At 74.0% G+C, this 53301-nt stretch carries 48 protein-coding genes and 2 pseudogenes (1 of these 50 only partly in view); 28 read left to right on the forward strand and 22 right to left on the reverse strand.

From position 1 onward, the window contains the following. Window positions 1-1104, reverse strand: partial view of a phage/plasmid primase, P4 family gene (locus tag AB0M03_RS08010; protein WP_363489670.1) — the 5' portion only. It extends 1104 nt beyond the left edge of the window; the window shows 1104 of its 2208 coding nt (coding positions 1-1104); the start codon lies at window positions 1102-1104; its stop codon lies beyond the left edge, outside the window. A gap of 131 nt (window positions 1105-1235) precedes the next feature. Beyond that, window positions 1236-1451, reverse strand: coding sequence for a hypothetical protein (locus tag AB0M03_RS08015; protein WP_363489672.1), 216 nt, complete (start codon window positions 1449-1451; stop codon window positions 1236-1238). An 833-nt stretch (window positions 1452-2284) separates the two neighbouring features. Here AB0M03_RS08015 and AB0M03_RS08020 point away from each other — a divergent pair. Further along, a pseudogene (locus tag AB0M03_RS08020) lies at window positions 2285-2608 on the forward strand (coagulation factor 5/8 type domain-containing protein); the annotation flags it as partial. Between the two features lie 90 nt (window positions 2609-2698). Here AB0M03_RS08020 and AB0M03_RS08025 read toward each other — a convergent pair. Beyond that, window positions 2699-3280, reverse strand: coding sequence for a hypothetical protein (locus AB0M03_RS08025; RefSeq protein WP_363489674.1), 582 nt, complete (start codon window positions 3278-3280; stop codon window positions 2699-2701). A gap of 121 nt (window positions 3281-3401) precedes the next feature. Between AB0M03_RS08025 and AB0M03_RS08030 the strand changes: the two genes are divergently transcribed. Then, window positions 3402-3818, forward strand: coding sequence for a YchJ family protein (locus AB0M03_RS08030; protein ID WP_363489676.1), 417 nt, complete (start codon window positions 3402-3404; stop codon window positions 3816-3818). A 125-nt stretch (window positions 3819-3943) separates the two neighbouring features. Here the strand turns inward: AB0M03_RS08030 and AB0M03_RS08035 are convergent, their stop codons facing one another. The 3 genes from AB0M03_RS08035 to AB0M03_RS08045 form a co-directional block, all read right to left on the reverse strand. Beyond that, entirely contained in the window at window positions 3944-4795 is an 852-nt protein-coding gene (locus AB0M03_RS08035) for an MBL fold metallo-hydrolase (protein WP_363489678.1), read from the reverse strand. A 216-nt stretch (window positions 4796-5011) separates the two neighbouring features. Beyond that, window positions 5012-6319: a hypothetical protein gene (locus tag AB0M03_RS08040; RefSeq protein WP_363489680.1), complete on the reverse strand. Its 1308-nt coding sequence runs from the start codon at window positions 6317-6319 to the stop codon at window positions 5012-5014. 81 nt (window positions 6320-6400) lie between these two features. Beyond that, window positions 6401-6838 (reverse strand): hypothetical protein, encoded by a 438-nt coding sequence (locus AB0M03_RS08045; protein ID WP_363489682.1) that lies wholly within the window; start codon window positions 6836-6838, stop codon window positions 6401-6403. 110 nt (window positions 6839-6948) lie between these two features. On the opposite strand from AB0M03_RS08045, the gene AB0M03_RS08050 reads away from it, so the two are divergent. Continuing rightward, window positions 6949-7323 carry an RNA-binding S4 domain-containing protein gene (locus AB0M03_RS08050; RefSeq protein ID WP_363489684.1) on the forward strand — a complete coding sequence of 125 codons (375 nt, stop codon included), beginning with the start codon at window positions 6949-6951 and terminating at the stop codon, window positions 7321-7323. Window positions 7324-7431: 108 nt separating this feature from the next. Further along, window positions 7432-7848, forward strand: coding sequence for a hypothetical protein (locus AB0M03_RS08055; protein WP_363489686.1), 417 nt, complete (start codon window positions 7432-7434; stop codon window positions 7846-7848). A gap of 139 nt (window positions 7849-7987) precedes the next feature. On the opposite strand, the gene AB0M03_RS08060 is transcribed toward AB0M03_RS08055, so the two are convergent. The 4 genes from AB0M03_RS08060 to AB0M03_RS08075 form a co-directional block, all read right to left on the reverse strand. After that, window positions 7988-9166: a CapA family protein gene (locus tag AB0M03_RS08060; RefSeq protein ID WP_363489688.1), complete on the reverse strand. Its 1179-nt coding sequence runs from the start codon at window positions 9164-9166 to the stop codon at window positions 7988-7990. Window positions 9167-9275: 109 nt separating this feature from the next. Then, a complete protein-coding gene (locus AB0M03_RS08065; protein ID WP_363489690.1) occupies window positions 9276-10334 on the reverse strand; it encodes a LacI family DNA-binding transcriptional regulator in 1059 nt (352 codons plus the stop codon). Window positions 10335-10483: 149 nt separating this feature from the next. Further along, complete coding sequence (locus tag AB0M03_RS08070) at window positions 10484-11875, reverse strand: DUF1996 domain-containing protein (RefSeq protein ID WP_363489692.1); 1392 nt, start codon at window positions 11873-11875, stop codon at window positions 10484-10486. A gap of 181 nt (window positions 11876-12056) precedes the next feature. After that, window positions 12057-15101: a discoidin domain-containing protein gene (locus AB0M03_RS08075; RefSeq protein WP_363489694.1), complete on the reverse strand. Its 3045-nt coding sequence runs from the start codon at window positions 15099-15101 to the stop codon at window positions 12057-12059. 325 nt (window positions 15102-15426) lie between these two features. Here AB0M03_RS08075 and AB0M03_RS08080 point away from each other — a divergent pair, with 325 nt between their 5' ends. The 7 genes and pseudogenes from AB0M03_RS08080 (at window position 15427) to AB0M03_RS08110 (ending at window position 22009) form a co-directional block, all read left to right on the forward strand. Beyond that, window positions 15427-15762, forward strand: coding sequence for a hypothetical protein (locus AB0M03_RS08080; protein WP_363489696.1), 336 nt, complete (start codon window positions 15427-15429; stop codon window positions 15760-15762). After that, a pseudogene (locus tag AB0M03_RS08085) lies at window positions 15693-16301 on the forward strand (sugar ABC transporter permease); the annotation flags it as partial. The gene AB0M03_RS08080 and the pseudogene AB0M03_RS08085, both read left to right, overlap by 70 nt. Next, window positions 16298-17131 carry a carbohydrate ABC transporter permease gene (locus tag AB0M03_RS08090; protein WP_363489698.1) on the forward strand — a complete coding sequence of 278 codons (834 nt, stop codon included), beginning with the start codon at window positions 16298-16300 and terminating at the stop codon, window positions 17129-17131. The pseudogene AB0M03_RS08085 and the gene AB0M03_RS08090, both read left to right, overlap by 4 nt. Continuing rightward, window positions 17128-19644, forward strand: coding sequence for a glycoside hydrolase family 3 C-terminal domain-containing protein (locus AB0M03_RS08095; RefSeq protein WP_363489700.1), 2517 nt, complete (start codon window positions 17128-17130; stop codon window positions 19642-19644). The genes AB0M03_RS08090 and AB0M03_RS08095 overlap by 4 nt, the downstream gene beginning before the upstream one ends. A 178-nt stretch (window positions 19645-19822) precedes the next feature. Next, window positions 19823-20821, forward strand: a complete 999-nt coding sequence (locus AB0M03_RS08100) for a Gfo/Idh/MocA family oxidoreductase (protein ID WP_363489702.1) — start codon at window positions 19823-19825, stop codon at window positions 20819-20821. A gap of 25 nt (window positions 20822-20846) precedes the next feature. Beyond that, on the forward strand, window positions 20847-21347 hold the full coding sequence (locus AB0M03_RS08105) for an NUDIX domain-containing protein (protein WP_363489704.1): 501 nt from the start codon (window positions 20847-20849) through the stop codon (window positions 21345-21347). Then, a complete protein-coding gene (locus AB0M03_RS08110) occupies window positions 21344-22009 on the forward strand; it encodes a hypothetical protein (RefSeq protein ID WP_363489706.1) in 666 nt (221 codons plus the stop codon). The genes AB0M03_RS08105 and AB0M03_RS08110 overlap by 4 nt, the downstream gene beginning before the upstream one ends. A gap of 31 nt (window positions 22010-22040) precedes the next feature. Here the strand turns inward: AB0M03_RS08110 and AB0M03_RS08115 are convergent, their stop codons facing one another. Then, the gene (locus AB0M03_RS08115; protein ID WP_363489708.1) at window positions 22041-22640 is read right to left on the reverse strand and encodes an SDR family NAD(P)-dependent oxidoreductase; all 600 of its coding nucleotides are present in this window, start codon (window positions 22638-22640) and stop codon (window positions 22041-22043) included. Here AB0M03_RS08115 and AB0M03_RS08120 point away from each other — a divergent pair. Then, window positions 22600-23187 (forward strand): helix-turn-helix transcriptional regulator, encoded by a 588-nt coding sequence (locus AB0M03_RS08120; RefSeq protein ID WP_363489710.1) that lies wholly within the window; start codon window positions 22600-22602, stop codon window positions 23185-23187. The genes AB0M03_RS08115 and AB0M03_RS08120 overlap by 41 nt on opposite strands. Window positions 23188-23364: 177 nt before the next feature. Next, window positions 23365-24999, forward strand: coding sequence for a M4 family metallopeptidase (locus AB0M03_RS08125; protein ID WP_363489712.1), 1635 nt, complete (start codon window positions 23365-23367; stop codon window positions 24997-24999). Window positions 25000-25078: 79 nt separating this feature from the next. Here the strand turns inward: AB0M03_RS08125 and AB0M03_RS08130 are convergent, their stop codons facing one another. Then, window positions 25079-25480: a TIGR03618 family F420-dependent PPOX class oxidoreductase gene (locus AB0M03_RS08130; protein ID WP_363489714.1), complete on the reverse strand. Its 402-nt coding sequence runs from the start codon at window positions 25478-25480 to the stop codon at window positions 25079-25081. A gap of 104 nt (window positions 25481-25584) precedes the next feature. On the opposite strand from AB0M03_RS08130, the gene AB0M03_RS08135 reads away from it, so the two are divergent. From AB0M03_RS08135 to AB0M03_RS08145, 3 genes are all read left to right on the forward strand, one after another. Beyond that, window positions 25585-27012, forward strand: a complete 1428-nt coding sequence (locus AB0M03_RS08135) for a DUF2252 domain-containing protein (protein ID WP_363489716.1) — start codon at window positions 25585-25587, stop codon at window positions 27010-27012. 195 nt (window positions 27013-27207) lie between these two features. Next, window positions 27208-28410: a cytochrome P450 gene (locus AB0M03_RS08140; RefSeq protein WP_363489718.1), complete on the forward strand. Its 1203-nt coding sequence runs from the start codon at window positions 27208-27210 to the stop codon at window positions 28408-28410. After that, window positions 28407-28664, forward strand: a complete 258-nt coding sequence (locus AB0M03_RS08145; RefSeq protein WP_363489722.1) for a ferredoxin — start codon at window positions 28407-28409, stop codon at window positions 28662-28664. The genes AB0M03_RS08140 and AB0M03_RS08145 overlap by 4 nt, the downstream gene beginning before the upstream one ends. 77 nt (window positions 28665-28741) lie before the next feature. On the opposite strand, the gene AB0M03_RS08150 is transcribed toward AB0M03_RS08145, so the two are convergent. Next, window positions 28742-29947 carry an MFS transporter gene (locus AB0M03_RS08150; protein WP_363489724.1) on the reverse strand — a complete coding sequence of 402 codons (1206 nt, stop codon included), beginning with the start codon at window positions 29945-29947 and terminating at the stop codon, window positions 28742-28744. 259 nt (window positions 29948-30206) lie between these two features. After that, the gene (locus AB0M03_RS08155) at window positions 30207-32102 is read right to left on the reverse strand and encodes an FUSC family protein (RefSeq protein WP_363489726.1); all 1896 of its coding nucleotides are present in this window, start codon (window positions 32100-32102) and stop codon (window positions 30207-30209) included. Window positions 32103-32341: 239 nt separating this feature from the next. Here AB0M03_RS08155 and AB0M03_RS08160 point away from each other — a divergent pair, with 239 nt between their 5' ends. The 3 genes from AB0M03_RS08160 (at window position 32342) to AB0M03_RS08170 (ending at window position 34436) form a co-directional block, all read left to right on the forward strand. After that, the gene (locus AB0M03_RS08160; RefSeq protein ID WP_363489728.1) at window positions 32342-32698 is read left to right on the forward strand and encodes a DUF805 domain-containing protein; all 357 of its coding nucleotides are present in this window, start codon (window positions 32342-32344) and stop codon (window positions 32696-32698) included. A gap of 312 nt (window positions 32699-33010) precedes the next feature. Then, window positions 33011-33289, forward strand: coding sequence for an acylphosphatase (locus AB0M03_RS08165; protein ID WP_363489730.1), 279 nt, complete (start codon window positions 33011-33013; stop codon window positions 33287-33289). A 232-nt stretch (window positions 33290-33521) separates the two neighbouring features. Further along, a complete protein-coding gene (locus AB0M03_RS08170) occupies window positions 33522-34436 on the forward strand; it encodes an SDR family oxidoreductase (RefSeq protein WP_363489732.1) in 915 nt (304 codons plus the stop codon). 22 nt (window positions 34437-34458) lie between these two features. Here AB0M03_RS08170 and AB0M03_RS08175 read toward each other — a convergent pair whose 3' ends face one another. Both AB0M03_RS08175 and AB0M03_RS08180 read right to left on the reverse strand, forming a co-directional pair. Then, window positions 34459-35289 (reverse strand): alpha-L-glutamate ligase, encoded by an 831-nt coding sequence (locus AB0M03_RS08175; RefSeq protein WP_363489734.1) that lies wholly within the window; start codon window positions 35287-35289, stop codon window positions 34459-34461. Further along, a complete protein-coding gene (locus tag AB0M03_RS08180; protein ID WP_363489736.1) occupies window positions 35286-36176 on the reverse strand; it encodes a hypothetical protein in 891 nt (296 codons plus the stop codon). The genes AB0M03_RS08175 and AB0M03_RS08180 overlap by 4 nt, the downstream gene beginning before the upstream one ends. Before the next feature lie 455 nt (window positions 36177-36631). On the opposite strand from AB0M03_RS08180, the gene AB0M03_RS08185 reads away from it, so the two are divergent. Both AB0M03_RS08185 and AB0M03_RS08190 read left to right on the forward strand, forming a co-directional pair. Continuing rightward, window positions 36632-37195 carry an AAA family ATPase gene (locus AB0M03_RS08185; RefSeq protein ID WP_363489774.1) on the forward strand — a complete coding sequence of 188 codons (564 nt, stop codon included), beginning with the start codon at window positions 36632-36634 and terminating at the stop codon, window positions 37193-37195. 206 nt (window positions 37196-37401) lie between these two features. Further along, the gene (locus tag AB0M03_RS08190) at window positions 37402-38166 is read left to right on the forward strand and encodes a hypothetical protein (protein ID WP_363489738.1); all 765 of its coding nucleotides are present in this window, start codon (window positions 37402-37404) and stop codon (window positions 38164-38166) included. 60 nt (window positions 38167-38226) lie between these two features. On the opposite strand, the gene AB0M03_RS08195 is transcribed toward AB0M03_RS08190, so the two are convergent. The 5 genes from AB0M03_RS08195 to AB0M03_RS08215 form a co-directional block, all read right to left on the reverse strand. Continuing rightward, a complete protein-coding gene (locus AB0M03_RS08195; RefSeq protein WP_363489776.1) occupies window positions 38227-38874 on the reverse strand; it encodes a response regulator transcription factor in 648 nt (215 codons plus the stop codon). 32 nt (window positions 38875-38906) lie between these two features. After that, window positions 38907-40580: a sensor histidine kinase gene (locus AB0M03_RS08200; RefSeq protein WP_363489740.1), complete on the reverse strand. Its 1674-nt coding sequence runs from the start codon at window positions 40578-40580 to the stop codon at window positions 38907-38909. Window positions 40581-40675: 95 nt separating this feature from the next. Further along, on the reverse strand, window positions 40676-43429 hold the full coding sequence (locus tag AB0M03_RS08205; protein ID WP_363489742.1) for a SpoIIE family protein phosphatase: 2754 nt from the start codon (window positions 43427-43429) through the stop codon (window positions 40676-40678). Between the two features lie 151 nt (window positions 43430-43580). Beyond that, window positions 43581-45017: a cellulose binding domain-containing protein gene (locus tag AB0M03_RS08210; protein WP_363489744.1), complete on the reverse strand. Its 1437-nt coding sequence runs from the start codon at window positions 45015-45017 to the stop codon at window positions 43581-43583. Window positions 45018-45177: 160 nt separating this feature from the next. Then, complete coding sequence (locus AB0M03_RS08215) at window positions 45178-46695, reverse strand: beta-N-acetylhexosaminidase (RefSeq protein ID WP_363489746.1); 1518 nt, start codon at window positions 46693-46695, stop codon at window positions 45178-45180. A 152-nt stretch (window positions 46696-46847) separates the two neighbouring features. On the opposite strand from AB0M03_RS08215, the gene AB0M03_RS08220 reads away from it, so the two are divergent. Continuing rightward, window positions 46848-47624: a methyltransferase domain-containing protein gene (locus tag AB0M03_RS08220; protein ID WP_363489748.1), complete on the forward strand. Its 777-nt coding sequence runs from the start codon at window positions 46848-46850 to the stop codon at window positions 47622-47624. Between the two features lie 146 nt (window positions 47625-47770). Here AB0M03_RS08220 and AB0M03_RS08225 read toward each other — a convergent pair whose 3' ends face one another. After that, complete coding sequence (locus AB0M03_RS08225) at window positions 47771-48313, reverse strand: GNAT family protein (protein ID WP_363489750.1); 543 nt, start codon at window positions 48311-48313, stop codon at window positions 47771-47773. Window positions 48314-48571: 258 nt separating this feature from the next. On the opposite strand from AB0M03_RS08225, the gene AB0M03_RS08230 reads away from it, so the two are divergent. The 6 genes from AB0M03_RS08230 (at window position 48572) to AB0M03_RS08255 (ending at window position 53144) form a co-directional block, all read left to right on the forward strand. After that, on the forward strand, window positions 48572-49426 hold the full coding sequence (locus AB0M03_RS08230; protein WP_363489752.1) for a GntR family transcriptional regulator: 855 nt from the start codon (window positions 48572-48574) through the stop codon (window positions 49424-49426). A gap of 80 nt (window positions 49427-49506) precedes the next feature. Beyond that, window positions 49507-50466 (forward strand): polysaccharide deacetylase family protein, encoded by a 960-nt coding sequence (locus tag AB0M03_RS08235; protein ID WP_363489754.1) that lies wholly within the window; start codon window positions 49507-49509, stop codon window positions 50464-50466. A gap of 135 nt (window positions 50467-50601) precedes the next feature. Next, window positions 50602-50952 carry a hypothetical protein gene (locus tag AB0M03_RS08240; RefSeq protein ID WP_363489756.1) on the forward strand — a complete coding sequence of 117 codons (351 nt, stop codon included), beginning with the start codon at window positions 50602-50604 and terminating at the stop codon, window positions 50950-50952. A gap of 61 nt (window positions 50953-51013) precedes the next feature. Further along, entirely contained in the window at window positions 51014-51592 is a 579-nt protein-coding gene (locus AB0M03_RS08245) for an alpha/beta hydrolase (protein ID WP_363489758.1), read from the forward strand. A 210-nt stretch (window positions 51593-51802) separates the two neighbouring features. Beyond that, window positions 51803-52654 (forward strand): hypothetical protein, encoded by an 852-nt coding sequence (locus tag AB0M03_RS08250; RefSeq protein ID WP_363489760.1) that lies wholly within the window; start codon window positions 51803-51805, stop codon window positions 52652-52654. 94 nt (window positions 52655-52748) lie between these two features. Next, a complete protein-coding gene (locus AB0M03_RS08255; protein ID WP_363489762.1) occupies window positions 52749-53144 on the forward strand; it encodes a DUF3224 domain-containing protein in 396 nt (131 codons plus the stop codon). Window positions 53145-53301: the final 157 nt, after the last annotated feature.

The following is a 53301-nucleotide window of genomic DNA, read 5'->3' on the forward strand; positions in this document are numbered from 1 at the left end:
TCGCTCGACGATATCCATCTTGGGATTCTCCGAGACCACCTCCATGATGTTCTTCTGACCGGGGTTGCTCAGGCACATGTGCCCCGACTTGATCAGCTGCGCCCCGCGCGCCTTCTGCTTCTCGTCGTCCTCAGCAGCATCCGCGCACAGAGCCAGACCGGCAGCGAGCTGCTCTTCGCCCATCTTCTGGATGATCTGGCGAACGATGCTGCGATCCTGGCTCCATCCCTTGTTCGCGGCGAACGAGTAGTACTCGCCCTGATCGCGGACATAGACAACCAGACCTTCGAGTCGCTCGATGACTATCTCGGCGTTGTGCGTGTGCGAGTCCGTCTTGGGCAGCCGGGAGCTGCCGAGAACGGTCTTCTTCTGCCGGTTCAGGAGCCGGTCTACGTCCTTCTGCGGGATCTCCAGGACCTTGAGGATGTCCGCGAAGTCGCAATTGGCGAAGCAGTACATCTTGATGGCCTTGTTGTCGCCCTCGTCGCACGAGAACGAGGGGTGCTCGTCGTCGTGGGCGGGGCACGAGGTCGGCTGGCCGGGCTTGAGGTCCTTGGGCTCCTCGTTGTGCATCGAGAGCGCTCGCAGAACCCTGTGCAGATACGGATTGCTCTGGCGCTTCTCGATGTCTTCCGGAGTCAGCACCGGCCACTCTTCGGGCATGTAGCCGAACTCCAGGGCGTCCGTCGAGTCCTTGCCTTCGGGAACGCCGCGCACCTCGTAGGGGATGCCAGCCTTCTTGAGGGCCGCAACCTTCTTGGCGAGCATCCCATATCCGGCCTCGTCCTCATCCGGGACGACGATCACCAGCGGAATCTGCGGCCCGAAGTACGCGACCGAGGAGTCCTTGAAGTTCGACGCGCCGCCGTGGTTCGTGGTGGCGAGGTATCCGGCAGCCCGGAGGCTCTCGGCGTCCTTGGGGCCCTCCACCCAGTAGACCGGCTCAGTGGCCGTGAGGAGTTGGTCGGCGTGGTAGAGCAGGTCCGCGTACTTCTTGGGCAGACCCGGCTGCCAGGTGCCGCCCATGAAGGTCTGGACGAAGAATCCCTTGTTCTCGGTCTTGACCTCTCGGAATACAGGCTTGCCCTCCGGGGTCTTGTACACGTAGCGCGCTTCGTGCTTCGGGCGGCCGGGCTTTGTCGCGTTCGCGCGGATTGAACCGTCATACGCTAGAGTAGAGACTGGCAACGAGATTCCTTTCTCTCAGGCCCCGATCGCCACAATCGGGGCTTTTGTCATTTCAGGACTGCGGCGGTCGGCGGGGGCGTCTCGACATTGACGTCGAGCTCCTCGCGGGCGTACTCGTAGAGCAGGTCTCGCAGCAGAGCTCGGACGCTGATGCCCTCCTCTGCTGCGCGCTCCTTGAACGCCTGCGCGACCTCCTCATGAACCGATGTGCCGAGACCAGGCATGTGGTGAATGCCATTGCTCGGTCGACCGTGAGAAGCCATGCCTGAGCCCTTTCCGTGAGCGGTTGGTTGCCTAGGTCAACTATACCTTGAATTCTAAAACGGCGCTGCGCATAAGAATTGCGATATCGAGAAATGCAGAATTCTCAAAAACTCGACAGAAGGAGCGAGCGCTCCGAGTGTCCCAAGTGTCGTCCGAGTGTCTGAGGACACTCGCCCATCGCCGCAGGTAGAAGCGGATTTTTGAGGGTTCCGAGTGTCCGAGTGTCCTGTTTCAGCTTCGCAACTAGGGGGAGAGATTAATTTCCGGACGGAGACTCATATATTCGTCGTCCGTAATAGGCCCTAGTTGCACGGAGGACACTCGGACACTCGGAGGCGGGCGAAAACCCACATCTACCAGGGCTTTTGAGCCGAGTGTCGTCCGAGTGTCTGAGAGCTCGGAACGCCCCCTACCTGCGCAGATACCGAGTGTCGTCCGAGTGTCCTGCTGCGCCCAGCCTCGACAAGGAGGCCGAGTGGGGGTGTATGCGCAGGTAGGGCTGAGGGTGTGAGGAGCAGAGCTCGACTCGATTGTTGGTACTCGGGTGTGCACAGGCATGGAAGAACCCCTCAGGAGTGGCAGGCGGACCGACCAGACCATGAGGTCCGGCGGTGTTGCGAGTGCCCTCCTGAGGGGCTCAGTGGTACTGGACATTGTGCCACAGCCCGGCCGACCCCGGCGGTTCCCCGGCCCGCCCTCAGCCAGAGACCCCCTGGCGGGCTGAGGGCTCTTGGCGAACCCCGGCGAACCCCGCTGTCGAGAGTTGAGCGTTACGAGGGCGTTCGCGCAGGCCACAGAGGCGCAGCGGCTGAGCGGGGATAACCGCATTGCGTTCTTCCAGAACGAGATGCCGTACGACCCGCCGAACCAGTCCGCCTGGACGAACGGCTCCACCCGCGGCTACGCGGCCTACAAGGTGGGCGACTCGGTCACCAGCCACGAGGCGTGGGGGCTCGGCAGCTACTGCTACTTCAACGTCAACCCGTCCGTGGTGGCCGAGCACGCCTTCGAGGCGCCGAACCGCTCCGGGGTGCGCTTCCACGACATGGTCACCGTGTCGCTGGGCGGCACGGGCACCATCAACCACGTGATCAACTCGACCGGAGGACCGTCCAACTCCTCGTCCAATGTGGCCAACCTGGTCGCCTACCCGTAACCACGACGAACGTGCTCCCGGCCGGGTCCGCACCCGGTCGGGAGCACTGTGTGTTTCCTCCGTGCCGTGCCCGTACGGCTCGCGTACGGCTCAGAAGGTGGCGTTCCAGCTGTGCGCCACGTCGATCACCAGCCGGTTGTCCAACTGGAAGACCCGGAAGGGCAGTCGGGCCCGAACACCGAGGCCGACCTGGCTCTGGCCCTCGAAGCTGCCGCCGAACTTGGCGTCCCTGAAGGTGTTGTAGCCGGCGAGGTTCACACCGGGCAGCGGCTGGCCGGCCTTCGCCGGGTAGACCGGGTTGCCGGTCGCCGGGTCGTAGGACGGCGCCACGACGACGATCTCGATGATCGCGCCGCCACCGATCGGAATGGTCTTCCCGGAGCCGTCCTGGATCAGCGAGGAGACGTACTGCACGTGGTAGCCGACCCGGGCGGACGCCGAGGTACCGGGGATGTCGAGCACCATCCGGTCCCAGCACAGGTGCTGGCCGGTACGGATGTTGGTCAGCGGATGCTGGCCGGTCGTGGCGGTGGCGGCCTTCGGCAGGCTGCCCCAACCGGTCGGGCAGGTGGTCACCGTCGCCGGTGCTGTTGCGGATGCCGCGGTCGGTACCACCACGGCACCGGTGCCGGCGAGAACGAGTGCCATCGGGATCGTGATCCACCGTCGCATGATGCGCCTCCTCGGGCCGCGCCTGGATCCCTCATCCGGGAAGACGTGAGCGGCGGCCGTGCAGTTGCAGCACCGGTGTCCCCGTTCCCGGGAGGGGCGGCCCGACCGGCAGAATGGGCACATGTCGAAGCGCCGCCGCCACCCCCGCATCTCCCCCGCCGACCCCTGCCCCTGCGGCTCCGGCGGCCCCTACGGCGGCTGCTGCGGGCGGCTGCACCGGGGCGAGGCCGCGGCGGCCACCGCCGAGCAGCTGATGCGCTCGCGGTACAGCGCCTTCGCCGTCCGCGACGAGGCCTACCTGCTGCGCACCTGGCACCCCGACGCACGGCCGCCCCGGGTCGGATTCGACCCGGGGCTGCAGTGGACGGGTCTGGAGATCCTGGAGACGGCGGACGGCGGGCCCTTCCACACCGAGGGCACGGTGCGCTTCCGGGCGCACTTCACCGACAGCGGCGAGCCCGGCGCCATGGAGGAGCACAGCACCTTCGTCCGGCTGGACGGCGCCTGGGTGTACGAGGCGGCCCTGCCGGAGGCCTAGGCCATGATGATCCCGGTCTCGGTGTGGGGCGAGGGGACCTTTCTGACGAGCAGTGGATGGTGCTGGAGCCGTTTCTGCCGCCGGCAGCGCGAGGGGACGTGGCCGCTGCTGCTGACCGGGCTCGCTCACGTCCCCGACGGTCGCGGCTGCTCCGGCGGAACCGAACTCTCGGCCATGGCCATCCACTGGTCCAGGTCGGCCTGGGTGAACTCCGTCCACGGTGGGATTTCGGGGAGCCGGCGGAGGAGGTCGTAGGCCTCGGGGATCTGGGGGCCGCGGAGGACCGGGCAGTGGCAGCCGGCGACGACCTCGGCGTTCAGGCGCTGGAAGTCGCTGACGACCGTCCCGAACTTCTGAGTGTCCAGCAGGGCCGCCCAGGGGGAAACCAGGCGTCCGCCGAACAACTGGCCGTCGCGGAATTCGGCCGGCGACATCGCTGCTGTTTCGGGCATGGGGGTCGACACGTTCGTGGCGAAGGTGTCGACGGCCCACAGGACGTCGGTCTTCGGGTCGAAGAGGGCGCGGGTCGTGGGGTTGTCGTACAGGGGCGGTCGCTTGGCGACCAGGGTGCGGTCGCCCACGTCGATCGTGTCGCCGTCGGTCATGAAGCGGCACCGGTTGACGGGAGTCTCCCACTCCTCGGCCATGCGGCCGATGGAGAACCATGTCGTCAGCAGGGTCGCATTAGGGCATTCCGCGAGGACCGCCAGGAGGTTGCCGGCGTGGTCGCGGTCGTCGTGGGTGAGGAAGATCCACCGTACGTCCAGGGGATCCACGACGGACCAGGCTGCCTCCAGCCACTGGGCGCGCACCGCGGGCGCCCCGGTGTCCACAAGGACCGGTTCGGCTCCCCGGATCACCATCGAGTTCATCGGGAAGTGGCCGACCGGCGGGGCCTCAAGGGCCCAGGGGATGACGAACGTCTCCTCGGCGATCTTGTACGGCTGCAGAAGGTTGAACGTGTCCATGGTTGTCATCGCTGCTCCCCTGACGGCGGAGTCGCCGCGGCGTCCATGAATCCAGTGCAGCCCCGTGCCGGGATGACGTCAAACGCGGCACTCGTGACGGTCGGCTCCGGTGAGCGACGAGGGGTGCACGGTCGGCGTCGCCGGCAGGTCTCGCCTCGGCCATCGGCCGAGCCCGACCACCCGGCCGGCTTCACGCTCCATTGCTCGGGCGGCCGGCGTTGACGCCTACGGGTGCTGTGCGGGGCTTTCAGAACGCCCTCCGGCCGGAGGGCCGGGACGGCCCGGCAGCCTGCGCGTCGGCGGGGCTCCGGTCCTGCGTCTGCCGAGCGTGGGGAGCACCAGGACGGGGAGGAACCAGACCAGGACGATCAGGCGGGGGCCCGTCGCCATCGCGGGATTGGGGTGCCCGGCCTGGTTGAGCACCCCGGCGGCGGCCGTCGCGGCGGCGACCAGGCCGAACGAGGACGGCCGCCGGACCAGGGCCCAGGCCGAGAGCCCGAGGGCGAGGAGCAGTACGGGGTCGGCCAGCTGGAGGCGGAACCACGCCGGCCAGAAGCCCAGTTCCTGTTCGAGGAACCGGCGCCAGGGGTCGGCGACGTCCGGGATGCGGTAGTGGTCGGTGAGGAGGTCCTGCACGCTCTCCTCCCCGCCGGGCCACCCCAGCAGGAGCGCCGCGGCGTACATCGCGGCGGTCAGCAGGGCGCAGAGCACGAGCAGGTCCGCGGCGGGGCGGAGCGGTCGGCGACGGAGCCTGCGGTGGCCGACGAGGGCGGCCAGGGCCACGGTGAGGGCGGCGGTCAGGAGCAAGGCCTGCGAGTACCGCGTCACGAATACCAGGACCGCGCCGCCGGTGACGACCAGCGGCCCGGCCCGCCTCCTCCCGTTCAGTGCCAGCGTGGCGCCGAGCACCACCGTTGCCGCACCGGCCATGGCGAGCCCGTCGGACATCGGGCGCATCGCCGTGGTACCGGTGGGCAGGGCCAGGTAGAGGGCCTGCCCGCAGAGGGCGGCCGGCCAGGGGGCGCCGGCGACGCGCAGGGCGGCCAGCACGAGCAGGCTCCCCGCCAGCGTGACCGCGAGGCCGGCCAGCCAGATGCCCCAGGCCAGGCCGAAGACGGAGACGAAGGGGACCAGCAGCAGCGGGTACCCGGGGCGGGCCTCGAAGATCGCCATGTAGCGGTGGTTGAGGAACGGTCCGGTCATCCCGGAGGTGTTGCCGTGCTCGAGCCAGTACGCGGCCGACGCGGTCAGGCGTTTCCCGCACTCGTCGGCCGTCTCCGCCGCGGAGGTGTCCGCCGTCCAGGGGATCCAGGTGAGCCGCCCGCCGCCCGGGTCGGCGCACACGTAGTCGATGGTGCGGGCCGTCGCCCGGGCCCGGCTCTCTCCGCTCAGCGACAGTGCGTGGGAGATGTAGTTCCTGGAGTCCGGGGAGTCCCGGCCGGTGACGGCCGTGAGCTGCACGCCCGTGAAGGCCACGGCGAGCAGTACGGCGCAGCCGGTTCCGATGCGGTGCGGAGGAAGGCTCCGGCCCATGCGGCGTCCTGGGGGTTCTCGGGAAGTGCGGGCCGCCCGGGGGCCGCGGACCGTGACGGCGGGCCCCGCCCCCGGAAGCCCTCAGTCGTGGAAGGCCGCGACCAGGTCGTCGAGCGGGTCGTCGTCGCCGGTCGCCATGGTGCGGTCCAGGCCGCTGGTGAACGCCGAGGCGGCCGCGACGTGTGCCCGGGCGACCTCCAGCGTCTCGGCGGCGCGGGCCAGCTCCTCGGTGACCCGGGCCTGCCGGGCCGCCGCGGTGTCCCCCTCGCCGTCCGGCATGGCCACCCTGATCTGCTCGGCCGGGATCGCGGCCAGCCCCGCGGCGGCCTGGCCGAGCGTCTGCGGCAGGTGGAAGAGGATCGCGTGCAGTGCGGTGATGACGTCGTGCACGCTGGCCGGGTCGGGGAAGGCCCCGATCCCGGTGGCGGTCCGGTGGTTGAGGACGCGGATCTCCTCGCCCACGGCATTGGCGATCTCGTACGGGGTCCGGGCCGGACCCGGTGCGCGGTCTGGGCTCATGTCCGCCATGGTCACGCCGGCGCCGTACGGACACGCACGGCGGGGCCGCGGGAGCCTGCGACGACCACCCGTTGGACGTAGCGGCGGGCGGAAGGACATAGGCTCGGGGTATGGCTGAGGACGAGGGACCGGTTCGGGTCGACAGTTGGATCTGGTCGGTCCGGCTGCTGAAGACGCGCTCGATGGCCTCGGCGGCGTGCCGGGCCGGCCATGTGCGGGTGAACGACGAGCGGGCCAAGCCGGCGCAGACCGTGAAGCCGGGGGACGAGGTCCGGTTGCGGTACGACGGCCGGGAGCGGGTCGTGGTGGTGTGCCGGTCGATCCGCAAGCGGGTCGGTGCGGAGATCGCCGCGCAGTGCTACGTCGACCACTCCCCGCCCCCGCCGCCGCGCGAGTTCGCCGCGCCGACGGCCCTGCGCGACCGCGGTACCGGCCGACCGACCAAGCGCGACCGCCGGGAGATCGAGCGCCTGCGCGGCTCGTGACGCCCCACCGTTGACGTGCACCCGGCACCTGGCGCAGGCTTCGCATCACATCGCCGGATGTGAGCGGGCGTCAGGAGCATGGCCGTCGCCCGGGAGGGAGGGCGCGCCGTGAGGCTGACGCTGTTCGGATACTGGCACTCACCGGAGACCCCGGACCTGCCCGACCCCGCTGCGCTGGTGGACCCGGACTGGGAGATGTGGGAACGCTCCGAGGTCGCCGACTACTTGGAGCAGGGGCACGTCGCGCGCCAGTTCCTGGGCGTCTCGAGATGCCGCATCTGCGGCGAGGTCAACGGGTCGGCCGAGTTCACCGACGGCGAGTACCTCTGGCCCTCCGGCCTCGCCCACTACGTGCGGGAGCACGCCGTCCGGCTGCCGGAGCGGATCACCGCCCACATCCTGCGCCGCACCGCGGAGTGGGAGGAGGTCGAGGTCGACGCCTCCTGGTGGCGCGAACGGGCCTACCGGGCGACCCCGCAGGAGGGCCCGCTGGCAGCGGCCGGGCCGGGCGGACGCCGGGTGTGAGGAGTGCGGGCCGCTGGGCGGCGTGAGCGTTCAGGGCTGCTCACGCCGTGTCCCAGCGGTTCCGCGGCCGCACCGGTGCGTGGTGCGGCCGATCGAGGGCCCGGCCGTGGCCGGGTCGGGGGTGTCGGAGCCTCGGTGCTCAGTCGCGGGCCGCGGGCGCCGGGGCGAGGCCGGTGCAGGAGCGCAGCCGGTCGCGGCGGCGCTGGGCGGCGGTCGCGGCGGCACCGGACTGCGGCACCGGGACGCCGCGCTTGTCGATGTGCGCGGGGGTGAACCGCTCGCCGACGGTGCGGCCGTCCCCGTTCAGGGTGAGCGTGGTGACGCCGGTCTCGTCGGAGTCGGTGTAGTTCGAGGTGCCGTACCAGAGGAAGTTGCCGAAGCCGTAGGCCACGTAGGTGTCGCCGAGCATGCCGGAGCCCAGCATGGTGTGGGCGTGGGTGCCGACCACCGCGGTGGCGCCCGCCGTGGAGAGCTTGCGGGCGAGGTCGGTCTGGGCGCCGGTCGGGCAGGTGTGGCCCTCCTCGCCCCAGTGCAGGTAGACCAGGACGACGGGGGCCTGCTGCTTGGCCGCGGCGACCGCCCGGACGAGCGCGGCCGGGTCGAGGGCGGAGGCGATCCCGGCCTTGGACGAACCCGCCCGCCACTTCTGGTTGGTGAGGTCCTGGACCTGGCTGGCGGCGAGCACCGCGACCTTCACGCCCTTGACGGTGGTCACGTACGGGGCGTACGCCTCCTGGGCGTTGCGGCCGAAGCCGACCACCGGGATCGGCGAGGAGGCCTTGGCGGCGAGCGTGTCGGCGAGGCCGTCGGCGCCGAAGTCGACGGCGTGGTTGTTGGCCAGCGAGACCACGTCCACCCCCGCGTCGCGCAGCGACTGCAGCGCCTTGGGGCTGGTGCGGAAGGTGTAGGTCTTGGGCTCGGGCGCGCCGCGGCCGGTGATCGCCGTCTCCAGGTTGAGCACCGCCAGGTCGGCGGCGGCGAGCGTGCGGGAGATCGGGCCGAGCGCGGTCTCGGGGCCGCCGGCGAGGCGGGCCTCCGTCCGGCCCTCGAAGTGGACGTCGCCGGCGAAGGCGACGGTGATGGTGCCGCCCGCGGCGGCCGCCGGGGCGGAGCCGGAGAGGGCGGCCGGGTCGGACGGGACGCCGGACGCGGCGGGGTCGGCGGAGCCCGGGGCGGAGGGCGCGGCCGCCGTGCCACCGGCCGCCGGGGCGCGGTCGGCGGCCGGGCCGGACGCACTGCCGCAGGACGTCAGGCAGGCCAGGCCCAGCACGAGCGCGGCAGCAGGCGCGGCACGGCGCACGACAATCCCCCCGGTCATCGAACTGTACGCGCCAACTCTACGACACGACCCGCACAACCATCCGCATGATCCCCATAACTCATGCACAAATATGGAGGACTTGATTCCGCATGAGCCTGACATTCGATCAGGACGACCGGCGGACGACCAGCTCCGGCTCGAAGATCACCGAGGTGGCGCCACGGCCGGGGCGCGCCAGGACGTCCAGCAGGATGCGGGCCATCTCGGCGGCCATCTCCTCCACCGGCTGGCGGACGGTGGTGAGCAACGGCCGGCCGGCGGTGGCGGCGCTGCTGTCGTCGAAGCCGACCACCGCGACGTCCTCCGGCACCCGCAGGCCGTGGTCGCGCAGCACCGCGACGGCTCCCTGTGCCATCAGGTCGTTGGCGGCGAACACCCCGTCGAGGTCCGGGTGTTCGACGAGCAGGCGGGCCATCGCGCGCTCACCGCCGGCCTGCGTGAAGTCCGCCTCGGCGTGCGGCAGGTACGGCATGCCGTGGCGGGCCATCGCTTCGTGGAAGCCGTCCAGCCGGTCCCGGGCGGCGCGCACGGCGGGCGGGCCGGCGATGGTCGCCACCCGGCGGCGGCCGCGGGCGTGCAGGTGGTCGGCGGCGAGCCGGGCGCCGTCCCGGTTGGCCAGGTCGACGCAGCTGACCGGCAGCGGGGCGGCCGGGCGGCCGAAGAGCACGGTGGGCACGCCGGCGGCCAGCAGCAGGCCGGGCATCGGGTCGTCGGCGTGGGTGGAGACCACCATGGCGCCGTCGGCGTTGCCCTGCTTGAGGTAGGAGAGCGCCTGCTCGCGGGCCCCGGGGGCGTCGGCGAGCATCAGCACCGGATGGACGCCGTGCGGGCGCAGGCCGGTGAAGACACCGCTGACCACCCGACCGAAGAAGGGGTCGGTGAAGACCTGTGTCCGGGTGGCCTCCTCGTCCCGCTCGTCGGTGCCGCTGCCGGAGACGACCAGGGCGAGGGCGCCGGCCCGGCGGGTGACCAGGGATCGGGCGGCGCCGTTGGGCACGTACCCGGTGGAGGCGACGGCCCGGCGGACGCTCTCCTGGATGGCCGGGTCGACGTTGCGGATGCCGTTGATCACGCGGGAGACGGTCGCGCGGGAGACGCCGGCGACCCGGGCCACGTCCTCCAGGGTCGCGGGGCGCTGGGCGGCCGGGCGGAGGGCTTCGCTCATGAGCCTTTTATAGCACGCGGGAGAGCGCTCTATCAGCGTGTTTCCCGGCCTTCACCAGCGGCGTTCCGGGCCCGTACCGCCGCACGCCGTGCGCCCCCGCCCTCTCCGGGGGAGCGGGGAGGACGGGGGCGACGGTCGGCCGGCGGGCGTCAGGGCAGCAGGTACTGCTCGTTCAGCGCCGCACCGCGCCCGGGCTGGGTCTCGTCGTAGCCGCGGGCGTTGCACTGGAGACCGCCGACGATGCAGTGGTCGACCAGTGCGGCCAGGGTGGGCGCGTCCCACGCGTTGAAGAAGTCGTAGTGGAAGGAGTACCCCCGGCCGCTCGACAGCCGCAGCTGCGAGAGGTCGCCGGAGGGCACCGGCCACGCCATCTTGAACTCGATCATCGGGAGCGCCACCGGGTGGGTGGAGGGGCAGACACCGTTGACCGGGTAGGCCATGTGGCTCTTGTGGTCGGGGGTGTCCAGGTGCAGGCCGTTCCAGCAACTGGGGGCCTGGTAGCGCAGGTTGACCGCGCCGCCGCCGGGGCAGGAGGTCGGCAGGTCGGTGTTGTGGTAGCTGTTGCCGCACTCCCAGCCGGCCACGTAGCCGGGGTTGGTGGCGAACTCGGTCTGCGTCGCGGACGGGCTGCCCACGACGAACCGCAGACCCGGCGGGAACGGCCGCACCGAGGTGTAGTCGTTCACCCCCGTCTTGTAGTAGATGGTCTGCAGGCCGACCGGGTTGACCTCCGCGGCGCCGTTGTACATGGTCGGCATCCAGTAGGCGGACTTGTCGCCGGGGGCGAGGCAGGTGGTGCCGCCCGCCGCCAGCGAGGCCGGGGTGGAGGTCGCCGTGGTGGTGGTGTTGCCCATGAAGGTGTGCATGTGCGAGGCACCGGCCAGCCCGGGGAACACGATCGGGTCGTCCGGCAGGTTCCGGGTCGGCGAGCAGTTGGCCTGGAACTCGTGGAAGTAGGTGTGCGGCGGGTTGGCCGTGGACGGCGTCACCCCGGTCACCTGCGGGTCGGCGAGGACGTAGCCGGTCTGCGGGGTGCTGACCGTGCCGTACACCTTGAACTCGTACAGCGAGTAGCCGTACTGGGTGGCCCGTTGGGTGGCGTTGAGCCGGATGTACCGGCCGGTGCCGTTGACGTTCAGCGACTGCACGCCGCCGGCCGAGGTGGTCGTCGAGTAGATCGTCGACCAGGTGGCGGCGTCGGACGAGGTCTGCAGCTGGTAGGACCTGGCGTAGGCCGCCTCCCAGCTGAGCTCGACCTTGCTGACGGTCGCGGGGCCGCCGAGGTCGATCTGGAGCCACTGCGGGTCGCTCCAGTTCGAGGCCCACCGGCTGGTCGGGTCGCCGTCGACGACGGCTCCGGCCGGGAAGTTCGGGCTCTCGACGGACGAGGCGGTCACCGGCCTGGACTGCGAGATCAGTCCGTCGGCCGCAACGGCCTGGCGGGCGGTGCCGCCGATGCCCGCGAGGGCGAGCACCGCGGCGAACGCGACGGCGAGCGCCGTCCGCCGCGGCCTGCCCCGGGACAGGAAACGGGGTCGCATCGGACCTCCATTCGTGACGATGGGTGGGGGTTGCCCCGGGACGCGCCGGGTGGGGCGGGACGCGTCCCGGGAGTCTTGGACCGGACACGGTTGTCCGGGTCACGGGGCCCGGTCAGGGAGCCCCGGTCAGGGAGCCTCGGCCGGGAGGCCGAGTCAGGGCGTCCGGGTCAGGGGCGTCCGGTCAGGCGTAGACGCCGAACTCGAACAGCGAGTCGCCGTAGGCGGTGCCGCGCTGTGTGATGTTCACGCGCACGTACCGGCCGCTGCCGTTCACGTCGATGTCGTCGATGCCGCCGGTGCCGCTCGTCGTCGACCAGGCGGTGGCCCAGTTGGCGCCGTCCGCGGAGGTCTGGATCTGGAACGCCTTGCCGTAGGCGCCCTCCCAGCCCAGCTGGACGTGCTTGAAGGACTTCACCGCGCCCAGGTCGACCTGGAGCCACTGCGGGTCGGCCCACTCGCTGGCCCACCGGGTGTTCCAGTTGCCGTCGGTGGCGTTGGACGCCGGGTAGGGCGCGCCGTTGCCCTGGGCCTGGAAGGTGGAGGCGGTGGCGGGCCGGCCGAGCGCCAGGTTGGTGCCGCCCGGGGTGGGGGCCACCACCCGGAAGGACTTGGTCTCGATGCCCACGTTGCCGTGGCCGTCGTAGGCGTAGACGTAGACCTTGTGGACGCCGAGGTTCTTCGGGGCGACCGCGGTGAAGCGGCCGTCGCCGGTCCGGGTGAAGGCGACCTGGCTGAACCCGGTGCCGCCGCCGGCGTACTTGGCGCAGTAGTAGAGGTTGTAGCGGATCAGGTCGCCGTTGGGGTCGGTGGCGGTGGCGGCAATGTCGAAGGTGCCGCCGGCCGGCACGGTCGCCGTGTTGCTCAGCGTCATGTCCGAGATCACCGGCGGGGTGTTGCCGCCGACGTTGCCGCCGTAGTTCTCGGCGACGGAGTGGAAGGCGAGCCTGCGCCAGCCGGAGGGCACGGTGTTGTACCAGACGCCGCCGAAGTCGTTCTCGGTGCCGTAGTGGAAGACCGTCGCACCGAGCGACACACCGGTGTGGCCGGTGATGCAGCCCCAGTTGGAGAGGTAGGCGTCGCGCTTCTCGATGTCGGTGGGCTCCAGCGGCACGCCGTTGGCGTCGTTCGGCACCTCCCACTCACCGTTCTCGCCGGACTCGGTGATGATGTACGGCTTGGTGTAACCGCCGCTGATCCAGTCGTTCTTGACGTTGCAGACCGCGCCGTAGGAGTTCACCGCGAGCAGGTCGAGGCTGGGCGTGTGGTCCTTGTAGTACTTCCACGCCGCGGTGTACGCGTCGGTGGAGGTCACCGGATGGTTGGTGTCGATGGCGTGGATCGCCCGGGTGACCCGCTCCACGTACTCGGCGTAGGCGACGCGCTGCTGCTCGACGGTGGTGCCGTTGTAGGTGTGGTCCTGGGTGGTGAGGATGACCTCGTTGCCGACGTCCCACATCAGCACGCCGGGGTGGTTCCTGTACGTGGTGACCCACTGCTTGATCTGGTCGAGCGTGGAGTCCATGTACGCGGTGTCGTTGACGTAGTCGGCGCCCTGGTTGAGCCAGAAGCCGTTGACCACCTTGAGGCCGTGCGCGGCGGCGGTGTCCAGCAGCGGCTTGCTGCCGGCGTCGGTGCCCCAGGTGCGCAGGGTGTTGACGCCCATCGCCTTCAGCTCGCGGACGTGGGCGTCGGCCGCGGAGTTGGCCGGGCCCCAGGTGATGCCCTTGAGCTGGTACGGCTGCCCGTTCACCTGCAGCTGCCAGTTGCCCTGCGAGCCGGTCACCTTGACGGTGGAGGGCGCGGTCGGCACGGCCGGGTCGGTGAGCGGGGCGGGGGCGGCGCCGGTGGCGACCTGGACGGTGACCTTGTCGATGCTCAGGGTGCCGCCGGAGCTGGTGGCGTCGGTGGGGGTGGTGCAGTTGCAGACCGCGTCGGGGTAGCCGCCGCCGATGCCGAGGTTGAACACCAGGTAGAAGCCGTGGTGCACGGCCGCGTCCCAGGCGGCGACACCGACCTGCGACTCGTTGACCTGCCAGACCTGGCGGCCGTCGAGGTACCAGCGGATCTGCTCGTCCGAGGTGGTGCGGTCGATGATCTGCGAGTAGGTGTGGTAGCCGGTCTGGCAGCCGGTGCAGGAGGCCAGACCGCTGGTCATGCCGTTGTACTCGTTGCAGTTGCCGCCCGGGGCGGTGCCGCAGTGCAGGGTGGTGGAGAGCTGGCTGCGGCCGTTGACGTTCTCCAGGATGTCGGTCTCGCCGGCGCCGGGCCAGACGGTGGAGTTGCCGCGGTTGGCGGCACCCATCGCCCGGAACGACGGCCAGTAGCCGAGGCCGTTGGCCACGTCGGGCTGCTTGACGGTGGCCGAGATCTGCAGCTGCCCGCCGGCCGGGGCCGCGAAGTCGGTGCGCTTGGACTCGACCCGGCCGGACGTCCAGGCCGAACCGTTCTTCAGCGCGGTCAGGTTGAGCGCACCGCTGCCGTTGAGCCCCACGTTGGCCGGGGAGTCGGTGGCGGTCTGTACCTCGCCGGTGCCCCAGTTGGCCGGGCCGCCGGGGTAGGCGGTGCCGGTGTCGGTGATCCAGTCGTTGCCGTTCGGCGCGGTACCGGCCGTGCCGTTGAAGTCCTCGTTGAAGACGGTGGTCCAGTTGCCGGGCGGAGTGGTCGGCGGCGGCGTGGGCGGCTCGGTCGGCGGGGTGCTGCCGCCGCCGGTGCGGACCTGGAACTCCCAGAGCGAGTAGCCGTATCCGGTGCCGCGCTGGGTGCCGTACATCCGCACGTAGCGGCCGCTGCCGGAGACGTTCAGCGTCTCGGTGCCGCCCGCGCCGGTGGTGGTGGAGTACACGTCCGTCCAGCTCGTACCGTCCGCGGAGACCTGGATCTTGTACGCCTTGCCGTACGCCGCCTCCCAGTTGAGCACCACCTGGCTCACCGTGGCGACGGCTCCGAGGTCGACCCGGAGCCACTGCGGGTCGCTGTTGGCGGAGGACCAGCGGGTGCCGGTGTTGCCGTCCACCGCATTGGCGGCCGCGGTGCCGTGGTTCTCCTCGCTGGACGCGGTGACCGGCCGGCCCTGGGAGAGCAGGGAGGCGGCCGCCTGGGCGCGGACGGCGGGGAGGAACAGCAGCAGTCCGGCGACCAGGGCACCGGCGAGCACGGCAGCCAGGGCGCGCCATGGCGGTGACGAGTGCACGGCCGGGGCGGCCGCTCCGGCGGGTGGAGCGAGCATGGGGGACTCTCCTGACGAGACAGGTGGGGGAAGGACGGCACGCGTCGGCCGTTTCCTGGGAGAGCGCTCTCGCAGTCACGGGAATGGTTGCCTCGATGTTTCCGTCATGTCAAGCCCCGCGCAGCGCGCCGACTCTCGCCGATCATGCTTTCAAATCAGCAGGTGCGCAAAGCTTTTGAGTACAAGCCCTTGACGGCCGGCAGTTTCGGGGCCAGGCTCCGTTCGACGGGAGAGCGCTCTCCCGTCCAATCCGATGGCCGCCCGCACGTCCGCCCGATGGAGCGCTCTCCCGCATCACCCCGAATCCCCCGCAAGGAGCCCAGCCATGCCCACCGCCCGCCCCGGCCGGAGATCCGCAGCTCTCACCGCCTCCGCCGCCCCCGCCTCCAGCGCCGACGGCAAGGCCCTGTTCGGGCTCGGCCCCGACATGGGCGGCATGGCGCTCTGCTACCGCAGCGACCTCTTCAAGGCCGCCGGGCTGCCCACCGAGCGCGGGCAGGTCTCCGCCCTGCTCACCGACCGGCCCGCCTGCACCGCCGCGGGCAAGCGGTTCCTCGCCAACAGCCCCGACAAGAACGTGAAGTGGTTCGACAGGGCCGCACCTTCTTCCGGCTCGGCGTGCTGCTGCCCAACGTCACCTCGGTCGCCGCGGTCACCCTGATCTTCGTCCAGCTCTTCGGCCGCGACTTCGGCCTGGTCAACTGGGTGCTCGGCCTCTTCGGCGCCGACCGGATCGACTGGCAGGCCGGCACCCTCTCCTCCTGGGCGGCCATCTCGGCGATCGTCACCTGGCGCTGGACGGGCTACAACGCGCTCATCCACCTGGCCGCGATGCAGTCGGTGCCGTTCGAGCTGTACGAGGCCGCGGCGATCGACGGGGCGAGCCGCTGGCGGCAGTTCCGCTCGATCACGGTCCCGATGCTGCGGCCGACCGTCCTGTTCACCGTCATCGTGTCGACCATCGGCGCACTCCAGCTCTTCGGCGAACCGCTGCTGTTCGGCCAGCAGCAGGACCCGACCACCGGCGGCTCCCAGCACCAGTTCCAGACGCTGGCGCTGTACTCGTACAACCAGTTCTGGGGCCGCTTCAAGTACGGCTACGGGGCTGCGGTCTCGTGGGCGATGTTCCTGCTGATCGTGGTCGTGGCGGCCGCCAACCTGCTGGCCGCCCGCCGGCTGAAGGGGGTCGACGCCTCGTGAGCCGCAACCGCCAGCTCTCGGCCGGCAAGGGCGTGTACGCCACGCTCGCGGTCGGCGTGCTGCTGTCCGTCTTCCCGCTGTACTGGACGGTCGTCGCCGCGTCCCGGAACAACACCGACATCCACCGGGTGCCCCCGGTGCTGCCGCCCGGCGGGAACCTGCTGCACAACATCGGCGAGGCCTTCCGGCAGACCGACATGGGCCTCGCCCTGCTCAACTCGGTGATCGTCTCCTCGACCGTCACCGCCTGTGTGGTGCTGACCAGTTCGCTGGCCGGCTTCGCCTTCGCCAAGCTCCCCTTCCGCGGCCGCAACCCGCTGCCGGCCTCGGTGGTGGCCACCATGATGGTGCCGACCCAGCCGGGCATCATCCCGCTCTACATCATGATGGCGAACGGGTTCCACTGGGCCGACCACCTGCAGGCGCTGATCGTGCCGGCCGTCGCCAACGCCTTCGGCCTGTTCTTCATGCGGCAGTGCCTGGTCACCGCCGTCCCCGACGAACTGCTCGACGCCGCGCGGATGGACGGCTGCACCACCCGCGTCCTGTACCGGCACGTCGCACTGCCCGCCGCCCGCCCCGCGATGACCGTGCTCGGCATGCTCACCTTCATGGCCACCTGGAACGACTTCTACTGGCCCAAGGTGGTCATGACCCAGCAGAACCCCACCATCCAGCTCACCCTCTCCGAACTGGCCAGTGGCTACATCAAGGACTACTCGCTCGTGCTCACCGGCGCGCTGGTCGCCGGCCTCCCGGTGATCGCCGTCTTCCTCCTGATGGGACGCCAGATCATCGACGGAATCATGCAAGGGGCCGTGAAGGGATGACCGCCATCGACACCCCCCTCCCCCGCCGTGCCGTCGCCGACGGCCTCGACACCGCGCGGAAGGCCAGGCTGGTCTCCGGCGGCGGCACCTTCCGCACGAGTGGCGAACCGGCGCTCGGGCTGCGGCCGGTCGTCACCTCCGACGGACCGATCGGCGTCCGCGGCGAGTGCTGGGACGAGACCGACACCGCCCTCGCCCTCCCCTCCCCCACCGCCATGGCGGCCAGTTGGGACGAGGAGCTGGTCGAACGGCTCGGCGCGGTGCTGGCCGCCGAGGCCCGCCGCAAGGGCGTCGACATGCTGCTCGCCCCGACCCTCAACCTGCACCGCTCCCCCTTCGCCGGGCGGAACTTCGAGTGCTTCGCCGAGGATCCGCTGCTCACCGGCCGGATCGGCGCCGCCTACATCCGCGGCCTCCAGGGCGGCGGGGTCGCCGCCACCGCCAAGCACTACGTCGGCAACGAGTCCGAGACCGAACGTCTCACCCTCGACGCCGCGATCGACGAGCGCACCCTGCGCGAGGTCTACCTCGCCCCGTTCGAGGCCGCCGTGCGGGCCGGCGTGTGGGCCGTGATGTCGGCGTACAACGGGGTCAACGGCCGTGCCATGAGCGAGAGTCCGCTGCTGGACGAACCACTGAAGGGCGAATGGGGGTTCGACGGCGTGGTGGTCTCCGACTGGGGGGCCGTACGCAGCACCGAGGCCGCCGGTGCGGCAGGTGTCGACCTCGCCATGCCGGGCCCCAACGAGCGCTGGGGCGAGCGGCTCGCCGAGGCCGTCCGCGCCGGGCGCGTGCCGGAGGCGGCGCTCGACGACAAGGTCCGCCGACTGCTGCGGCTGGCCCGCCGGGTCGGCGCCCTCGGGGAGGCGGCCCCCGTGTCCGCGTCCGCAGCGGGCGGGGCACCCGGCGAGGACGCCCGGCCGCTGCTGCGCCGCGCGGCGGCCGCCGGGGCCGTCCTGCTGGAGAACCGCGGCGGCCTGCTCCCGCTCGATCCCGCGCGGCTGCGCCGCATCGCCGTGATCGGCCCGAACGCGGCGGCGGCCCGTATCCAGGGCGGCGGCAGCGCCTCCGTCTACCCGGCCTCCGTCGTGTCGCCGCTGGACGGCATCCGGGCCGCGCTCCCGGACGGCGTCGAGGTCCGCCACGCCGCCGGGGTACGGACCTCGGTGCGGCCGCAGCCCGTCGGGCCGGCCGACTGCCGCAACCCCGTGACCGGTGCACCGGGGGTGCACGTCCGCTTCCTGGACGCCGGGGGCACCGTGCTGCACCACGAGGACCGGCCGAGCGGCCGCAGCTTCGAGATCGACGAGACCGTCGACCTGTCGGCCCTGCACAGCGTGGAGCTCCGCACCGTGCTGCGCGCCCCCGCCGCCGGACGCTGGCGGTTCGGGGTGGTCGGACTGGGCGCCGTCAGCTTGCGGGCGGACGGCCGGACGGTGCTCGACGCCTACGCCGAGCCGGAGTCCGACGACCCGACGTACCTGCACGTCGCACCGGCCTTCCGGCAGGCCGGGGTGGAGCTGGCGCAGGGGCAGGAGGTCGAACTGCTGGCCCGCCGCATCGTGGAGCCCGGCCACGGCAAGGTGGTCGCGCTGACCGCCGACGCGCCGGCGGGGACGCCCGAGGAGGAGTTCGCGGCCGCCGTCGCCCTCGCCCGCGGAGCGGACGCGGTGGTGGTCGTGGTCGGCACCTCCGAGCAGCACGAGAGCGAGGGCTTCGACCGCGGCACCCTCGAACTGCCCGGCGGCCAGGACGCGCTGGTCTCCGCGGTGGCCGCCGCCAACCCCGCGACCGTGGTCGTGGTCAACTCCGGCGGGCCCGTGCTGATGCCGTGGTGCGGCGAGGCCAGGGCGGTGCTGCTCGGCTGGTTCCCCGGCCAGGAGGGCGGGGACGGACTCGCCGATGTGCTGTTCGGCCGTGCCGAGCCGGGCGGGCGGCTGCCCGCCACCTGGCCCGCGACCGGCCACGGTCCGGCCGTCCTCGGCACCCGGCCGCTGGACGGTGTGCTCGCCTACCGGGAGGGCCTGGACATCGGCCACCGCGGCTGGCTCCGGGCGGGCGCCGAACCCGCGTACTGGTTCGGCCACGGGCTCGGCTACGGCAGCTGGGAGTACCTGGCCGTGGAGGTCCCCCGGCGGATCGCGCCGGGCGCCGGGTTCACCGTCCGGGCGGTGCTGCGCAACACCGGGCGGCGCAGCTCGCGCGAGGTGGTGCAGGTCTACCTGGCGCGGCCGGGGAGCGCGGTGGCACGCCCGGTGCGCTGGCTGGCGGGCTTCGCGGCGGTGCGCGCCGAGCCCGGGCAGCGGGTGGAGGCGCGGATCGAGGTGGCGCCGCGGGCACTGGCCCACTGGTCGGTCGGGGAGCGGCGCTGGCTGGCCGAAAAGGGCGTGTTCACGGTGCTGGTCGGGCCGTCCTGCGGCGACGTGCCGCTGGCCGCGGCCGTGGAGGTGGCGCAGGCCGGGCCGGCCCTGTCGGCGGGCCCGCCCGGGGAGGGGCCGGTGGCGGGGGGCTGACCGGGCGGGGTGCCCGACGGGCGGACGGGGGTGCCGTCCGCCGGGCGCCGCGGGTTAGGGTGACCGGCGGCCGGAGAGCGGTTGCCGGGGCGATGCCCCTCGGGAACCACCCGTGCCGCCCGCCGCAGGGCCGTGACCAGCAGGCCCGCACCGCACCGCCCGTACCCGAGGGAGCAGCATGCAGCCCGCCGCCGACCGCCCGATCCGCTGGGGAATCCTCGCCACCGGCGGCATCGCCGCCTCCTTCACCGAGGACCTGCTGGGTGTGGAGGGCGCCGAGGTGGTGGCGGTGGCGTCCCGCTCCGCGGCCGGTGCGCGTGCCTTCGCCGACCGTTTCGGCGTCCCGCAGGCGTACGGCAGTTGGCGGGAGCTGGCGGCGGACGCCGAGGTGGACGTGGTCTACGTGGCCACCCCGCACGCCTTCCACCACGAGGCGACGGCTCTGCTGCTGGACGCCGGCCGGTCGGTGCTGTGCGAGAAGCCGTTCACGCTGAGTGCCCCGCAGACGGAGGAGCTGATCTCCACCGCGCGCAAGCGCGGGCTCTTCCTGATGGAGGCGATGTGGACGTACCTGGATCCGACCGTGCGCCGGATCACCGAGCTGATCGCGGACGGCGCGATCGGTGAAGTCCGTTCGGTGCAGGCGGACTTCGGCTTCCCTGCGGAGTTCGACCCGGCGCACCGGCTGTGGGACCCGGCGCTCGGCGGCGGCGCCCTGCTCGACCTCGGCGTCTACCCGGTGGCCTTCGCCCAACTGCTGCTCGGCGAGCCGGAGTCGGTGCACGCCTGGGCACAGCTCACCCCGCAGGGCGTGGACGCCAACACGGCGATCGTGCTCGGCCACGCGAGCGGGGCCACCGCGCTGCTGGGCTGCTCGCTGACCGCGCAGAGCGGGCAGCGGGCGACCGTCCAGGGCTCGGCGGGCCGGATCGAGATCGAGCGGGACTTCTTCCACCCGGACGGCTTCGTGCTGCACCGCGACGGCAGCGAGCCGGAGGAGTTCCGGGCGGCGCCGCGCGCCGGGCACGGGTACGGGTTGGAGGCGGCGGAGGTCGGGCGGTGCCTGCGGGCCGGGCTGACCGAATCACCCCTGGTGCCGCTGGACGGTTCGCTCGCGGTGATGCGTACGCTGGACGCGGTCCGGGACCGGATCGGGGTGCGTTACCCCGGCGAGTGAGTCCGGCCGGGAGGGTGGTGCTGCCGTGGAACTGCTGCCGACCGCGGAGTTCGTCCGGACGCTTCCGCACGGCACGGTGTTCGCCGCCGCCCATCTGACCGACGCGGCGGGCAATCCGCTGATGCTCAAGTCGGTCTACGACCCGGAGCTGTGGCAGCTGCCCGGCGGGAACCTCGACTTCGGCGAGGACCCGTGGGGCTGTGCGCGGCGCGAGACCTGGGAGGAGACCGGCCTGATGCTCCCGGAGGAGCCGGGCCGGCTGCTGACGGTGATGTTCGCCCCGCCGGTGGGCGAACTGCCGTTCAAGATCGGTTTCGTCTTCGACGGCGGCGCCCTGGACGACGCCCAGCTGGCGGCGATCCGCACCGACCCGGCCGAGCACACCGGCTTCCGGGTGCAGTCGCTGAAGGAGTGGGCGGCCGAGCTCAGCCCGCGGCGGATGAAGTTCCTGGAGTCGGTCGACCGGGCGCGCAGCACCGGGCGGGCCGACTACCTGTACCTGGGGCCGGTGGGCGGCAAGCGGTGAAGCTGCCGGTCCGGGTGCACCGGGCGCGGCTCGGCGCCGAGGAGTACCGGGTGATCCGCCCGCGCCGAGCCGTGGAGCGGGCGGTGCTGCTCGACCAGGACCACTTCCTGAACGGCTGGTTCGACCGCGGGGCGGCGCGGACGGTCGGCGGGCTGTGGCTGCTGGCGGCGCGGTCGCCGCGGTCGCTGGTCCATGTGCCGATCCGCCGCAACCGCCCGCCGGCGGCGTTCGCCCGGGCGGCGGGCGAGGACGAGCGGCTGGATCTGGTGCTGCTGCACCACTCGCTGCAGTTCCCCCCGGCGCGGTGGAAGGAACTGCGGGCCCGGCTCGGCGCCGGGGTGCCGCGGACGGCGGATCTGCCGGAGGCGGAGGGGGCCGTGGCGGAGGCGGCGGAAGCCGCGCCGCGGGATCGCCACCACCGGGAGTACCGCGACCGCTTCCACCAGCACGTGGTGGCCGGGACGCTGTTCATGACCGGCAGCGCCAGGGCCTTCCGGGAGACCGCGGACCGCTTCCTGGACGTGGCCCGGCACGGCCCCGCCCACATCCGCGCCCACCCCGCCTCCCCGCACTACTGCGCCGAGATCCACCACCTCGAGGGCGTGCTCGCGCCGCACGGCCGGGGCCTGCACCTGGAGTACTGCGAGCACTGGGCGGCCTGACCCGCCGTCCGGAGCCCGGAGGGGTGCGGCGTCAGGCGTCGCGGAGGATGCGGCGGGCGGTGGCGGGGCTGAGGCGGTGGACGGCGAGGAGGGCGCGGGAGGCGCCGACGGGGACGATGCGGCGGCCGGTGCCCAGGCCGCGGAGGACGGCTTCGGCGGCGGCCTCGGCGGTGAGCTTGCGGGCCGGGCCCTCGCGGCCGGCGGTCATCGGGGTATCGACCAGCGGCAGCACGACCTCCTGGACGCGGACGTGCGGGGTGGCGGCCTCGGACTGGTAGCGGAGGGCGTCCAGCAGGGTGTGCAGGCCGGCCTTGGTCGCGCAGTAGACGGGGGCGCTGCGCTTGGGGGCGTACGCCAGGCCCGAGGTGACCGCGGCGGTGCTGGGCTCACTGGCCGGCCCGGCTGCCTCCGGGCGGACGGCGGAGCGGGCGGCCGAGCTGCTGGCCGGCGGGCGGGCGGTGCCGGAGCGACTGCATGCGGTGCTGGTGGGCGAGTTGTGGGCCTCCGCCGGCGGGCCCGGTCTGCAGGAGGCCGCGGACCGGCTGTCGGCGGTGTTCGGGACGCCGGTACAGGCGGCCGGGCCCCAATCGTTGGCGGAGGCGGCCGGGCGGCTGGAGGCCTGGCTGCACATCGGGCACCGGACGCTGCTGGTGCCCGCCGCCGGATCACTGACGGTACGTCATGTTCCGTACCTCGGTGCACCACCCGGCTCGGCGGAGTCGCTGTTCGTCCGCGCGCTGCATGCCGCCGCCGCGGCCCGGGACGGTCGGCGGGTACGGGTACGGACCGGGGCGCTCGAGGCGGGCTGGCAGCTGGAGTGGGACGGCCGAACGGCTTCCGCCGGGCCGCTGGAACGGCTGCGGACGGCGGTGCGGCTCGATCCTGCGGCACCCTGGCGGCTGCCTGGAGCGGCCGCCGGGCTGCTGCTGGCACCGCGCACCCTCCAGCGTGAACTGGCCCGCCACGGAAGCACGTTCCAGGCCGAAGTACTGGCCGTCCGACTGGAGGCGGCCGGGCAGTTGGTCCGCCGGACGGCCCTGCCGCTGGCCCGGATCGCGGCCATGGCGGGATTCGCCGACCACGCCCACCTGACTCACCGCTTCACCGCCCGCTACGGGTGCACCCCGTCCGCCTTCCGGCTCGGTCCGGAGCCGGACCTGGGGAGCCTGTCCGAGTGAGTCGACCCGAACTCCCCCTGCAGGCGGTCTTTACGGGAACTGTCCTGGACATGTAAAACAACGTACTCCGGCGGCACCCCTCCGCCGTGACCCCCTCTCAGGTTCAGCGCCACGCTCCGCCGGCCCCGCGCACACCCCTCGCGGGCGCCCGCACCTCCCCACACACCGAGGAGCACGATGCGCATTCACCGCAGCACCGCCGTGGCCACCGCCGTCGCCGTCGTGGCGGGCGCGCTGGTGACCGCCGTTTCGCCGACCGCGGGTGCGGCCGACCGCCCGGCGCCGTCCCAGTCGGCCGCGGTGGCGAGGGCCGAAGCCGCGATGACCTCGCACGCGGCCCAACTCGGCGTCACCGAACGGCAGTCCAGCACCGTTCGGGACGTGGTGACGGATGCCGACGGCAGCCGCCACGTCCGCTTCGACCGCAGCTACGCCGGCCTGCCGGTGCTCGGCGGCGACCTGGTGGTGCACCTGGCCCCGGACGGCTCGTACCGCGGGGCGGACCGGGCCGCGACCACGGACCTGGCCGTGCCGTCGACCACCCCGACCGTCGGCAGGACCGCCGCCGTCGAGCAGGCGAACGGCGAACTCGCCCGCGCCGGCCAGGGCCGCACCACCGTGCAGCAGGGCGCGCAGCCGCAGTTGGTGGTCGACGCCCGTTCCGGCGCACCGCGGCTCGCCTGGCAGACCACCGTCTCCGGCACCGACTACCTGGGCAACCCGGTGGCCAGGACGGTGCTGACCGACGCCCGGACGGGCGCCCGGATCGACTCCTGGGACGGTCTGGAGACCGCGGCCGGCGACGGATCCTCGCTGTACAGCGGCACGGTCGCACTGGAGACCACCGTCTCCGGCAGCAGCTACCAGCTGAAGGACCCGACCCGCGGCAACACCTACACCGGCGACGCCGCCAACAAGACCGACCTGTGCTTCGGTTCGATCTGCTTCAGCCGGGCGCCCGCCACGCTGTTCACCGACGCGGACAACCACTGGGGCACCGGCACCACCGCCGACCGGGCCACCGCCGCCGTCGACGCGCAGTACGGCACCAACACGACCTGGGACTACTACAAGAACGTGCACGGCCGCTCCGGCATCGCCGGCGACGGCAAGGGCTCGTACAACCGGGTGCACTACGGCAGCAACTACAACAACGCGTTCTGGCAGGACAGCTGCTTCTGCATGACGTACGGCGACGGCGACGGCTCGACCTTCGGCCCGCTGGTGTCGCTGGACGTCGCCGGACACGAGATGTCGCACGGCGTGACCTCGCGCAGCGCCAAGCTCAACTACTCCGGCGAGTCCGGCGGGTTGAACGAGGCGACCTCGGACATCATGGGCACGCTGGTCGAGTGGTACGCGGGCAACGCCTCCGACGCGGGCGACTACCTGATCGGCGAGCGGATCGTGAAGTCCGGCTTCGGCAAGCCCGCGCTGCGCTTCATGGACCAGCCCTCGCGGGACACCAAGTCGGCGGACTGCTGGAGTTCGGGCGTCGGCAACCTGGACGTGCACTACTCCTCGGGCGTGGCCAACCACTTCGCGTACCTGCTCGCCGAGGGCAGCGGCGCCAAGGTGGTCAACGGGGTCTCGTACAACAGCCCCACCTGCAACGGCTCCACCGTCTCCGGCATCGGCCGGGACGCGCTGGGCAAGATCTGGTACCGCGCGCTGACCGTCTACATGACGTCGACCACCAACTACGCCGGTGCGCGCACGGCGACCCTCAAGGCCGCCACCGACCTGTACGGCGCCGGCAGCAGCCAGTACGCGGCGGTCGCCGCCGCCTGGTCGGCGGTCAGCGTGGGCTGACCCGCACCGTCGAACCGCGGCGCCCCGCTCCCCCGGTCCTGCCGGGCGGAGCGGGGCGCCCGTCGTCGACGTCCGGGGTTCAGGCCCGGCCGAGCGCCCGGTCGACCCGGATCTCGATCACCACGCGGTCCGGGTTCACCCGCGGCGGGCGGTAGCGCTCGGTGTAGCGGCGGACCGCGTCGGCCACCTTGTCCGGGTCCTGGCTGACCGTGGCCACGCCCTCCAGCGTGGCCCAGCGCGCCCGGTCGACCTGGCACAGCGCCACCCGCGCCCCGCCCTCGCCGGCCTCGGCCACATTGCGCACCTTGCGGCTGGTGCGGCTGCTGATCACCCGCGCCACCAGCGTCTCGGGGTCGAAGGTCGCACCGACCGGCACCACGTGCGGCGTGCCGTCCGCGCGCAGCGTGGTGAAGGTGCACAGCTGGTACTCGCGCCAGAAGGCGAGGTAGGCGTCGTCGAGTGCGCCGAGATCGTGGGCCATGACCTGCATGTTACGTACCCGGGACGCCCTTGCCGCCTGCCGGGGAGCCTCCGGCGGTAGCGTGCTGCGCTGAAGTAGCGTGAAGATCAGCCAGAGGAGACGGAGTGCCGGTGGTGGGGTTGGCCGAACAGACGGCGGGCGGGGCGATCGGCAGGCCTGCGGTGCCCGGGTTCGCACCGTGGCCCCCGCAGGGGGACGGCAAGGAGCGCGGCAAGGCGCTGCGCGAGCGGGTGCCGCGGGCGTCGCACGCGGTCTTCGAGGTGCCCGCCGACCGGCCGGGCGTGGCCGAGGCGGTCGCGGAGTCCAACACCGGGCGGCTGGAGCACCTGGTACCGATAAGGGTGGGACGGATGGCGGCCTCGCCGTTCGCGTTCCTGCGCGGCTCGGCCGGGCTGATGGCCTGCGACCTCGCGGCCACCCCGGTCTCCGGCGTGGCGGCGCAGCTGTGCGGCGACGCGCACGCCGCCAACTTCGGCCTGTACGGGGACGCCCGGGGCCGGCTGGTGATCGACATAAACGACTTCGACGAGACCGCCCCCGGCCCGTGGGAGTGGGACCTCAAGCGGCTGGCGGCGAGCCTGGTGCTGGCCGGCCGGCAGGCGGGCGCGCCCGAGGACGTGTGCCGGCAGGCGGCGTACCACGCGGCGGCCTCGTACCGGCGGACGGTGCGCAAGCTGGCGAAGCTGCCCGCGCTGGACGCCTGGAACGCCATCGCGGACGAGCACCTGGTGGCCTTCGCCGAGGCCCACGACCTGCGCGGAGTGCTGGCCGAGGTGGCGGAGAAGGCGCTGCGCAACACCAGTGCGCGCTTCGCGGCGAAGTCGGCCGTCCGCCAGGAGGACGGCAGTTGGCGGTTCACCCCGGCGCCGCCGGTGCTCAGCCGGGTGGCGGAGGCGGAGGCCGCGGCGGTGGCCGGTTCGCTGGCGCCCTACCTGTCCACGGTGGCACCGGAGATGCAGCCGCTGCTGGGCCGCTACAGCGTGCAGGACGTCGCCTTCCGGATCGTCGGCACGGGCAGCGTCGGCACCCGCGCCTACGTGGTGCTGCTGGTCGACCAGCGCGAGCAGCCGCTGGTGCTGCAGGTGAAGGAGGCCCGGCCCTCGGTGCTGCTGCCGCACCTGGCGCGCGCGGGCTTCGCCGTCTCCGGCCTGCCCGGGCACGAGGGCCAGCGGGTGGTGCTCGGCCAGCGCCGCATCCAGGTGGTCAGCGACGTGCTGATGGGCTGGACGACCGTCGACGGACTCCCCTACCAGGTGAGGCAGTTCCGCAACCGCAAGGGCAGTGTCGACCCGGCCGCGCTGAGCCCCGACCAGCTGGACGACTACGGCCGCCTGACCGGTGCGCTGCTCGCCCGGGCGCACACCCACACCGCGGACGCCGCGGTCCTCGCCGGGTACTGCGGCAAGAGCGAGGAGCTGGACGAGGCGGTCGCGGCCTTCGCCGTCGCCTACGCGGACCGCACCGAGGCGGACCACGAGCAGCTGCTCGCCGCGATCCGAGCCGGCCGGCTGCCCGCGGAGACCGGTATCTGAGACGGCATCGGCCATCGGCGGACTCCCGTCCGCCGATGGCCGATTCGCGTCCTTCCGGGCCATCCGTCGTGCCCGTACGGTCGGGGGCGGACCGGAGTGCCGCGGCCGCGGCACTCCGCATCCACGGCCCGCACGCCGAACGGCCGTACGGGCTGCGCAGCCCGGGCGGCCGCATGCCGACGCCTGGAGGACCGGATGACCACCGCGCGCCCCGCGGCCCCCGACACGCCCGCCCTCGTCCCGCTGCACTGCCTGCGCCACGCCGAGCCCGGCCCGCCGCGCCTGGCGGCGCTGTCCACCGGAACGCCCGTCTGGGTGGTGACCCGGCACGCCGACGTCCGCCAGGTGCTCGCCGACCCCCGGATGAACCGGGCCTCGCTGTTCGCCCCGGACGCCCCCGCGATCACCCTCGTCCCCAATCTGCTGGACGACCCGCAGGCGCTGCTCAACCTGGACGGCGAGGAGCACCAGCGGCTGCGCCGCACCGTGCAGCGCGCCTTCACGCCACGGGCGATCGCCCGCTGGCGGCCGTGGGTCGCCTCGGTGGTGGAGGGACTGCTGGACGGCCTGGAGGAGGCCGGTCCGCCCGCCGACGTGGTGGGCGCGTTCAGCCGGCCGCTGCCGGTCGCGGTGATCAGCCGGCTGATGGGCCTGGACGGCCTGCACTACGAACGGCTCGGCCGCTGGAGCGACCACGCGCTGTCGGCCACCGCCTACACCGCCGAGGAGATCCGGCAGGCGATGCAGGAGTTCGGGCAGTTCGGCGGGCAGGTCGTCGCCGAGCGGCGCAAGGAGCCCGGCGACGACCTGGTCAGCAGCCTGGTCGAGGCCGCCGACCGCACCGAGGGCGTCACCGAGGCCCAGTTGGTCTCCCTGGTCTGCGGCCTGGTCGTGGCCGGGCACGAGACCACCATGACCTCGCTCGGCAACGCCCTGGTCCACCTGCTCTCCGAGGGCACCGACGGCTGGGCCCGCATCGCCGAGAGCGAGGCGAACGCGGCCGCGGCGGCCGAGCAGCTGCTGCGCGCGGTGCCGCTCGGCGACCAGGAGACGACGCCCGGCCTGCTGCGCCGCGCGGTCGAGGACGTGGAGATCGGCGGGGTGCTGATCCCGGCCGGCAGTGTGGTCGCCGCGGACGCCCGCACGGCCAACCACGACCCGGCCGTCTACCCCGACGGCATCCCGCTGTTCGAACCGCTCGACACGCCCAGCCTGACCTTCGGCGCCGGCCCGCACCACTGTCTCGGTGCCTGGCTGGCCCGGATGGAACTGGAACTCGCCCTGCACGGGCTGGCCCGGCGGTTCCCGGCGCTGCGGCTGGTCGACCCGGTGGAGGCGATCGAGTGGCGGCGCGGCCTGCTCACCCGCAGCCCGCTGCGGCTGGCGGTGGCCTGGTGAACGGCTCCTCGGCGGGCGGCCCTTCGCCGGACGGTTTGGAGATCCGGGTGGACCGGGTGCGCTGTGTGGGCACCGGGCTGTGCGCGGCCGCCGCGCCGGGCGACCTGGTGCTCGGCGACGACGGGAAGGCCCGGCCGCGCCACGCCGTGGCCACGGCCTCGGAGGAGCTGACGGAGGCGGCCGAGATGTGCCCGACCGAGGCGCTGACGGTGCACCTGTCGGCCACCGGCGAGTTGGTGGCCCCGCTGGACTGAGCGGGCCCGGCTGCCCCGGCGGGCGAATGTCCCGCCGGGGCAGCCGGGGTGTCAGTTCGGCCTGGGCTCCCGGGGTGTCAGTTCGGCTGGTGCTGGAGGACTTCCCGCGTCGGGCCGGCCACGGACCGGGAGAACTCGCCCGCCTGCCGGTCCACGGCCCAGGAGACGCCGGCGATGGTGCAGCCGGCCAGTGCCAGCGCGGAGCCGACCAGGGTGGGCGAGGTCCAGCCCCAGCCGGCGCTCAGCGCGAGCCCGCCGAGGTAGGCGCCCTGGGCGTTGCCGAGGTTGAACGCGCCCTGGACGGTCGCCGAGGCGAGGGTCGGCGCGTTCCGGGCCTTCTGCAGCACCAGCGTCTGCACCGTCGGCACCACCGCGAACCCGGCGATGCCGATCAGCACCACGGTCGCCGCGGCCGACCACTTGGCGTGCGCGGTCACCGCGAACACCCCGAGCGCCAGCGCCATCAGCAGGAAGGCGGCGCAGATGCTGGGCCGCAGCGCCCGGTCGGCGGCCCAGCCGCCGAGCGCGTTGCCGACCGTGAAGCCGACGCCGAACAGGGCGAGGACGACCGTCACCGAGCTCTCCGCGAACCCGGCGACCTCGGTGAGCAGCGGGGTGATGTAGCTGTAGCAGGCGAACAGGCCGGCGCAGCCGACGACGACGGTCGCGAGGGCCAGCCACAGCTGCCCGCTGCGGAAGGCCGACAGCTCGTGCCGGAGCCCGGCCTGCGGGTGGCTGGGCAGGCGCGGGACGAGCCGGGCGATCGCGGCGGCGCCCAGTGCGCCGATCGCGACGACCACCAGCATCGCGGCCCGCCAGCCGAGTTGCTGGCCGAGCAGGGTGGCGGCGGGGACGCCGACGATGTTGGCCACCGTCAGCCCGGAGAACATCACCGACACCGCCCGGGCCCGCATGTGGGGTGCGGCGAGTTCGGCCGCCGCGACGGCGCCGGCGCCGAAGAACGCGCCGTGCGGCAGGCCGGTGATCAGCCGGGCGACGGCGAGGAAGGCGAAGTTCGGGGCGATCGCACAGAGCAGGTTGCCGACCGTGAAGAGGCCGGTGAGCCCGACCAGGACGGCCTTGCGCGGCAGCCGCGCGCACAGGCCGGTGAGCAGCGGCGCGCCGATCACCACGCCCAGGGCGTAGAGCGAGATCAGCCAGCCGGCCTGCGGGATGGACACGTGCAGGCCGTCGGCGATCTGCGGCAGCAGGCCCATGGCGGCGAACTCGGTGGTGCCGATGGCGAAGGCGGTGACGGCTAGGGCGACGAGCGCCAGAGGCATGGTGACTCCGTGGTCGCGCCGCCGGCGGCGGGTGCGCCGGGCCGGTGGGCGGGTTCGCTGGATGGGCGGGCGGTCGCCGCTGACCGCCGCGGGGCCGCTCCGGCCGGAAGTGTCCGGCGGCGCGGGGATTTTGCGCCGGTCCGGGCCGGGTCGGGCGGGTTCGTACCGATCCTATCGTCCGGGCCGCCGCCGACCGGGGCGGGGGTCGGCGGCGGCCGTGGCGCGGGCAGCGGTGGTGCGCCGCCGGTCGGGGCAGTGGTCAGGCGGCGGTGGTGAGGTCCCGGATGCGGTGGAGTTCGCCGACGATGTCGTTGAGGGTCAGGCAGTCCGGCGGCAGCTCCTCCAGGGCGGGCCGCCCGGCCGGCGGGTCGCCGCGGCCGTCGAGCGCGTCGGCGACGGCGTCCAGGGCCTCGGCCACCCGGCGGGCCGCCGGGGCGTCCGGCCTGGCCGCGCCGTGCTCCAGGCGGACGGCGGCCGCGGTGGCCGCGTCGACGATCCGCTCGGCGCCGGTGGTGACGCGCAGCCAGTCCCGGGTGCGTCCGGTGTGCAGCTCCACGGCGGCGGTCTCGGCGGCGGTACGGGCCTCGGCGAGCGCCTGGTAGGCGGCGCGGCGCAGTTCCGCGCGGCGCGGCTCGGACTCGGGGCCGGTCAGCACGTGGTCCAGGTAGCGGCGGGTGTGCCGCAGGGCGTGCGCCGAGCGGTGGCCGACCCGCGCCTGGGTGTCGGCGAGCCGGGGCAGGTGCCCGACGAGCAGGACCAGCGCACAGGCGACCGCGGTGTCGGCGAGCCGGGAGGCGGCGGCCTGCCGGTCGCCGCCGACCGAGACGAAGGCCAGCACGGTCACCGTGATCACCGCGGTCTGCAGGGCGAAGTGCCGTACGGCGAACGGGATCAGCGCACCCCCGGCGGCCACCGCCGCGGCCGGCCACCAGGGACCGGTGAGCAGCCCGGCGAGCGGTACGAAGGCCAGCACGCCGGCGGCGGTGCCCACGAAGCGGCTGACCACCCGGGAGAACAGCGGGCCGAAGTCCGGCTTCACCAGGAACGCCGCGGTGGCGGGCAGCCAGTACCAGTGCCCGGTGTGCAGCAGCAGCGCCACGGCGGTGCTGACGGTGACGCAGGCGGCCACCCGCAGGCCGTACTCGCGGCCCGCCGGGCCCGCCGGGTGCACCAGCAGGCGCCGCGGGCGCCGGGGCGGCGCCTCGGGGTCGGCCGCGCCGAAGGCGAGCCCCGCCTCCAGGACGGCCCGGTCGAAGGCGCTGCGCGCCGGGGTGTCGGAGACGGGGGCGGGCAGCGCGCCCGGCACGGTGTCGCGGCGGACGGCGTCCGCTAGGCGGCGCGGCCCGTCGGCGATCCGCGGCGGCAGCGGGGCGCCCTCCCAGAGCAGGGCGACACTGGCCTCGCAGAGCGCGGCCGCGGTGCCGAGGCGGGCGGCCGTCCGCAGGCCGGCGGCGGCCCGGGCGCGGCCCGGCAACCGGAGCAGCGCCCGCAGCCGAAGCGCCTCGTCGGCCCGGTCGAGTGCGGCGGTCAGCGCGCGCCGGGCCGGCTCGGCGGCGGGGGTGCCGACCGCCTCCAGAGCGTCGGCCAGCGCGTCGTACACCGCCGCCACTGCGGCCCGCTCGTCCGCCGCCGGGCCGCCGGGCGGGCGACGCACCGTCAGGCGGAGCAGCAGCATCCAGGCCGCGCCCGCGAGGAAGAACGCGGCGCCGATCCAGGCCGGCACCGTCAGCGGCATGCCGCCGCCCACCGCGGTCAGGACGAGCAGTTGCAGGCCCGCCAGCGACCAGACCGGGCCGGCCACGCTCACCGCGCCCGACACCAGGCCCACCAGTGCGAGCACCGGCAGCGCCCAGGGGCCCGCCGTCCGTCCGAGCAGCAGGCCGAGTGCGCCGGCGAGCGCGGGCAGCGCCATGTGCGCCGCGCCGCTGCGCCAAGTGCCGGGGCGGTCGTTGATGCCGGCGAACATCGCGCCCAGCCCGGCCAGTACACCCGCCTGCGGCTGCCCGGCGGCGAGGCAGAGCGCCAGCACCGGGCCCATGCCCAGGGCGCCCCGCACCATGGCCGGCCAGGGCACCGGTCCACCGCGCTGCCAGCGCAGCGGGTGCAGCAGCCAGCCGGGGGCGGCGGACAGGGGGCGGGGCGGTGGCAGGCGCACGGTCCTCCTCGGATGTCGAGGGCCGCATCGTCGGGGCCGCAGGGGCTGGGCCACCGGTCGGGCGGCCCGCCACCAGCCTAGTACCGCTGATTGTCGGGGCCGCTGCGACAGGGTTACAGCAGAGTGACGGCCCGGCCGAAAAGTGTTCCCCCACCCGGTTGCATAACTTCTTGACCGCCCATCACCGGCACCACTACATTCCCCCCAACCCAATCGGCACGGAAACAGGGAAAACTGACGTGGACTGGTACTTGGCTGTACTCAAGAATTACGTGGGTTTCGGCGGCCGGGCACGCCGCAAGGAATACTGGATGTACGTGCTGGTCAACCTCGCCGTCTACGTCGTCCTGGCGATCGTGGGCTACCTCCTCGACACCTCCCTGCTCACCGCCCTCTACGGCCTCGCGGTGCTCCTCCCGACCCTGGCCGTGGCCGTCCGCCGCCTGCACGACACCGGCCGCTCCGGCTGGTGGCTGCTGATCGGCCTGGTGCCGTTCGTCGGCGCCGTCGTCCTGATCGTCTTCGCGGTCCTCGAGGGCCAGCCCGGCGACAACGAGTACGGCTCGAACCCGAAGCTGACCCCGGCCACGGCCTGACGCCCGGGACGGACAAGCGGGCCGGGGCAGCCGAAAGGCCGCCCCGGCCGTTTCCGCATTCCCTCCGGAAGAAATCCCGGAGACCTCCGGCGGAACGTCCGGCGAATTCCACGGCGCGCCCGGCCGGGGCCGTTCAAGAATTCCCGCCGCCGGAATTCCGCAGGCCGGAGGCCGTGCGGGGGGCCGGACATGACGGACCGTCGGCCGTTCGCCCTCCCGCCGATCGCTGCCGGAGGGGCCGTACGGCGGGCCCGTTCGCGGGCGGCGCGGCGGCCTCGGCAGGGCGGCGCGGATCGGGTATACCTGGCAGGCGTGATCCGTAGACGCGTGGTGGTGGCCGGGGTCGTGCAGGGCGTGTTCTTCCGGGACACCTGCCGACGGGAGGCCGCCGCGGCGGGCGTGGCGGGCTGGGTACGGAACCTGCCGGACGGCCGGGTGGAGGCTGTCTTCGAGGGCCCGCAGGACGCCGTCGAGCGCATGGTGGCGTGGTGCGGCCGCGGGCCGAGCCGCGCCGTCGTCGAGGAACGCCGAGTCTCCGAGGAGCCCCCCGAGGGCCTCACCGGCTTCGAGGTCCGCCCCACCACCTGGTAACCCCCGCCCGAGCCGAAGGGCCCGCCGGCGCCGAAAGGGAGAAGCGAGGGAGCGAAGCCCGCCCCGAGCCGAAGGGCCCGCCGGCGCCGAAAGCGAGGAGCGAGGGAGCGCAGCGACGGAGCGACGACCGTCGGCGCCGGGTCAGGAGGGCCCGGAGGCGAGTGGGCGACAGAACAGCCCGGAGGCGAGCGGGCGACAGAACAGCGGCGAGCGGGCGACGAAAGGAACACACATGCCTGGAGCGCTGGACGGCAGGGTCGCGCTGGTCGCCGGGGCGACCAGGGGTGCCGGCCGGGGGATCGCGGTCGAGCTCGGGGCGGCCGGGGCCACCGTCTACGTGACCGGCCGCAGCACCAGGGAACGGCGGTCGGAGTACGACCGCCCGGAGGTCCTCGAGGACACCGCCGACCTGGTGACCGCGGCGGGCGGTCGCGGCGTCGCCGTCCCCACCGACCACCTGGTGCCCGCCGAAGTGCGCAGCCTGGTCGACCGGATCGCCGCCGAACAGGGCCGGCTGGACGTCCTGGTGAACGACGTGTGGGGCGGCGAGAACCTCTTCGCCTGGGACACCCCGGTGTGGGAGCACGACCTCGACAAGGGGCTGCGGCTGCTCCGGCTCGCGGTGGAGACCCACGCGATCACCAGTCACCACGCGCTCCCCCTGCTGCTGCGCCACCCCGGCGGTCTGGTGGTCGAGATGACCGACGGCACCGCCGAGTACAACCGGGACACCTACCGGGTGTCGTTCTTCTACGACCTCGCCAAGGCCTCGGTGCTGCGGATGGCGTTCTCGCTCGGCCACGAGCTGGGGTCGCGGGGCGCCACGGCGGTGGCCCTGACGCCCGGATGGATGCGCTCGGAGATCATGCTCGACCACTTCGGCGTCACGGAGGAGAACTGGCGCGACGCGCTGGCGCTCCAGCCGCACTTCTGCATCTCCGAGACGCCGCGCTACGTGGGCCGGGCCGTCGCCGCGCTGGCCGCGGACCGCGAGGTGAGCCGCTGGAACGGGCAGTCGCTCTCCAGCGGCGGGCTCGCCGGGGTGTACGGGTTCACCGACCTCGACGGCAGCCGGCCGGACGCCTGGCGCTACATGGTCGAGGTCCAGGACCCGGGCCGGCCGGCCGACGCGACGGGATACCGCTGACCGCGTGCCTCGTGCGTGTCCGTCAGCCGGCCGTCCGGGCGGCTGCGTGCCCCGCCGGCCGTCGGCTGCCGGTGCCCGCGGCGACGGCCAGGGCGGCCAGGGCCTCCGGCGCGCCGGCCTGGCCGCGGATCCCGGGGAAGGCGTTGACGTCCACGATCAGCGGGCCTGCGGCGGTGGCCAGGACGTCGACGCCGTAGACGTCCAGCCCGAAGACCTCGCCGGCGGCGAGGGCGAGGTCCCGCCAGTGCGCGGGCAGTTCTGCGACCGGGAGCGCGGCCCGGGTGGCTGCGCCGGGTACGGGCGGGGCGAGTTCGGAGCGGCGGCGCTCGGCGAAGAGGCGGCCGTCCACCGCCCACAGCTTGTGGTCCCAGCCGTCGTTGGCCGCCATCGGCTGGACGACGACCGGCTCCCCGGGCCACTCGGCCGCGAGGCGCCGGGCCGTGGCGGTGTCGGGGACGGCGGCGACCAGGTCGCCGCGGCGGCTGTGCAGGCTCTTGAGCACCACCGGCTCCGGGACGTCCAGACCGGCCAGGTCCGCGGTGCGGGTCGGCGCGAACGGCAGGCCCGCGGCCAGGGCGCGGTCGGCCATCCGCTGCCGGTCCTGGCAGAAGGCCGTGGCGGCCGCCGGGTTGACCACCGGCACGCCCCGCTCCTCCAGCCGTGCGGCGAGGGCGAGCGCCTGCGGTGTCCGGGCCTTGAGCAGGCAGACGTCGGGGCGGCCGGGCTCCTCCGGTGCGGCGGGGTGCTGGGTGTCCACGGTGTGGCCGCCGGCGCGCAGCAGTGCCGCCGCGGCGGCGAGCAGCGGGTGGCCGGGGTCGGCGGTGAGCAGGCGGACCCGGAGCGGCCGGGTCACGCGGCGCCGCCGACCGCGGCGGGGACGGTGCTCCCGACGCCCTGCGGCGGCACTGCGGCGACCGACGGCCAGGAGGAGCCGGTGCGGGCCAGCCGGAGCACCGCGCGGGACACCCGGGCCACCGCCTGCGGGACGGCCCGGAAGCTCGGGAAGTCGTTGACGTCCACGACCACCGGGCCGTCCGGGCCGAGCAGGATGTCCACGCCGTACAGGTCCAGCCCGAAGACCTCGCCGACCTGGGCGGCCACCGCGGCCACCTCGGGGGCGAGCGCGACCGGCCGTTCGCGGTGCGGGTGCTCCGGGTGCAGCGGGGAGGTCCGCTCGGTGGCGAACAGTTCGCCGCCGGCGCAGTAGACCTTGAGGTCCACGCCACCGTTCGGGACGTACGGCTGCGCGATGAGCAGCCCCTCGCCGCCGAGCTCGGCGCCGAGCAGGGCGAGGTGGTCGGGGCGTTCGACGAGGTGGACGGCGCGGCCGGAGCTGCCGTCGGCGGGTTTGACCACCAGCGGGTAGTGGCTGTCGGGTATGAGCCCGAAGTCCTCCCAGCGGGCGGCGGCCCAGGTGGGCGGGACGGGCAGGCCGCGGTGGGCGGCGATCACGGCGGCCTGCGCCTTGTCGCGGACGGGGCGGATGGCCCGCGCGTCGTTGACGGTGGTGAGGCCGACGGCCGCGGCGGCCTCCAGCAGGCCGAGGCCCGGGCCGCCGGAGACGGTCTTGAGCACCCAGGCGTCGTGGTCGCCCGCGCGGACCAGCTCGCCGAGGTCCATCAGCGAGCCGCCGGGCCGGACCACGTCGACCCGGTGGCCCCAGGCGGTCAGCCGGCGCACCACGTCGAGCGGCATGCCGTCGTTCCGGTAGTGCTCCTCGACCAGGAAGCAGAACCTCATCCGCGACTCCCGTCCCCCCGCCGGGCTCCCTCGGCCCGGACACAGCGCTCCAGGATGCCACGAACCTTCCGGGCAAGATCGCCCAAGTCGTCCGCGAACAGCTACAAGCGGGTCACAGCCGACGGCGTGTCGCGCCGCGGACCGGACCGGCCCGACGGCCCCGTCCGGCGCCCGACGCGGCGTCAGCGGGCCCGCGGGGTGCGGATGTCACGGGGGCGTGCCGAAGCCGTTCCAGCAGACCACAGGTGGGTCACGGCCCGAAACGGCACCCCGCCGAGTCCGATGATCCCATTACCCTCTCTTGGTGAGCCCTTGTCCCGTTCCGGGTAGGGCACGGGTACCGGAAGGAGGGGGCGGTGCGCGAAACCGTCAGTACCGGGCCCGTGGCGGGGGCCGGGAGCGAACAACCGTTCACGGCGGCACGGACGCCCGAGGGCGTACTGCGGCCGGTCGGTCTGCACGACCTGCGCGACCGCCAGGTCCCCGGCGCGCTGCGCTACCCGGCCGGGGACGTCGTGGTGGTCTCCGGCCTGCCCGGCAGCGGCAAGTCCACGCTGATGCGGCGCTGCGCCCGGGCACCCGTCGTCGACTCCCAGCACTCCCGCGAGCGCTACCAGGAACGGCTGCCCCGCGTGCCGTACGCGCTGTACCGCCCGCTGGTGCGACTGCACCACTACCTGGGCCTGCACCGGGCGCTGCGGGCGGGCGGACCGCTGGTGGTGCACGACTGCGGCACCCTGCCGTGGGTGCGCCGGTGGCTGGCCCGGACGGCCGCCGCCCAGGGCCGGCGGCTGCACCTGCTGCTGCTCGACGCCAGCCCGCAGCAGGCCGCCCAGGGGCAGCAGGAGCGGGGCCGGCAGGTCTCCGCGTACGCCTTCGCCCGGCACCGGTGGGCGACCGCCCGCCTGCACGCCTCGCTGGCTCTGGCCGAGGGGCCGGTCGCGGGCTGCGCCACCACCGTGCTGCTCGACCAGGCGGGCGCCCTGCGGCTGCGGGACATCGACTTCGCCGACGCCTGAGGCGGGGGCCTGCGGGGCGGGTCGCCGCCCGTGCTGCAGCGCCGGACCGTGCTACTGCGCCGGACCGTGCTGCAGCGCCGGAGGGACGGACGAGGGTACGCGCGTGCCACGGGGTTCACCCCTCGGGCCGGATGGGCGGCGCCCACCGGGGTGAGGGGTCGCGCGCGTCGCCTCGCGCGCCCGCGCGCGCTGGTTACTGTGCAACCATGCCCACCCCCTCATCCCGGCGCAAACCGCGTCTGCGCCGGCTCGCCGACCGGCTCGGCGCGCAGTACCGCACCGCCTTCGAGCCGCAGTACGACCCCGCCCGCCGCAGCTGGACGCTGCGCTGGTACGACGGCCCCACGCCCGCCACGGTGCAGACCGCCCTGCGGAGGCTCGGTCCCGACTCCGAGGGCGTCCTCGTCCGACGCGACCTCACCACCCGTGCCCTGGCCCTGGCCGCCCTCCGGGAGACCAGGGCCGGCGCCATGCACCGCTGGGTCGGCAGCTGGGGCCAGCGCTACCACCTGGCCCAGCTCCTCGCGGAACAGGAGCATCCGGACCGCACGGCCGGCCCGCGCGAGGCCGCGATGCTGGAACGGCTGCTCGCCGCGGCCACCGCGGGCAGCGGCCCCTGGGCGACGGCGGACGAGTCGAGGGCCTTCGAACTGATCGCCCGGGACGGCATCGCCTGGCTGCTGCCCAGCGACCGGCTCGCCGGACCGGAGGACGGCGACGGCCTCGCCCTGACACCGCTGGAGTACCTGACCTCCCGCTACGCCTCCGGGGTGCACCGCGCCGCCTGGGAGACGGCGCTGACCACCATGCCGCTGCGGGCCGCGGTGACGGCCGCCCAGGCCGACCCGGAGCCCTCCGCGGACGCCGCCCGGGCCGCACTCGCACTGCTGCCGGCCCTGCGGGCGCAGGTCAACGGCGAACTCGACCGGGCACAGGCCCGGCTCTCCGGGGTGCTCCAGCCGCAGGCCTGAGCAGACCGCCGGACCGGCCCGGCCGGAGCCCGCGTCGGAGCCCGAGGTCAGAGCCCGACGTCAGAGCCCGGCGTCGCGCGCGAGCAGGGCTGCCTGCACGCGGTTGTCGCACCCCAGCTTGGCCAGGATGCGGCTGACGTACGTCTTCACCGTGGCCTCGCTCATGTGCAGCCGGGCCCCGGCGTCCGCATTGGAGAGGCCCTCGCCGAGCAGGTCGACCACCGTGCGCTCCCGGTCGGTGAGGACGGCCAGCCTGCGGCGGGCGGCCTCGCCGCGGGCGGTGGCCGGGCCGGCCGCCAGGCTGTCGACGATGTGCCGGGTGGCGGCCGGCGACAGGAAGGCGTTGCCGCCGGCCGCGGCCCGGACGGCCTGGATGAGTTCGCCCGGCGCGGTGTCCTTGAGCAGGAACCCGGCGCCGCCGGAGGCGATCGCGCGCAGCACGTTCTCCCGCTCGCCGAAGGTGGTGAGGACGAGGGCCCGGGCGCCCGGGGCGGCCCGCGGCAGCTCGGCCAGCGCGGTCAGACCGTCCATCACCGGCATCTGGATGTCCAGCAGCACCACGTCCACCGCGTGGGCCCGGGCGAGCTCGAGGGCCTCGCGGCCGTCGGCGGCCTCGGCCACCACGTCGATGTCGTCCGCCGAGGTCAGGATCATCCGGATGCCGGCCCGGATGAGCGGCTCGTCGTCGGCGACGAGGACCTTGATCACTTCTGCGGCCTCCTGAGCGGCATCACTGGTCGTCACCTGGCAGGATAGTGCTGCTTGTCGACCAGGCGGCCGTCGCGGAAGCACAGCCTGAGCACGGTCTCCGTCTCGATCGAGGCGCTGTCCTCGTCCGACATGAACCACGCGCAGGAGGCGTCGGCCGGCACCGGCGGGCCCTGGTCGCGGTACTCACCGGTCATCATCCTGCTGCCGGGCGGCAGGACGCTGCGGACCTCCTGCTCCGAGGTGCCGACCCGCAGGCCGTCGAAGGTCTCCCTGGACAGCGTGGCGTTCCCCAGCATCTGGAAGAACGTCAGGGCGGCCCAGACCAGCGCGCCGAGGGAGGCCAGCAGCACCAGGCCCGCCCCGATCGCGCAGCCCAGGGCCGGGCTGCGGCGCGGCAGCGGCTCCGGCAGCACCACCGGGAAGCCGAGGTCCAGCTCGTCGGACGGCCCGCCCGCCGCGGCGCCCTCGCCCCGGCCGGCGCCGTCGTACGGGAGCACGCCGGCCAGCCGGAACCCGCCCTCCGGGGTGGGGCTCGCGTGCACCATGCCGCCGAGCAGCCTCGCCCGCTCGCGCAGGCCGGTCAGGCCTTGGCCGCCGCGGACGGCCCCGTCGGCCGTCTCCGGGGCGGGCCCGTTGTGCACCTCCACCACCAGGGCGTCCGGCTCGTACCGCAGGGCGACGGAGATCGGAGCTCCCGGCGCGTGCTTGTGGGCGTTGGTCAGCCCCTCCTGGACGATCCGGTACGCCGCGTGGCCGGCGGCCGCCGGCAGCGGCCTGGGCTCGCCCGACCGTTCCAGGGCGACCTTCGCGCCGGCCGCCCGGGACGCCTCGGCGAGCCGCTCCACGGCCTCCACCCCGCCGGCCTCCGGCAGCGTGTCGTCGCGGAGCAGGCCGACCACCTCGCGGAGCTCCCGCATGGCACCGGTCGCCGCCTGCCGGAGGACGCCCACCGCCTCCCGCTGCGGCGCGGTGAGGGTGCGGTCGACCTCCAGCGCGCCGGTGTGCACGGATATCAGGGCGAGTTGGTGGCCGAGGCTGTCGTGCATGTCCTGGGCGATCCGGTGCCGCTCGCGCAGCCGGGCCTGGTGGGCGATCATCACCCGCTCGCGCACGAGCTGCGCGTTGCGCTCCTGCAGGGCACTGAGCAGGGCCCGGCGCTGGGCGCGGTACCGGCCCACGACGGCGGGCAGGACGGCCAGCAGCAGGAAGCCGACCGTGGAGACCACCAGGTTGGCGCGGACCGGCAGACCGTCGGTGTTCAGCCCCAGCGCGGTGATCAGCACACCGGTGAAGGCGGTGCAGAAGGCGACGGTCAGCAGCAGCGGCCGGGTGATCCGGTACCCGGCCGACCAGCCGGCCGCGACCAGCAGCGGGAGGAAGCCGCCGTACCCGCCGATCGCCGCGCCGGTCACCACCAGGACGGTGCCGGGCAGGCCGCGCCGCAGCAGACACAGCACGGCTCCGGCGAGCCCCGCGGCGAGCGCCCCGGCCGGGCCGGAGTCGGCGAGCTGGATCAGACCGCCGAGGCCGCCGACGACGACCGCGGCCACGCCCTCGCTGACCACCTTGAGCGTGCCCCAGGGGCCCGGCAGGACGCGGCGCAACAGGGCCCTCGGCCGGAGGTCCGCCCTGGTCGGGGCTGTCGGGAGGAGCGCCCCCAGGAGCGGCCCCGGGGTGCGGAGCGCGGTCGTTCTCGTGGTCACGGGCAGAGGCTAGCGGTCCGTCCCCGGGCGGCCGCCACCATCCTCGGTATCGACCTGCTCCGACCAAAGTCGCTGCTCCGGCCGGCGCCGGCGGGTCACTCGCGGCGGATCAGCAGCAGCGCGATGTCGTCCAGCCGCTGCGCCGTCCGGCTGGCCCGTGCGACCAGCCGGTCGGCGAGGTCGTCGAGGGTGCGTGCCCCGTCGGCGGACCCGGCGCTGTCGGGTGCACCCGGCAGGGCGGGCAGGACGGGCCCGGCGTGCGCGAGCGAGCTGCGCAGTTCGTCGATGCCCTGGTCGATGGAGATGGAGGGGGTCTCGACCAGTCCGTCGGTGTACAGGGCGAGGACGGAGCCGACCGGCAGGTGCAGCCGGGTGGTCGGGTAGTGCGCCGACCGGTCGACGCCGAGGAGCGGGCCGCCCTCCAGGTCGACGACCTCGGTGCGGCCGTCGGGCCGTCGCAGCAGCGGCGGCAGGTGGCCGGCCCGGACGCCGTGGGCGCGGCCGTCGGTCGGGTCGAGGTGGATCAGGCAGCAGCTGGCGAGCAGACCTGGATCGAGGTCGACGAGGAGGTGGTTGGTGCGGACGAGCACCTCGGCCGGCGGGCTGCCGCCGGAGGCGAAGGCGCGGACGGCGCTGCGCAGCTGGCCCATGGTGGCGGCGGCGCCCACGTTGTGGCCCTCGACGTCCCCGATGACCAGGCAGAGGCCGTGCGGGGTGGCGATCACGTCGTACCAGTCGCCGCCGATCTCCATGCCCCGGGTGCCGGGGAGGTAGCGGGCGGTGATGGCGATGCCGGACACGGCGGGCAGCCGGTGCGGGAGGAGGGCCTGCTGGAGTCCGCGGGCGAGGGTGAACTCGGCGTCGTAGAGGCGGGCGCGTTCCAGGGCCTGGGCGATCAGGCCGCCGAGGGCGGTGAGCTGGACGCGGTCCTCGGGGGTGAAGGTGCGGGGCTGCTCGAAGCCGAGGATGAGACTGCCGACGGGGTGGCCCGAGGCGATGAGCGGCAGGAAGGCCCAGGCCCGCATCTCGTCCTGGGGGATGCCGGGGTAGGCGGCCTGGAGTTCGTTCGAGGTCTGGAAGAACAGCGGGCTTCCGGCGCTGAGGGTCTCGGCGCCGGGCAGCCGGGCGCCCATCGGGGTGGCCTCGAAGCGGTCGAGGAAGCCTTCCGGGTAGCCGCTCTGCGCGACGAGGTGCATGCGGCCGTTCTGGGCGAGGTAGAGGGCCAGCTCCTGGCCGCCGTAGCCGGGCAGGATCTGCTGGAGGACGGTGTCGCAGACCTCCTGGACGGTGACCGCCTCGGTGAGGGCGCTGGCGAGCTGGAGCAGGTGGTAGGTGGCGCCGAGGGTGGCGGGGGCGGCCGGCGGCGGGGCCTCGTGCAGCAGGGCGTTGCGGGCGGCCGGGTCGGTGGGCTCGGCGGCGGCGACGATCCGGCCGGTGACGCCGTGGGCGTCGGGGTACAGCGAGAAGGCGAGCCAGTGGTCGGGGGGCCGGCAGGCGAGGAAGGCGGTGGGGCGGCGGGAGAGCATCGCGGCCCGGTAGCGGTCCTCGTAGGCGGGATCGCCGAGCCAGGACAGCACGTCCCACGGGTGGCGTCCCAGGAGTTCGTCCCGTCTGGCCTGGAGGAACATCTCGGCCGTCCGGTTGACGTAGACGACCATGCCCTCGGCGTCGAGGGCGAAGACGCCGTCGCGCAGGCGCTCGACGGCGGCGACCGCGGCGGAGCCCGCGGAGTCGTCGAGGGCGACGATCACCAGGTGGGTGCCGTCGGCGACCCGGCGGCCGCGGAGTTCGAGGGTGCGGTGGCCGCCGCGGGGGTCCTTGACCCTGACCTGCCGGGCGAACGGCAGGCCCTCCCGGGCGGCGCGGCGGACGGTCTCGCGCAGCAGCGGCACGTCCTCGCGGTTGAGCCGGTCGACGAGGGTGGCGGCGCGGCCGTCGAAGGAGCCGGGGGCGATGCCGAGGATGCCGGCGAGTTCGTCGTCGATGGTGAGGCTGCTGCCGGGGATGTCCCAGTCGAAGATGCCGACGCGGGTGGCCGGGCCGGACGGCGGCGGGAGCTGGACGACGGTCGGCTCCTCGGCGGCGGCGAGGTGGCCGTACGGGGCCAGGGCGGCGGCGATCCGGTTGGCCGAGGTGCGCAGCTGGCGGCGGAGCCCGGCGGGCAGGCCCGCCTCGGCGCCGGGCCACAGCACGCACAGCACGCCGAGCGTGTCGTCACGGGTGCTGATCGGCGCGGCGGCGAAGGAGAAGGCGTAGGGCAGTCCGACGGCGAGCCGGGGGAAGCGCCGCATGGTCTCGTCGGGGTCGGCGAGGACGATGGTGCGGCCGGTGCGGTAGGCCTCGGTGGCGGGGAGCGGGGCCATCACGGCGATCCGCCGGAAGGCGCTGAGCAGTGGCAGGGGAACGCCGACGACGGTGCTGAGCACGAGCGAGCGGTGGTCGGGCGACGGGAGGTAGATCAGTCCGCCGTAGCCGGAGGTGGCGGCGACCGCCCTGGTCAGCGCCTCGGCCAGGAGTTTCCGGACGGCGTCGCGGTCGACGGCCGCGCCGGGGGACGGGCCGGGTGGCACGGGCGACGGCGGCACGGGCGGCGGGCCGGGTGGGCCGTTCGGCCCGGACAGGCCTGCCGCGGTGTCGGAGCGTGCGGATCCCGGACTCGGGCCGGGCGGCCCGGTGGCGGCACTGCCCGCGCCGTCCGGGGCGTGCCGGTCCGCGCTGCCGGGCGGCGGACGTTCGTGGTCCGCGCTGCCGGGCGGCAGCTGGAGGTCGGGGGCGTGGCTGTCTGCGGGGGCGTCCGGATGCCCGGCCACCGCCCCCGGATCGCCGTCAGCCGGCACGCCCAGGCGCATTCTTCATCCCTAGTCCCGGACCTCCGGAGGTGTCAACCGGAGCCGGGGGCTCCGCTCCGCTCCGATCGGGGCCGGTCGGAGCGGAGCCCTTGCCGTCCGGCCGCGCAGGCCCCTCCGGGGTCGGGCGGACGGGCGCGGCAGCCGTTGCGGATCAGCCGGCGGGCACCGAGTCGTTGAAGGCGGTACCGGCCGCGCGGTAGCCGGCGACCTTGGCGGCGACCTGGGCCGGGGTGAGCACCTGGTCCTGGACGAAGTACACGTAGTCGACCTGCTCGTCGTAGGAGCGCGGGGTGTTGGAGGTCTGGCCGTTGAGGTCGATCAGCCAGTGGTTGAAGTCGATCCACTGCCGGGTCTCGGGCAGGTAGGGCTCGCCGTGCACCGCGAACACCCGGCCGTCGATGTAGTAGGTGATGGCGGTGGAGTCGATGGTGATCTGGAGGTCGTGCCAGCCGTTGAAGGAGGTGCGGCTCTCGGTGTGGGTGTTGACGGCGTTCCACGGGTCCGGGTTGTAGGTCTCCCAGGACGTGGAGTACATGATGTTGCCCTGCTCGCCCCAGCCGCCGTTCGGCAGGTACTCGAAGTCCTGCTCGCTGTAGTCCGGGTCCATCGGCCGGACGAGCGGGGTGAAGGCGAAGAAGGTCTGGTTGACGTGGTCGCCGTCGGGGCCGCCGCTCGGGGTGTCGTCGAACTTCACCCGGGCCGCGTAGGTGCCGTTCTTGAACTTCCGGGCGGTGGTCTGGATCTCCGTCTCCCTGGTGCCCGCCGCGGTGCCGTCGGTGGTGAGCCGGAGGTTCATCACGGAGCTCGCGAAGGTGACGTCCGCCGGGGACCAGGTGGCGCCGGGGACGCCCGGGCCGCCCTGGCCGGACTTCACCGTCCAGCCGTTCTGCTGCAGCCGGGGGTCGCTGCTGGAGGTGTAGGAGAAGTCGTCGAACAGGGCCGGTGCGTTCGGGTCGGTGGGCGGCGTGGTGGGCGGGGTCGTGGGGGGCGTGGTCGGCGGCGTGGTCGGGGTGTTGCCGGCCGGGGCGGTGCCCCAGAGCAGGGTGCCGGAGCGCTGCAGGGTGACCTTGTCCCAGTTCGCGTAGGAGGTCTGCGCGGCGCCGAAGGAGTAGTCGTCCGACTGGACGAGGGTCTGCCAGTCGGAACGGTAGAACCGCAGCTGCATGTCGCCGGTGCTCTGGCCCGGGGCGAGCGAGCCTGCGCCGGCGGTGAAGCCGATCTCCAGGTAGCGGTCGGCGGTCGCGGTCGGGTTCGCGAGGGTGCCGAAGGTGCCGGTGATGTTGGCGCAGCCCTTGACCGCCCAGGAGCAGGCGAAGCGGTAGACGGTGTTCGGGCCGTCCGCCTTGAAGTAGTAGCGCAGCTTGATCTCGCCGAGCGGCACGGTGGTGGTGCCGGTGTTGACGACCTCCAGCCAGGGCTCGGACTGGTCGGCGGTGGCACCGGTGGCGCTGGTGCGGTAGCGGACGCTCAGCGCGTCGGTCGCGGCCGAGGCGGGCGCGGTGAGCAGCGCGGCGCCCGCCAGTCCGGCGGCGACGCAGACGGCCGTCGCGGTGCGCAGGCGGCGCGGGGGACGGGGCTTTCCTGACACGGTGATCCCTCTCTCCGGTGGGGCGGTGCGGGACGGTGCCGCGGAGCGCGGCACCCGGGTGCAGGGCAGGGAGCGTGCGGGTGGTGCGGATCGGGGGCGGCGGGGCCGCGGGCGGGGTGTGGGCGGGGCCGGCGTGAGCGGGCGGGTCGGGTACGCCCGGTCAGAAGGCCGTCGGCAGGCCCAGGGCCGCCAGTCGGGGGCGGTGGCCGGTGAGGGCGTGCTCGAAGGCGGGCCAGTCGGTGTCCGGGTTCCAGGCGCGCTCGGCAAAGGCGCAGAGCCTCGGGTAGAGCCGGCGGTCGGCCTCCGCGGGGTCGGGCACGAACTCGGTCCACAGCTGGGCCTGGGCGCCGAGGACCCGGGCCCGGGCCTCCTCCGGCCAGTGCGCGGGGGCCGGATCGAGCCCGTGGACGGCCTGCAGGTCCACCACCGCGCCGTCCTGGCCGAGCGGCTCGTCAAGGCGGTCGGACGCGGGGTAGTCCAGGTAGGTGGCGCGGTAGGGGGCCATCACGATGTCGTGGCCGCGGAGGGCGGCGTCGAGGCCGTGGTCGGCGTCCCGCCAGGGCATCACGGCGAACTCGGGCGGCAGCCCGGGGCTGCTGCTGTCCTCGGCCCAGCAGACCGGCCGCCGGCCGCGCTCCAGCAGGTGGGCGCCGATCCGGCCGAGGAACCAGCCGTGCAGTTCCTTGGGCGAGGCGAGGCCCAGCTCGGCGGCGCGCCGCCGGGCGGACGGGGCGGCCTCCCACTCGGCGGTGGGGCACTCGTCGCCGCCGAGGTGCACGTACGGCGAGGGGAAGACCTCCATCACCTCGTCGAGCACGTCGGTGCAGAAGGCCAGTGCCTCGTCGTGCACCCCGAGGACGTTCTCGCAGACACCCCACTCCGTCCACACGTCGAGCTGCCGCCCCGGAACGTTTCCGAGCCGCGGGTAGGCGGCGAGGGCGGCCCGGACGTGGCCGGGCATCTCGATCTCGGGGACGACGGTGACCCCGCGCTCGGCCGCGTGACGGACGAGGCCGCGCAGTTCGGCCTTGGTGTACGCGCCGCCGTGCGGGCGGTCGTCGAAGCTCCCGCTGCCGGCCCGGCCGGTCATCGTCCGTGCCCGGACGGAGCCGACCGCGGTGAGCCGCGGGTAGGAGTAGACCGGCATCCGCCAGCCCTGGTCGTCCGTCAGGTGCAGGTGCAGCACGTTCAGCCCGTGCAGGGCGAGCAGGTCGACGGTGCGGTGCAGGTGGGCGACGGGCAGGAAGTGCCGGGCGACGTCGAGCATCAGGCCGCGCCACGGGAAGCGGGGCCGGTCGGTGACGGTCAGACAGGGCAGCTGCCAGCGGACGTCCGGCACCGGACGGTCCAGCAGGGCCTCGGCGGGAAGCAGTTGGCGCAGCCGCTGGACGCCGTGCAGCAGGCCGGCGGTGGCGGCGGCGTGCAGGCGGACGGCCTCGGGGGTGACGGCGAGCCGGTAGCCCTCGGGGCCGAGCTCGGCGGTGAGCGCAGGGTCGACGGCGAGCAGCACGGCGCCGTCCGGGGAGGGCGGCAGCGGCAGCCCGGTGGCCGGGCGGAGCAGGGTGCGGAGCAGGTCGGCGGCGGCCGCGGCCGGGCCTGCGGCGTGCACGGCCGTACCGTGGTCGAACGTGAACCGGCCGGGCGCGGGGACGATCCGGCGGGGCGTCGGAATGATCACGGCGGGGCCACCTCGGGGGACGGGGAACTTACCACTTGCGGACTGGAGCACCACTGGTAAAAGAAAGTGGCATAGACCAGTTGGCCCGTCAAGTGGCGGCGGTGGAAGAGGTGTAGGCCCGCGGCCGGCGAGGAGTTGATTGACTGGCAGGCATGACCTCCACCGTGTTCGAGACCGACACCCCCGACCCGATCGCCTACCTCGACCGGGTGGCCGCCACGGATCTCGGGCGGTCCTACAAGCAGCGCATGCTCGAGGAGCTCGACGTCCGGCCCGGCGGGACGGTGCTGGACCTCGGCTGCGGCCCCGGCACGGACCTCGGCGCACTGGCCGGGGCGGTGGGCCCGGCAGGGCGGGTGATCGGTGTCGACCACGACCGGGCCGCCGTCGACACCGCGACCGCGCGCACGGCAGGGCAGCCCGCCGTCGAGGTCCGGCTCGGCGACCTCCACGACCTGCCGCTGCCGGACGGCGCCGCGGACCGCGCCCGCACCGACCGGGTGCTGCAGCACGTCGCCGACCCGGGCCGGGCGCTCGCGGAGATCCGCCGGGTGCTGCGGCCCGGCGGACGGCTCGTCACGGGAGAGCCGGACTGGGGCACCCTGACCGTCGACCACCCGGACGGCGACCTGTCGCAGGCCTACACCCGGTACGTCACCGAGCAGGCCGTGCGCAACGCCCGCATCGGCAGCCGGCTCCCGCGGCTGGCGGCGGAGGCCGGCTTCGCGGTGGCGGCCGTCCTCCCGGTCACCCCGGTCTTCCGGGACGTCCGCGCCGCCGACCTGATCCTCGGCCTGGAACGCTGCACCCGCCGGGCCGTCACCGCCGGGTACTTCACCGAGGACGGGGCCGCCCGCTGGCTCGACCACCTCGAGAGCGGGCCCTTCTTCGCGGCCGTCACGTTCCACGTCGTGGTCGCGGAGCGCTGAGCGGGCCTCCGGCGGCCGAGCCGCCCGTTCGGCGATCGTCTGCACCGCCGGCCGGGCGGTGGCCCCCGCCACGGAGGGCGGGGGCCACAGTGTCGTCCCGGAGCGCGGCCCGGTGTCGCCCCGGAGCGGCCGGGCCCGGCGGCACCCTAGGGCTTCGGCTCCGGCTTCCAGTCGCGGACGAGGAGCCCGAGCAGCACCTCGTCCAGGAACTCGCCCATCACCCAGGCCGAGGAGCGCAGCACGCCCTCGCGGACGAAGCCGTTGCGTTCGGCGGAGCGCAGCATCGCGGTGTTGTCCGCCAGCGTCTCGATCTGCAGGCGCTGCAGGCTGCGCACCACGAAGCCGTAGTGGCAGAGCACCGCGACCACGTCGGTGCCGTAGCCCTTGCCGCGGGCGGACGGCAGCAGGCCCAGTCCGATGTGCGCGGACCGGTGGTGGGTGTCGATGCCCCACAGCGTCGCGGTGCCGACCAGCGCGCCGCCGTCCAGCTCCACCACGGAGAACTGGACGAGCCCCTCGTTCGTGTCGTCCACCACGAGCCGCGGGTCCTTCGAACCGGGCGTCATCGGCCGCCAGGGCCTGCCTTCGGCGCGCGAGGCGTTGACCACGTCGTCGTAGAGCTCGGTCCGCAGGATCGGAATGTCGTCCTCGTGCCGGGCCCTGAGCCCGACCGTGCTGCCTCTAAGCATTCAGGCTTCCTATCCGGCCGGACCGCCCGGTGGCAACCCGATTTGCCCCGCCCCGGCCGGTGCCACGATGCCCGCGGGTCGGCCCACCGACGGAGCCGGGGTCGGCTTCCCGCCCGGTCTTGCATCTGCAGGGGAGCGGGCTGATCGGAAGGAGCGCAACGTGGCGCGAGGACCCACATGGGCGCCCGCCCGCATCTCCTGATCCCGGCGGCGCCGTATTGGTAAGGTACTGGTCAGTTTCGGGACGAGGGAGCTGCCATGTCGGGCGAGAGACCGAGGGGCGCGGTGAAGCGGACGCGGGTGCGCGACCATCTGCGGGATCTGGTGGAGGCCCGGAGCCCCGGTGAGCCGATCCCGTCCGAGCGGGTGCTGTGCGAGGAGCTCGGGGTGTCCCGGCCGACGCTGCGTGCGGCGGTGGACGAGCTGGTGGCGACCGGTCTGCTGGTCCGCGAGCACGGGCGCGGCATGTTCGTGGCGCCGGAGAAGGTCGTCCAGGAGATGGCGATGGCCTCCGAGGGCAGCGCCTTCAGCGTGCCGCGGGCGGCGGGCAGCTGGGCCGGGCGGGTGCTGGAGTTCGAGACCGTGCCCGCCGGGGCGCGGCTCGGCCGGCGGCTGCGGATCTCCCCCGCGGCGAAGCTGACCCGGATCGCCCGGCTGCGGCTGGTCGACGGCGAGCCGATGGCCATCGAGCACCTGCACGTGCCGGCCGCGCTGGTGCCCGGTCTGCAGCCGGCCGACATGGAGTCGGGCGACTTCTACGACCTGCTGCGCGAGCGGCACGGCGTCCGCGTCCGCGAGGCGGTGCAGTCGATCGAGCCCACCGTCACCAACGAGAGCGAGTCCCGGCTGCTGGGGGTGCCGGTGCTGTCGCCGGCGCTGCTGTTCGAGCGGCTGACCAGTGACGCGGGCGGCCGGCCGGTGGAGTACGTGCACTCGGTGTACCGCGGGGACCGGTACCGGATCGTCTCCCGGATCGCCTTCGACGACGGCCCGTCCGGGACGACGGCCGAGGGCCGGAGCGGCGGCCACCATCCGGGCATCCCGCCCGGGGACCTGCCGGGCCGGCCCGGCGGGCGGAGCACTACCACGGGGGATGTGCAGCCCCCGGCCTGACACTCCGTCGCTGGGCCGTCCGCGGGACACGGTCGGGGCCGGCGGTTGGCGTGCGAGCCGTCCGGGGATCATCCGCCGGTATGCAGATCAGATCATCAGGTAGTCGCCACATAGTCGGGTCAATAGTCGGGTCAATAGTCGGGGCCGGCCTCGGTCTCGTCCTGACGGCCTGCACCGCTCCCCCCGCCCGGCCCGTCGCTCCCCCGGTCACCGCCGCAGCCCCGGCCTCTGCCGCCGCCCTGCCGCCGGACGCCCCGGAACCGACCCCCTTCCTCGCCGAGCAGCACCAGGTCGACCCGGTGGTGGCCGCCCGCGCGGCGGCCGAACGCCAGGCCCGCGCCATGGCCGAGCGCTGGCACCTCGACCGGCTGCCCGCCGCCGCCCCTCCCCCGCCCGGGCAGCGCCCCGTGCTCGCCGCCGGACAGCCGGGGGTCACCCTGCGGGACGGCCTGCCGCCCGTCGTCCGGCGCGTCCCGACCGAGGACCGCGTCGTCTTCCTGACCATCGACGACGGCGCCGAGAAGGACCCGGAGTTCGCCCGGATGACCGCCGAACTCGGCATCCGCTACAGCACGTTCCTCTCCGGCTACCTCGCCCGCTCCGACTGGGGCTACTTCCGCGGCCTCACCGCCGACGGCCGGGCCACCGCCGGCAACCACACCCTCAACCACCGGGACATGCGCAAGCTCACCGCCGCCGAGCAGCGCGCCGAGATCTGCGGCCAGCAGGACGAGATCGACCGCGAGACCGGCAGCAGGCCGCCGCTCTTCCGCCCGCCCTACGGCGAGTACACCGACGACACCCTGCGGGCCGCCAAGGAGTGCGGCATCCGCGCCGTCCCGCTGTGGAACGAGGAGGCCTTCCCCGACCGCATGGAGTACCGCCAGGCGGACCGGGTGCTGCACCCCGGCGACATCATCCTCACCCACTTCCGCGGGCCCGGGGAGTGGAACGGGACGATGACGGACATGCTGCGGCTGGTGCTGCGCACCGTCGAACAGCAGGGCTTCACGCTCGCCCTGCTCGACGACTACCTCTGAGTCCGGCCCACTCGCCCGGACCGACCTGCCGGGCTTCCGCGCAGCGAGACAGCCGTCCCAGTATCCGGAAACGGATGGCAGCCCCCGCGGCCGCCGTGATCGACTGTGCGCTCCGCACGGAAGGAGCGCCGCCCCATGTTGCCATCCCTCGACGGCCTGGTCTTCTCGCCCACCGGCCGCGCCGAGCACGGCGAGGTCGACGCCGCGACCAGCTTCGCCTACCGCGAGCAGGAGGGGCGCGTCTGGGCCTCGTACCAGGGCGGCGACATCGTGCACGGCCACCTGGTCGGCACCCGCGCCGGCGACACCCTCGACTTCCGGTACGTCCAGCTCAACCGGGACGGCGAGACCAGCAGCGGACACTGCGTCAGTACCGTCTCCCGGCTCGGCGACGGACGGCTGCGCCTCGACGAGACCTGGCGCTGGGAGTCCCGGCCCGGCGCCGGGACCAGCTCGGTCGAAGAGGTCCTGCCGCCCGCCGGCTGACGCCGCTCCACCACCACCGCCGCGTCCGAACCGCCCGGTCAGTCAGCCGAAGGAGCCGCCCGTGTCCGACGCACCCGTCCACCTCGTCCTGCCCGGCTACCAGAACTCCGGCCCCGAGCACTGGCAGAGCCGGTGGGAGGCCGCCGACCCCGGCTTCGTCCGGGTGCAGCAGGCCGACTGGGACGAGCCGCAGCTCGCGGACTGGGTCGCCGGGCTCGACCGGGCGGTCGCCGCCGCCGGCCGACCCGTCGTCCTCGTCGCGCACAGCCTCGGCTGCATCACGGTGGCGCACTGGGCCGCCGGCCGCACCGACACCGCCGGGGTGCTCGGCGCCCTGCTCGTCGCCCCGGCCGACATCGACACCGCCGAGGTCCCCGAGCTGTACGGCTTCCGGCCCGTCCCGCTGCAGCCGCTGCCCTTCCCCAGCACCGTGGTGGCCAGCAGCGACGACCCCTGGTGCACGATCGAGCGGGCGGCCGCCTTCGCCGCCGCCTGGGGCTCGCAGTTCGTCGGGGCCGGCGCCCTCGGGCACATCAACAGCGACTCCGGCCTCGGCGACTGGCCGGAGGGCCGCACCCTGCTCGCCGACCTCGTCGGTCGGGCCGGGCCGGGCGGTCGGGCACGGCGCGGTCAGGCGTAGTACGAGGCCACCGCCCGCAGCGCGGCCGGCACCGGGCGGGCGGCACTGCTGCCGTCCGGGCGGCGCGCCGACTCGCGCGCACAAAGCAGTTGGAGCACCACAAGGGGCGCGTGGGGGCACCTCCCGGCCGAAGGCCGGCCGTTGACGCCTGCGCCTAGGGTGCTCGTACGACGAACCGTTCGGTCGGCCTACCGGAGGAGATGCACCAGCATGACCGCGACACCCGCCCCTGCCGTGGCGTACGTGACCAGCCGGGAGGCTCCGGACATGGAGGCGGAGGTGGCGCTGGCCGCCTTCGCCGGGCAGGGGCTGGCTGCCGAGCGGGTGGTGTGGGACGACCCGGCGGCCGAGTGGTCGCGGTACGACGTGGCGGTGGTGCGCAGCACCTGGGACTACATCGGGCGCCGGGCGGAGTTCCTGGACTGGGCGCGGCGGACGGCGGAGCTGACCCGGCTCTGCAATCCGGTGCCGGTGCTGGAGCGCAACACCGACAAGACGTATCTGCGCGAGCTCGCCGGGGCCGGGGTACCGGTGGTGCCGACGGCGTGGGTCGCACCGGGCGGGCGCCTGGACGGCGGAACGGCGCCGTGGCCGGAGCTGGTGGTGAAGCCGACCGTGTCGTCCGGGGCCCGGGACACCGTGCGGACCACCGACCGGGCAGCCGCCGCCGCCCACGCCGAGAGCCTGACCGCGGCCGGCCGGACGGCGATGGTGCAGCCCTACCTGCCGGCGGTGGACGGCGAGGGCGAGACCTCGCTGGTCTTCCTGGGCGGCGGGTTCAGCCATGCGGTGCGCCGCGGGCCGATGCTCTCCGGGCCGGCCGGCCGGTTCGCGGACGAGGCCAGGGAGCCGGACGCCGATCAGCTGGCGGTGGCCGAGCAGGTGCTGGCGGCCGTGCCCGAGCGCTCGGAGCTGCTGTACGCCCGGGTGGATCTGGTGCGCGACGAGGACGGTGCACCGCTGCTGATCGAGCTGGAGCTGACCGAGCCGCGGCTCTTCCTGCAGTACGACCCGCAGGCCCCGGCCCGGCTCGCGGCGGCGGTGCGGGCGCTCGCGGGCTGATGCCGTACGCCGGGCCGACGGTCTGTCGGCGGTCCGTTGTCGGTGCGGCGTGCCAGGCTGGCCGCAGGCGATCCGCGACGACGAGGGGACGGCGATGGACAGGCAGGCCGAGGGCGCGTTCACGGTGGACGGCTGGGAGCCCGAGGTGGTCGACGAGCTGCCCGGCGCGACGCTGGCCCGGGTGAGGCTGACCAAGACCTTCCGGGGTGCGCTGGCGGGCACCAGCACGGTGCACATGATCAGCGCCGCGGACGGCGAGGGCCGACCCGCCGCGTACACGGCTTTCGAGCGGTACACGGGTGAGCTCGACGGCCGCAAGGGCAGCTTCGTGCTGCAGCACTGCGCGCCGGGCAGCGGCGGCGAGCGGCTGGTGGTCGCGGTGGTGCCGGGCACCGGTACGGAGGAGCTGGCGGGGATCACCGGCCGGCTCGACATCCGGATCGACGACGAGGGCAACCACACCTACGCCTTCCACTACACCCTGGGCTGAGCCGGGCGTGCGGACGGCCCGTTCCCCTCGTGGGGGAACGGGCCGTTGCGGTGCGCGGGGGCCGGGCCGGGTGTGGGGCCGCGGCGTTCGCAGCAGTGCGGGTGCGGGTCCTACTTGGTCAGGCCGGCCTTGACCGAGCACACCGGCCAGGCGCCGG

Origin of the sequence: Kitasatospora sp. NPDC051914 (assembly GCF_040680995.1) — a bacterium.
GTDB lineage: Bacteria > Actinomycetota > Actinomycetes > Streptomycetales > Streptomycetaceae > Kitasatospora.

Excerpts from the sequence above, each read along its gene's own strand:
- AB0M03_RS08015 (WP_363489672.1), bottom strand. The coding sequence starts at position 1,451 with ATGGCTTCTCACGGTCGACCGAGCAATGGCATTCACCACATGCCTGGT.
- AB0M03_RS08025 (WP_363489674.1), bottom strand. The coding sequence starts at position 3,280 with ATGCGACGGTGGATCACGATCCCGATGGCACTCGTTCTCGCCGGCACC.
- AB0M03_RS08030 (WP_363489676.1), top strand. The coding sequence starts at position 3,402 with ATGTCGAAGCGCCGCCGCCACCCCCGCATCTCCCCCGCCGACCCCTGC.
- AB0M03_RS08035 (WP_363489678.1), bottom strand. The coding sequence starts at position 4,795 with ATGACAACCATGGACACGTTCAACCTTCTGCAGCCGTACAAGATCGCC.
- AB0M03_RS08040 (WP_363489680.1), bottom strand. The coding sequence starts at position 6,319 with ATGGGCCGGAGCCTTCCTCCGCACCGCATCGGAACCGGCTGCGCCGTA.
- AB0M03_RS08045 (WP_363489682.1), bottom strand. The coding sequence starts at position 6,838 with ATGAGCCCAGACCGCGCACCGGGTCCGGCCCGGACCCCGTACGAGATC.
- AB0M03_RS08050 (WP_363489684.1), top strand. The coding sequence starts at position 6,949 with ATGGCTGAGGACGAGGGACCGGTTCGGGTCGACAGTTGGATCTGGTCG.
- AB0M03_RS08060 (WP_363489688.1), bottom strand. The coding sequence starts at position 9,166 with ATGACCGGGGGGATTGTCGTGCGCCGTGCCGCGCCTGCTGCCGCGCTC.
- AB0M03_RS08065 (WP_363489690.1), bottom strand. The coding sequence starts at position 10,334 with ATGAGCGAAGCCCTCCGCCCGGCCGCCCAGCGCCCCGCGACCCTGGAG.
- AB0M03_RS08070 (WP_363489692.1), bottom strand. The coding sequence starts at position 11,875 with ATGCGACCCCGTTTCCTGTCCCGGGGCAGGCCGCGGCGGACGGCGCTC.
- AB0M03_RS08075 (WP_363489694.1), bottom strand. The coding sequence starts at position 15,101 with ATGCTCGCTCCACCCGCCGGAGCGGCCGCCCCGGCCGTGCACTCGTCA.
- AB0M03_RS08080 (WP_363489696.1), top strand. The coding sequence starts at position 15,427 with ATGCCCACCGCCCGCCCCGGCCGGAGATCCGCAGCTCTCACCGCCTCC.
- AB0M03_RS08095 (WP_363489700.1), top strand. The coding sequence starts at position 17,128 with ATGACCGCCATCGACACCCCCCTCCCCCGCCGTGCCGTCGCCGACGGC.
- AB0M03_RS08100 (WP_363489702.1), top strand. The coding sequence starts at position 19,823 with ATGCAGCCCGCCGCCGACCGCCCGATCCGCTGGGGAATCCTCGCCACC.
- AB0M03_RS08115 (WP_363489708.1), bottom strand. The coding sequence starts at position 22,640 with ATGTGCAGCCAGGCCTCCAGCCGCCCGGCCGCCTCCGCCAACGATTGG.
- AB0M03_RS08125 (WP_363489712.1), top strand. The coding sequence starts at position 23,365 with ATGCGCATTCACCGCAGCACCGCCGTGGCCACCGCCGTCGCCGTCGTG.
- AB0M03_RS08130 (WP_363489714.1), bottom strand. The coding sequence starts at position 25,480 with ATGGCCCACGATCTCGGCGCACTCGACGACGCCTACCTCGCCTTCTGG.
- AB0M03_RS08140 (WP_363489718.1), top strand. The coding sequence starts at position 27,208 with ATGACCACCGCGCGCCCCGCGGCCCCCGACACGCCCGCCCTCGTCCCG.
- AB0M03_RS08150 (WP_363489724.1), bottom strand. The coding sequence starts at position 29,947 with ATGCCTCTGGCGCTCGTCGCCCTAGCCGTCACCGCCTTCGCCATCGGC.
- AB0M03_RS08170 (WP_363489732.1), top strand. The coding sequence starts at position 33,522 with ATGCCTGGAGCGCTGGACGGCAGGGTCGCGCTGGTCGCCGGGGCGACC.
- AB0M03_RS08180 (WP_363489736.1), bottom strand. The coding sequence starts at position 36,176 with ATGAGGTTCTGCTTCCTGGTCGAGGAGCACTACCGGAACGACGGCATG.
- AB0M03_RS08190 (WP_363489738.1), top strand. The coding sequence starts at position 37,402 with ATGCCCACCCCCTCATCCCGGCGCAAACCGCGTCTGCGCCGGCTCGCC.
- AB0M03_RS08205 (WP_363489742.1), bottom strand. The coding sequence starts at position 43,429 with ATGCGCCTGGGCGTGCCGGCTGACGGCGATCCGGGGGCGGTGGCCGGG.
- AB0M03_RS08220 (WP_363489748.1), top strand. The coding sequence starts at position 46,848 with ATGACCTCCACCGTGTTCGAGACCGACACCCCCGACCCGATCGCCTAC.
- AB0M03_RS08225 (WP_363489750.1), bottom strand. The coding sequence starts at position 48,313 with ATGCTTAGAGGCAGCACGGTCGGGCTCAGGGCCCGGCACGAGGACGAC.
- AB0M03_RS08230 (WP_363489752.1), top strand. The coding sequence starts at position 48,572 with ATGTCGGGCGAGAGACCGAGGGGCGCGGTGAAGCGGACGCGGGTGCGC.
- AB0M03_RS08235 (WP_363489754.1), top strand. The coding sequence starts at position 49,507 with ATGCAGATCAGATCATCAGGTAGTCGCCACATAGTCGGGTCAATAGTC.
- AB0M03_RS08240 (WP_363489756.1), top strand. The coding sequence starts at position 50,602 with ATGTTGCCATCCCTCGACGGCCTGGTCTTCTCGCCCACCGGCCGCGCC.
- AB0M03_RS08250 (WP_363489760.1), top strand. The coding sequence starts at position 51,803 with ATGACCGCGACACCCGCCCCTGCCGTGGCGTACGTGACCAGCCGGGAG.
- AB0M03_RS08255 (WP_363489762.1), top strand. The coding sequence starts at position 52,749 with ATGGACAGGCAGGCCGAGGGCGCGTTCACGGTGGACGGCTGGGAGCCC.